The sequence below is a fragment of the Bacteroides cellulosilyticus genome, from assembly GCF_020091405.1.
Taxonomy (GTDB): Bacteria; Bacteroidota; Bacteroidia; order Bacteroidales; family Bacteroidaceae; genus Bacteroides.
On record NZ_CP081903.1, the window covers coordinates 115,343 to 173,013 of the forward strand.

The window sequence follows — 57,671 nt, forward strand, 5'->3', positions numbered from 1 at the left end:
AGTATTTCTTCCAATAAAGCATTTTTATCAGTCGTCAGATTCTTGGTAGGATTACACTCTGCCAAGCCCCCTAAACCAACACGAGCACGTACGATATCTACCTGATCAATAGCTTTCTGCAAATCCCCCTTAGCTTGCAGGATGGCTTCTGCATAAATCAAATAAACTTCAGCTAAACGTAAATAAGGCCACTGAGGATAAGTTCCACTTAAGTTACCTGTTTTATAGAATTTATAAAGGCTGAAACCGGTAGCTACCTTTCCTGTTTCCTTTTCCGTATCGCCAATGTTATCACGACCGCCCAGCCACAATTCAGCCGCATGGTCACCAAAGTTGGCACCATTCACCAACATCGTCTCGTACAAACGCGGGTCACGTACCGGCTTGTTATAATCATTATCTGTAAAGAATGGGAAAGCACCATCAGCCAGCAGCGTATTGGAGTCAAAAGGCGTACCGTCACTCATTGGGAACATCTGCATATATTCCAAGGTCGGAGTATAGTTGCCATAACCTACAAATTCAGTCTGAAATTTATACCACCAGTCGTTATTGAACTTACCTATTACGCGAGTAGAAATAAGTAATTCCGTATTATCCTGACGTTCAAAATAAGCTTTGAAGAAAGCGTCACGATAATTTTGTGAGCTTGTTCCATCTGCCTCCATCAATGCATAAAAGCCGTTAGCTTCTAACTGTTCAAAAAACTTATAACATGCCTGGTAACATTGTTCCCACCAGTCAGCATTATAACCTCCGTACCATACTTGCAGATTACTTACAGCATCTTGTGGAGATTCTGTAGAATAAGGTTCGCTATCATTAAACAACGGACTGGCCGCAAACAGCAGCATCTTACATTTCAATGCCATTGCTGCCGCTTTTGTAAAACGTCCTTGCCAGTTCGAATCATCTGTTCCCAAAGACCAAGGCAATTCCGGCTCATTGATAGCAGCATCCAATAAGCCCACCATAAATTCAACCGTTGCCGCAGCCGTTGCACGGGGAACTTCGTAGACAGCTTGTACATCATACGTTTTGTCTACCAGCGGCAAACCACCAAAATGACGGAACATATCGAAATAACGGGAAGCTATCAGTACTTTTGCCTCTGCAATCAGACGCGCTTTCTCGGCACTGTCCATATCCGGTACACGATCTACATTTTCAATAAACATCCACCCGGCACGAATACCACTCCAGGCTTTATCATCTATATAGTTGTAGCGGACATCGCCTCGGGAACCATCTTCATCAGCTGCCGTATATGCACCACTATAATAGAGGCGATTCACTCCATCCCAGCTATTATGACTATGCCAGCAATCAGAAAGAACTTCAAACATACCGGTGTTCATTTTCTTTTCATCATAGCCCCCCCAGTAGTAAGGTAAACCATAATAAAGTTTTGTATAAGCATTCCATAAAAATGCACGGGCATAATCAGCTTTTCCAAAAATAGAATCTTGATTCAAGTCGTTCGTCGTAGGCGGTTTTTCAAGAAAACTATCACCGAACTTTATTTGATCGACGCAAGAAGCAAAGAGTATGGTAACCCCTGCAAATGCTATTATAAACCATTTCGTTAAATGTCTCATATCTTAAGTATTTAATTCTTAAGTTTCTTATTTTCAATATCAATAAACATTAAAAGCCTAATTTCAGACCAATATTAAATACTCTGGTCAAAGGATAATTAGGACGATCGCTCTGACGAGACTCCGGATCTCCCCAATCAAAAGCAGTAAATGTCAATAAATTATAGCCATTTACATACATGCGGCAACTATTCAGTTTCATTTTTTTCATGAAGGGGAAATCAAAATTATAACCGATTTCGATGTTCTTCAAACGGAGATAGCTTGCATTTATCAAATACAAATCACTTCCTTTTTCAAAGTTATTTTTACGATTCGTTGCCGTTATGCGAGGAAATTTAGCAGTATATGTGTCTTCTGAAGACCGCCAGGTATTTTCATATTGGTACAACAACAAGCCTTTGTTTTGAGTATCACCAAGCGGCTGTCTGAATTCAGAAAGCATACGGTCTACATTCCAGGCACCCGTCCACTGCATAGAGAAATCAAAATTCTTCCAAGAAAAGCCTAAATTCAAACCTGCCGTATATTCCGGAAGATCAGTAAAACCTATATCTCGTGTCGCATCATTGCCGTCCAGCTTTCCATCCTTATTCAAGTCTACATAAACCGCATCACCGGGCTGCAACGTAATTCCATGATCACTAATGGGTATTCCAAATTCTTCCTGATAACGTATATCGGCCGTCTCATCATAGAAGCCCCAGAACTTATACATAGAACGTGCATTTATACGACGTCCAGTTTGATACATCCAAGGTTCATTTTGCTCAACTTCATTCATGAATACAATCTTGTTCCGTGCAAATGATATATTGAAATTAGCCCAATAACGAAAATCAGTTCCTATTTTATCATTCCACTTCGCCTGTACTTCAAAACCTTTATTCTCTACCTTATTCACATTAATTGCCGGAAGAGTCATACCCAAAATACCCGGCAGATAATCCGGAGTTCTAAGAATATCACGACGCTTTTCTATAAAATAATCGGCAGATATACTCAAGTGGTCATTAAGAATATTGAAGTCAATACCATAATTTTGCTTAACAGCTGTTTCCCATTTAGCATACGGATTACTCTGAGTGGCTTCCCATGCACCCGGCTTGGCATTTCCTATATTCTGTCCAAAGAAACCGCCGGGAGCGTTATGGTTATTATTTTGTCCATAACTATAAGAACCTGGCAAATAGAGGAAACGCTTACCCGCATAGTTATCATTACCTACCATACCCAAAGTTGCACGAATTTTAAAATAATTCACAACCTTCTTCACAGGAGCAAAGAAAGGTTCCTCACTAACAATCCAACCGATAGAACCGGCAGGGAAGAAGCCGTAACGATTTTCAGGATTAAAGTTCTCTGAACCGTTATAACCTACATTAAATTCGGCCAAATAGCGAGTCTTCCAGTCATACGTCACACGTCCTACCAATCCTACATAACCGGTAGGAATATAGTCGTAATCTCCTCCGGGATAATATCTTTTTGATTGATTGTAAAGAAACAATGCTGTAACATTATGATCGCCAAACTTACGATTATAGTTTAAAGCTAATTCCATATACCAGTCACGTCCCTTACCATAATCTCCTTCACGATAGCTCGTCTGGCTATCAGAACCTGATTTTTTGTAAGTAATAGCACCCTTGTCATCTACAACCGGTGTATAGGTAGCTACGGAAGAACTGGCTATTTTAGTGGTTGAGTAAGAAGAGTTATATGACCCTTTCAATTTTATAGAAAGTCCCTTTGTTATGAAATCAAGTTTCTGGTCGAGCACCAAGTCCAGATTCAGCACATTCGTTGTCTGATTACGGAAACCTTTGCCATAATAAGATTCCAAACCATCTGCTCCAGGTTTAGTAACATAATCCGCATTCGTTTTGATATATTTACCGTCTACTATACCAGCACTGGCAAAAGGTACAGCCCAATAAAGTTTACGGAACAATTGATTCTGATCTTCACCAGACTCAGGCGTACGCTTACTCTCCACGCGTCCGCCAATATTGACTGATAATAATGTTGTTTTGCTGATATCAAAATCCAGATTTGCCCGATAATTATATCGCTTATAGTCAAAGTTAAAATCATCTGTCAGATTGAATTGCTTAAACATACCATCTTGGGTGAACAAACCCGCAGACACAAAGTAACGCATATTATTTGTTCCACCGGAGATGCTAACATTGTGCTGTGACTGAAAAGCGGCTTTGTTCATACAGTAATCAATCCAGTTAATATCCGGATAAAGTAACGGGTTAGTATGATCCCGAAAAGCAGCCAACTGCTCATCCGAATAAAGAGGCTCGTTACCGTCATTAGTCCTCATCATATTAACATAAGAAGCATACTGATAAGAATTTGCAAACTCCAGTTCTTTAGTACGCACATTGACACCGGCAGAAGTGGTAAATGAAATTTTCGCTTTTCCTTCAGCACCACGTTTAGTTGTAATCAAAATAACACCATTTGCACCTCGTACACCGAATACCGCAGTTGCCGAAGCATCTTTCAAAATGGTTACACTCTCTATTTCATTTGGGTCAATCTGAGAGAAATCACGTTCTACACCATCTACTTGAATTAATGGAGTTGCATTATTAGTTGTTGCAATACCACGCACATAAATATCCGCCGCATCAGCACCCGGTTCACCGGAATATTGTACAGAAGAAATACCCGTCACCTGTCCGGAAAGAATGTTTGAAATAGAACCTGCCGGTGTTTTCAATAAGTCATCTCCTCTCATTGAGGAAATGGCACCCGTTACTGATACCTTCTTTTGTACACCGTAAGCTACAACCTCTACTTCACCCAACATCTGGGCATCTTCTTCTAATACTATATTAAGACTAATACCTTTTTTAACAGAAACTACCTGTTCCTTATAACCAATAAAACTAAACTGTAACTTACTCCCGACCGGGACATTCAGACTAAAATTACCATCAATATCAGTAATAACACCGGTAGCTGTACCTACCACCATAACGTTAGCACCAATAATCGGCTCACCATTTGCATCCTTGACTGTACCAGTTACTTTTACTGTGTTTTGCTGTACACTCTCTAAAGAGGGAACATCTTCACTATATCCCTTTAAAGGGACAGATAAAAACAAAAACAATAAAATTGCAACTGGAAATAATCGACATAATTTTTGAGCCTGTCGTTTACAGAAATTTTCTTGCTTTTCCATTAGCAATAATTTTAAGATTAAACATCTATTTAATAATATAATTCACTCTCAACGTGTTTTTTAATTTACACCAAGATTATATATCCTTAATAAAAAAGATAATAGTGTCAACAACATTACCAGTTGACTTACTTGTAAATTGAAAAAAGACAGGTACATTATAACCTGTTTTAAACTCATAAAGATCTATTCCAACTTTTTTACAATACAATGGTATAGTACCAGGTTGTACAAATTGGATATCTACATTTTCAGCAACCCCATTTCCTACAAAGAATAAGATCGGAGCTTCCGGATAAATATTTTGAGTATAATCAGTACGTTCCCACATTTCTGGAGTTGTTTTTCCATCCTCTGTTGTATTAGCATATTGACGCCACCATCCATCCCTTATGCGTTTTTTCAACTCTGCATCACTATATTCAGTTGCAGCTAATAAACTAAAGTTACTGATTGAATCTGATTCGATCAACTCATCTGTAACAGCCCTTGTGTCGGATGCCAATTCAGGCAATGCACCTTCATCCAATCCAGTAATTGTAGCATCATTACTACACCCTGTAAAAAGACTAACAGACATTGCAGCAACAAAAAGTACTGTAATCAATTTGCTTCTTTTGTTTTTCATGTTTCTCATTAATTTTAAGATTAAACATTGGTTTGTTATTTACAACAAGAACTAAAAAAATCCCTATCATTTTCATTCTTGATTGCGACACAAAAGTAGGAGGGCAAAAAGCAATATGCCTTCTACAACAGCCCAAACAGATGCTAATTTGTCTCATGACACAATTTTCTACATGAAATGAAACATTATTCTACATAAGTTTTCAAATGTGAGAGAGTTTTAAAAGAAATGTATAAAACGAATAAATGAGTAAGCAACACAATAAGACTGCAAGAACAACATTCCATTTTCCGAAAGTTGTTCTTGCAGTATAAAAGACAAGATGGTTAATAAATATATGCTCTATGTTTCCGGAACATCATCTTCCACTGTGCCATTCGAAGTAAAGCGCTCCATATATTCGGAAGGTTGCATACCAAACTCTTTCTTAAAACTATTACTGAAATAACGCGGATCATTATAACCCACAGCATACGCCAATTCTGAAATACGAATATTCTTCTTCTCTTCCATTATACGACAAGCTGCTTTCATACGAATATTCCGGATAAAGGAAACATAAGTAAGACCGGTCAATGACTTCAACTTCCTGAAGAAAGTCGATTTAGCCATATACATCTCCTCCAACAGCTTCGCCTGATCAAAATCCGGATCATCCAAATGACGATGCACACAATCAATAGCCCGTTGCAGGAAATCCTCATCAACACTGGTGTAATTCAACTCTTTGGCTTCAAATACCAACTGTTTCTTGAAATCCTTTCCCATACGTTCACGGCTTCGAAGCAAGTTGGAGATGCGTGCATGGAGAACACTCAGATTGAAAGGTTTACTGATAAAGCCATCAGCACCGGACTCATAAGCCTCAACCCGGTCTTCCTCCTTATTCTTAGCCGTCAGCAAAACTACAGGAATATGGGATGTTTCAAACTTATTTTTAATATACTGGCAGAACTCAATGCCATCCATCTCAGGCATCATTACGTCAGAAACAATCAGATCAATCTCTTCCTGCTCTACCACATCTATAGCTTCCTTACCGTTATTAGCTGTGTAAACCATATAATCCGCACCCAACAATTTCGTCATTAACTGCAATAACTCTTCATTGTCCTCAACAATCAGTAAAGAGTACGAAGACCGGATAGCAGTCGGTTCGGCTTGTTCCTCACTATCATCATCAGAGACATTTTCGCCAAACTCATCTGATAACAGTTCTTTCTTAGCTTCTTCCGCATCTGCCGGCAGACTTTCTTCTATTTCTTCTTCCGCATACGAATTACGAAGAACTGGGAAGTTTACAATAAACAATGTACCTTTCCCTTCTTCACTTTCTACCGTAATAGTGCCATGATGCAGCACTACCAAATCGCGAACCAATGACAAACCGATGCCGGTTCCAATAGTCTTGAACTTCCGGTAATCTCCTTCATAAAAGCGTTTGAAAAGGTTCTTCTGGGCTTCTGCTGATATGCCGGGGCCATTGTCTTTCACCACTAACCGTGCTGTCCGATCTTCATTTTCAGACAGTTCCACACTGACCAGACCACCGGCACGATTATATTTAGAAGCATTAGACAGTAAATTATAGAGTATCTTATCAAGTTTGTCCGGATCAAAATAAGCGTTGAAAGGATCGGGTGAACATGAAATCTGAAACTGAATATCTTTCTTCTTCATCAACGGGCGGAAGCTATCAAGACTGCGATGTACAAATTGCGTAAGGTCACCTTCGGAAACCCGCAGCTTAAGATTTCCTGTCTCCGACTTACGAAATTCAAGGATTTGTTGCAGCAAACGTATCAGTCGATTGATATTGTTATTCATCACTCTATATTGCTCCTTATACGTGGGTGCGGTCCGTCTCAGCTCATCCACCGAAGCAGAAAGAATGGTTAACGGAGTCAGTAGCTCGTGAGTAATATTAGTAAAGAATTGTAATTTAGCATGATTAACCTCTTCTGCCTTAGCTTGCTCCATCTCACGCAAATGCAGGGCATTTCGCAAACGGATTCGATTACGTATCACCCGGAAAGTATAATAGATAATAGCACAAACACATATAATATATAAGGTGTAAGCCCACCATGTTTTCCAGGGAGGCGGCAAAATAACGACTTTCATCCGAAGCATCTCATCATCCCAAATGCCATTGGCATTAGAAGCTTTCAATTGGAAAGTATAAGTTCCGGGCTTCAGGTTATTATAATAAGCAAAACGCTTGGACCCACCCGTATATTGCCAGTCAGAATCGAAACCTGCCAGCTGATAAGCATACTGGTTTCTATCCGGATTGGCATACTCCAATGCTGAAAATTCGATGCTGAAATTATTGTGCCAATAGTCCAGCTGTATCTCATCTGCAAAAGCGGGTGAAAGTTGTGAAATCTCCATTCGCTCTTTAGCTGGCAGATTTCCCCATGACTGATTGAAAATCTTAATGTCAGTCACTATCACAGAAGAAGAAAAAGGCTGTTCCTGCTGATTCTCAGGATAAAAACTATTATATCCCCGGTGTCCGCCGAAGAACATTTCACCGTCAGCTGCAACCGCCTGGGCACTACGAATAAATATATTGTCCTGCAAACCATCTACTGTGGTGTACAAACGGAATGTGGCACTTTCCAAGTTATCCGATAGGGCAAGTTTTATCAATCCGGCATTCGTACCCAACCATAAATCACCCTCTTTATCACTCCTGATACTGACAACCGCATCTCCCGGAAGATTCCATTTCGCATGTACCGGAAGAAAAGTATCGGTTGCTTCATCATACAGATTCAATCCACTGCCTCCTGTTCCTACCCAAATGCGTCCTTTGGCATCTGTGTAAAGACAATCGGCATACACACTGTTGAGCTTTCCATTCGTAGCAGAATAACATGAAACGGTATAACTCCCTTTTTCATCACAATGAAGCCGAAAAACTCCGTGTGTATTGGAAGCCACCCACATATCTCCGTCATTTCCTTCGGTCATATACATAGTCGGAACGTTTCTCATCTGGCTATTTCCTACTTGCAAAGTATCCAGCCGCACCGCTTCTCCATTCACTGTACGCATTGAAACTCCATTACGCGTAGCAAACCAAAGGTTGTGCTTTGAGTCTTCATAGATATGAAAAACACAGGAACCTGCCAACCACGGCGCATCCTGAGCATAATAGTTCCTCACCCTCTGTGCCACAGGCGCCTTCTTATCTACCTCATAAACTCCTCCGTCATAAGCCGCAATCCAAATATGTCCCGTAACGGAATGTTGCATCATAGACATTACCGTAGAAATACCACGATAACGATCGAATTCAGGCATTTGGGTATAATAAGTGAATTTCCCGGTTTGACGGTTCTTCACCCCCAATCCATAAGTTCCTATTCCCAGCCAGAGCAATCCTTCATCATCCACCAAAATACTGCGAACAGAAGTAGTCTTCAGCATTCGTTTGACTTCCAACAACTGATCCCAATAGAAATCAGCTTTCCGAGTACTCACTTTGTTTACACCTCCACCAATCATACCTACCCACATCAGCCCCTGGCGATCACGCAAAAGGGAAGCCACTTCATCACTGGCTATAGAACTATCCGATTCACTGGGATAATAATTACTGAAAGTCTCAGCACCTGTGTAATTCCCTGTCAACGGAAGTACACTGAGCCCTTTACGGGTTCCTACCCATAAAGAATGAGTATTAAGATCTTCGGATAAAGCATAGATAATATCATCTGAGATACCGGCAAGGTTCTTTTCATCATACCTATAAGTAATCCAAGTGGTCTTATCCGGCTGGTAGGCATCTTTCAACAAAACCAAACCACCACGCCAAGTACCTACCCAAATATTCTTTTGACTGTCCTGAAATACATAATGAGCAGAGTTTTGTTCATTCAACCGCGGGTATCTGAAATATTTCCCGGTTTTCTTCTCATAACGATACAACCCTGCATCCCATGTTCCAATCCAAATATCTCCCCGGTCATCTTCAAACAGAGATTTGATGGCAGCCCTGGGCATCACATTCCCTGTATTTTCGCCACCATGGCATAAGAAATCATCTTTATCTTCCTGGTACTCATACACTCCCCAATCTGTTGCAAACAGAATACGTTCATCACTGGTTATCAGTACTTGAGGGATACTATTACCATTCATCTCCGGATGATCTATTTTCCGTATCGCACCCGTTTTCTTGTCCAAAACATTCAGACCACTGTAAGTACCAATCCAAAGACGGTGTTTTGCATCCTCTGCCACACAGAAAACATTATTATTGGTCAGCAAATCAGTGCGAAAAAGATTGGATTTATAAGTAGTAAGAGAATAACCATCATATTGGAAAAGGCCATTACGGGTAGATATCCAGATATATCCGTCGCGATCCTGATAGACAGATTGCACATCTTTACTGGGCAAACTGTTCAATATGGACGAAGACTTAAACACCAAAGTAGTTGGTTTAGGTGTTGTGATAGCCTGACATATCAAAGGGAAAAATATTCCAAAGCAAAATACAAAACTCCAGATTTTTTCTTTCATAGTAAGCATTACCTTCATGGTTTACTCCGTTTTAAATATAATTAATAACGCCCGACAAATATACGTAAATATATCTAAAAGTATCTTATCCATTGGTAATATTATATTCCAATAATTCTATATCGGGACGTACCCGGGATGTACTTGCTCCGTACCAAGTCCGTAGTTTCTCCGTACAGAGGTACTTCTGACCGAAGAACGTACGGAGCAAGTACGGTCCGGATACGGCTCGGGTAAGGAGCAGATAAGCTCAAAAAGACAATATTGACCTAAATTTCACCCTTTTTGGCACTAAAGTAGCCGTTTATATTGCAAAGAATACCTTTTCTTTGCAGAGAAAAATAAATAAGAATATTCTTACCATGTAATACACACGCAATGATGAAAATTGTATTCTCAAAAATGACCGGAGGATTATTACTATTTACTTTATTAGTTTCATTAAAAGTAAATGCCTCCTTGCCACAGGCTAAAAATGATTCCGTATTTCATTTAGTACAACCGGACTACAAGTTGAGCCCTCTCACCGGTATGACTCGCCAACATTGGCTTGACGCTGCAACCTATTTACTGGACGGAGCATTCAGTTACATCCACACACCGGATGATCCGATGCACTTCCCGAAACAGCCGGGAAAGAGTTATCCAACAGATGGAAAACCTAACAAAACGGAGAATTTGGAGGGACTTTGCCGCACCATGTTCGTAGCAATCCCGCTACTAAAAGAAAATCCGGATCTGGTACTGAATGGAATCAAAGTCGGAGATTATTACCGGCAACAGTTACGCAATATGAGTGATCCGTCTAAGTCCGGATATATTCAACACCTCAAAGGTGGGGCAAGCCAGACGCTTGTAGAATTCGGAGCACTTGCCTTGTCACTTACCGTAATGCCTGAGATTATCTGGGAACCATTGACACAAAAGGAGAAAGATGATCTTGCCGCATTAATGCTTAGTTATGGTAACGGACCTACAATCGGTTCTAACTGGCGCTTCTTCAATATATTCGTCATGTCTTTCTTCAAAGATCAAGGTTATGAAGTCAAAGACGGTTATATGGATGAATTGCTGCAAAAATCACTGGCACAATATCGTGGATATGGATGGTATAATGATAGTCCGGCCTATGATTATTATAGTATGTGGGCTTTTCAGATGTATGGTATGATTTGGGCGCATTACTACGGTGAGAAGTTCAATCCGGAAGCCGGACGACAGTTTGTCAGAAACTTCCGTGACCTGGTCCCTAACTATCCCTATATGTTTGCCGAAGATGGAAAAATGAATATGTATGGACGCAGTATTACGTACCGTATAGCTGCCGCTGTACCCTTCCCTTTGATGGGGTGGCTCAATGATCCGTCTATCAACTATGGCTGGATGCGCCGCATTGCCTCTTCCACCTTGCTCCAGTTCCTTGAAAATCCTGCATTAATGGAAGACCGGGTACCAACACTGGGATTTTATGGGGCTTTTGAGCCTGCCGTACAGATTTATAGTTGTCGTGGCAGCGTTTACTGGATGGGGAAAGCGTTCCTTGGATTATTATTGCCTGCTGATAATCCGTTCTGGACAGCTATTGAGAATAACGGAGCTTGGGAAAAAGAACTTCAATCCGGCAAAGTATACAATAAGTTTATGGAAGGTTCCAACACTTTAGTGACCAACTATCCCAATAGCGGCACCTCGGAAATACGTGCATGGTGCCATGAAACGGTTGCCAAAGACTGGCAGAAATTCCGTTCTACCGAGAATTATAACAAACTGTCCTACAACACGGCATTCCCCTGGATGGCAGACAGCCCGGATGGCAAAGTATCCATGAACTATGCCGTACTGAATGACAAACAAGAATGGGAAGTGCTACGCCTCTATACATTCAAAAAGTTTGAAGACGGAATTTACTACCGGGATGCAGAACTTGAAACAAACCCGGAAATCAGATTCCGTCTGGCAGATATTCCGCTTCCTAACGGTATACTTCGTGTGGACAAGGTTTCTTTTCCACTTACAACAGAATTACGTTATGGACACTATTCTCTTCCGGAGCTAGGCAATCCCATTGTTACAAAGGAGCAAAAGGCCGGAGGATACACCGCCTACTGCATGGATAATGGTGCCTATCAAACGGCTCTTATCAATCTACAGGGTTGGTCGGAAGTGGAATTCGTACAGACTGAAGGGCTCCATCCGGTCAGTAACAAATGCTCAGTAATCAATGCTGCCGCTACTCATTCCGGTGATAAAGTCTTTATCACACTGCAATTATGGAAAAAGAGTGGCAAGTCATTTACTAAAAAGGAACTGACACCTGTAAAGTCCTTCAAACAGACCGGAGACACTATAACCATTTATTTCTCTGACGGGACGGTAAAGACGGTTTCTCTCTCCTGACATAAGTTTCGGAAGGAATAGTTATCTTTGCCGCCAAAGTAAGAGCTACGAAAGCTCTTCTACAGAAACAATATAATTATGGCAGGCATCTACATACATATCCCCTTCTGCAAGACACGTTGCATTTATTGCGATTTCTATTCCACTACACGTTCGGAATTGAAATCGCAATATATCCGTGCCCTTTGCCGGGAGTTGACGGAACGCAAGGAATATCTGAAAGGGGAAGCTGTTGAAACCATTTATTTCGGTGGAGGTACACCGTCACAGTTATCGGAGGAAGACTTTAAGGAGGTTTTCAAAACGATTGAACAGGTTTACGGAACGAGGGAAGCAACAGAAATAACTCTTGAAGCAAATCCCGATGACCTTACGGAAGAATATATCGGAATGTTGCACACTCTACCGTTCAACCGCATCAGCATGGGAATACAAACTTTTGATGATGCAACACTGCAATTATTGAACAGACGGCACAATGCCACACAAGCCATAGAAGCAGTAAAACACTGTCGACAAGCAGGTTTTCAAAATATCAGCATCGATTTAATTTATGGCTTGCCCGGAGAGACCGACCAACGCTGGACACAAGATTTACAGCAGGCTGTCAGTCTTGATGTAGAGCATATTTCAGCCTACCATCTGATTTACGAGGAAGGTACACCCCTTTACAAAATGCTGCAACAACACTCGGTATCTCAAGTGGATGAGGATAGTAGTCTGAACTTCTTCTCCACATTGATAGATACCCTTTCTGCCACCGGATACGAGCATTATGAAATTTCCAACTTTTGCAAACCGGGAATGTATTCCCGACATAATACTTCTTATTGGCAAGGTATCCCTTATCTAGGATGCGGCCCGTCCGCACATTCCTTTGATGGAGGCTCGCGCGAATGGAATGTAGCTTCACTAAATCAGTATCTTTCATCAGTAGAACAAGGACAACGCCAACACGAAACAGAACAACTGGACACACGAACCCGCTACAATGAATACATCATCACAGGTCTGCGCACAATGTGGGGAATATCAACTGAAGAGCTAAAAAAGAAGTTCGGCGACCGACTCTCGAAATATTGTTTGGAACAAGCCAGATCTTATCTGGAAAATGGGAAATTAGAGTTGCATAACGATCGGTTAAAGCTAACCAGAGAGGGTATTTTCATCTCAGATGGTATCATGAGCGATTTATTGATAATAGAATAATTGCTTAAAAGCCGCATCCATCACGGATACGGCTTCTAAGCAATTAATGTAAAAATCACAAACTAAAAATATTTAATCCGTATTTTCTGTAAAATGAGTTTGCATAACAATGTCAGTAGCAGTACCATAGCCACCCTTATATGTACTATTTGAAGGGGTTCCAGTGAATTTACCATAGTAGAATCCATCCACATGCTGTTTTGCCCATGTACCATTGTCAGCAAAAACAAAAATCATATTATAATTTTCATCCGTAGCTATAGGAGCAACATATTGTACAGTTGTTCCCCATCCAAGTGTCCCGGCATTGTCATAAGCACACAGATAAACTTTATATGGAGAAATATCTCCCAGATATTGTCCAAATGAGATAATAAAATAACCTTCATTATAAGTTGCCAGGAAAGATGCATCCACCGGCATCCCATTCGTCGTCAGTTGATATACATTAGCAATCCCTGTTGATTCAACTTTACAAAGTGCAGCATATCGCTTACCATTATTTGTATACAGCATATCATAAATACCGTTCAAATTCATTTGTGTAAATTCCGCGGTATACGCCACATTACCATCATCAATAACCACCATACTTGTCCTATATCCTCCATCTTGAATAGCGGGCGCGGTAAATATTATCTGATTTTCATCCCTCCGGTAGGTAATCCATTGGGGTACTGTCACTTTAATATCCCGTTTTGTATCCAAAGAAAAAGCTGCATCTCCTCCTGCCGGCGCAAATGTTACATCTTTCAAGGTACAGATAAAAGTATCACCTAACTGTGTAACAGGGACCTCTTTCTTTTCATTGGCAGAACGAATAGTAACCATCGTCGTACGACTTGAGATTGAATTGTTCAAATCTACCGATAAGCTAATATCCTGTCCTGATACAGATATATGACACCATGAATCAGCCGCAGTAGCCTCTACCTCCGAAGTAGCAAGTACTTTAATCAAGCCGGTGCCACCTTTATATGTAAACTGGGCTTCTGTACTTATCACAGTCAATTCGGGGCTTTTTACCGCATCATCATCGTCGCTGCACCCTACAACCATTGTGCAAAGTGCCAGAATTAATATATTCACTAACTTTCTCATACAACTTTCCATTTATTTATTTTTTAATCATGCTCAAAGGTCCGGCATATCGGGAAGTTCCCCATTGCTTAAATTCACCGACATACTCATTACCTTTCATTTCCCATACTATGAGTGAATTAACTTCATGATCAGCCCAAACGCCATAACTTTCTAAATCTATTATAATATCCTCCGTATCCACTCTTGGTTTACTTGCAACCCCGAGTGCAGTATTTTTAAACAAACTACCGGTATTGGCATCCCAAGCACATAACCATACTTCATTACTGCCGGCATTACCCACTTTCTGTGACATAATTCGAATTCCTCCGACACTCTTATCGTAATTCACCAGCAGTTTGTAATTCGGATTAAACCCGACCATCAGGAATGATGTCTGACTTTCCTCTTCAAGAATCACCGGTATTCTTCCTCCAGCATATACAAAGTCCCATGATCCCAAAAAATCCTTATACTTCATATATCCCTCCGGCAATTCATTTGCCGTGAGCTTAACATCGGTGGCTCCCTGATCAGTACAAGTAAACGTTTTAGTCGCACTATCCCACGTGAAGTTTTCCAATGTCTTCCCCATCACTTCTATCGGTTCATAGAATTTAATACCGGTAGCAGTGAAAATATATGGCCCCGATACTGACTCAGTCTTCTTACCTTCAGTCTCATAACTGAAAAGAAATACATGGTCTTCCATCGGAACGACAAACGTCTTTCCGCCAATACTGGCCGTATATGTGGTTGTAAACGTTTCTTTCGACAACTTAACCGTTTTGTCCAAAAGCGTCATCGGAGGTTCAGTCAGACGCGTCATTTTTATGACATTATTTGTCTTTTTTCCTCTAAGAATAATTTCATTATCGGTATGCGACCGAAATATAAATTCATAATCGCCCTCATACCCTTTACCTTTTCCACCTCCGTCTATGATGTCCGGATCAGAAAAATGATGGAACAATTCATTATATGTATCAAAGTTTAATGTCGGGCCTATATCTTTTTTCAAGGAATAAAGACTGGTTACTTCTTTTTCAGCCTCCTCAAATGCATCAGTAGATACTGTAACCTGATCACCATCTTTAAATTTCATAGTAAAAAGATACCCTCCATAGGCTTGGGTAGACGAAGGATAATATTCCATAGCCCACCCATATTCTGCACTTTTCAATAAAGTCTGATACTCAGCCAATGCTTTCTCTACACGCACCGATGATGGTTCATCAAATACGTCGTCCACATCCTGCACACACGAACTCAGAAGTATGGAGAAAACAAAAAATGTATATATTATTTTTTTCATATTTTAATTATTAAATATTATCCAAATCGAGTTCACTTATCTCAGCGCAACGCCTGCTAATTACACTACGCAGTTGTTCAATATCGATGCTCCAGGATTCTTTCATATACTTCCTTACGATATCCAGTTTCTGGTAAATGATGGCACTCCCTTTATCACCAGCGAGTGCTATTACCTCGTCCCATTGCTCAGCTGGATAAGTCAGGTAACAGGCTGTTACTTCAGCGATATCTTCACGAGGCTGGCTACCGGCATACGGCGTGACAAATCCCAGTGGAGCAACAGTTTCAAGACTACGGTTTTGCCATCCTGTAGGCACATAGTTTCCGGCACTGATTTTATCAAACTCTACCGTATATGCCTTCTTTTGATGCAAGATATGCGCAAACTCATGGTGCATCACCTTAAAATAATATTCATTCAGCTCGTTCACATTAGTGGGGTCAAGCCAGTTCCCCATATAAAGGGTAACTTTCAATCCGCCTTCAGCCGTTCCCAAGGTATAAGTTGTTTTGTCCCATGACGCCGAACCAATCAGATGAATCACTTTAGGGGCATTGGCACGTGTAAAGTCAATACCTCCCACTTCATCATAAACTTCCAGCCAGGCATGTTTCACTATCTTAGCCAGTTTGACACTAAGTTTAAAATCCGTAGGAACCAGATTATGCGAATAGTCAGATTCGATATGCTCCATCCTATAGATGAAATCAATATTATAGGTATCCACATAGTTTACTTTCAGCCATTTGTCAAAGGCATTACGTTCTGCCTCCGAAGTATCAAAAATACTATTATCCTTATCCGGCTCATTGTCGTCACAGGCCGAGAAACCCATTCCGAATATAAGCATCAATATATATATATACCAATTTTTCATAAATCTTCGTTTTTTAGCGGTTTAATTATCTGGGATTTCTTTCCATACCGGCTGATACAACTGCTGCCGGTATCTGTATAGCTTTTCTCAAATCGTGAGATTCCAGTACAATAGGAGATTCTCCATAAAGTTCACGCGTAATTTTAAGGCCAAAACGCTTGATATCCAGCCACCGTTCACCTTCATGAACTGTTTCTATACGGCGGGCATGTAACACGGCTTTCAACAGATTGGTCTGCAAGCCCGACTCTATATCAAATTTCGGATTCAACGGCTTTCCGTTTGTTTTTGGATCAACAGTCTTTTCATAAAATGTGTTCAGGCTTTCCATATCCGGTATTTGCGCTGCTACTTTAGCTTTACACCAATACTGCAAGTCTCTCACCCCCTTATCATATTGTTTAGCCAATATATAAGCCTCAGCGCGATTGAGAAGCGTTTTATCACTGGTAAAAGCAAATATCACTTGCCGGTAATAACCGGTGTTCAATACAGCATTGGTAGTTTCGAATATAGCATCCATTTTCGGAACAAAGATTGACTGATCTCCATATCCCAAAACTTTATCATAAGCCATAAGATGTCCCCATGCCGCAGGCGACCAGATGGTTTCCCCTTCGCACAATGTCCGGTTATGCCCATATCTCTGATTGGTATATTGAGTTCCCCACCTTGAAAGTGCCCCTATCAGCATCAGGTTGGCCGGTTCATCTTTATCAATAAAAGCTAACGTATATTCTTTAGAACTGGGGAACTGACTATATCCGTTCATATTCCGTAATAAACTACCGGGATCTTCGCCAATAGCCTCCGTAGCATATTTTATTGCCTTCTCATATTGATTGTAGAATAGATTGAACTGAGCTGCAAATGAGTATGCCGCTCTTTTGTTAAAATGATAGAGCGGAACAGTGTACGCTTCATCACTTATTAAAGGAAGAGCCTCTTCGATGTCTTTATCTATCTTCTCATAAGTCTCTTTTAAAGTTCCTCTTTCATACTTGACGCCAATAGAAGTTCCCGGAGCGGTCATATAAGGTACACCTAAATCCTTATCGGCATCATTGCCATAAGCCATACAGAAAACATTAGTTAACAAGAAATGTCCGTAAGCACGACAAATCAGCGCTTCACCCTTATATGGCAACGCTTCTTCCGGCTCACCCAATTCCCGGATGGCAACCAAAGCCTGATTAGCAGCTGCGATTATCATATAACACCCATCCCACATATAGCCAGGAGTATCCTGATCAACGTCAGTTATATCTTCCCAACGAAATGACTGTATCATTTTGTTATTCGGCAAGCTATATTTATCTCCATTATCCTGCCGGTTATCCGACATCATTTCTTCCATCAGTAATGCAGAAGATTTTGGATAAGCCGACACCAAAAGATCTTTTACCTTTTGCAAAGAATTTACTTCGGCACGCTTGTCAGGCATTGTATCCAGAAAGCCGTCACAAGAAGTGATACTTCCCAAAAGAACAGCCAGCAGAGATATAATTATTATTTTTGTTTTCATAAGTTCTGATATTTAAAATCCTAATCTTAAAGTTAATGTAAATTGCTTGGGCACAGGAGCCGACACACCACCCGAACGGAAAAATTCAGGATCCTGTCCGTTCAATTTTGAGTCTGCATAAAGCAAAAACAAGTTGGTGGCCTGTAGTTTCACTGAAGCATTGCTGATAGCTGTTCCTTTCAAAAGAGAGCGTGGGAAATCATAAGAGAGGGACACTTCCTTCAACCGGATAAAATCACCTTTGGCAATGCGAGCAGTTGAATAGTTATAGGCATTGTAACCATAATTCAGATTGCCATACTGTTTATTTTCAAATGAGCTGGCTATGACCGGAATATCGGTATACATCTCGTCGCCCGGCAGTCTCCAACGATTCTTAAAATCCTTCTGGGTTGCGTCCAAATCACTATAAGAACTCTTGAATGCGGGATCAAGCCGTACTTTATTTCCTGCGGAATAAGTGATGAATACATTCAGACGGAAGTTCTTATACGTGAAAATATTACCAAAACTACCGGTTATAGTGGGATCTGACGGACCTTCGTATTTCAGGAAATCAACATTCTCCGACTCCTGGAAATTCAAGGAACCATAATTCTTCTTGGTTATCTTTTTGTCACCAAACATAAAGGTCGGGAATCCATCTTCATCAAGTCCTTCAAATGGAATAGAGAACAATCCTCTTGAGGGATAGCCTTCGCGTGCAAAACCTACTCCGGCAATAAGAGAAAATACGGTTGAACGGGATTTAAAGTCGGTAACTTCCGTCTTGCTATACCCGAAAATAAAATCGGTAGACCACTTAAAGTCTTTTGTTTCAATGTTTCTGGTGGATAAAGACGCTTCAAAGCCATGAGATTTCATAGAAGCGACATTGGCATAACGCTGAGTCTGCCCTTCCACTCCCTGTGTAGTAGTAATGCCAATCAGATCGTAATTATCACGCTTATACCAAGCCGCTTCCACATTAATCCGGTTATCAAGAAATCCCATATCCAGACCGATATTCAGCTCATGTTTTTTCTCATAAGTCAAATCAGAATTTTCCAAATCTTCAATTTTCAGCCCCGATTCCGCTACACCTGCCGACGGACGCCAGGGGGTATAGCTCTGAATGATTACCAAAGAATTGGATACATTACTCGGACCGACATCCGCCGTTAAACTATAAGAAGCCTTCAGGGTAAAATGTGATAAAGCAGGTTCTAAATCTTTAAAGAATTCTTCCTCATGCATATTCCATGCGCCCGCAATGTTCCAAGTAGGCAACCAGCGTGCTGAACGGGACTTACCCAAGCGATTGGAACCTTCATAACGTCCTGTTCCCGTCAAAGTATAGCGTCCTTTATAAGAATAAGTTGCTGTTCCGAAGAAAGCCACATTTCTCTTTTTAGTATTGCTCAAACTATAATAATCGGAGTTACCTTCACGCATTTTCTTAAATGCAAGATAATCAAAAAACGGAATTTCCCCATTGTCATATTGCATCCCCCAACCATCAAAGTTGTTACTGGAACGGTCTTGAGCATTTGCTTCCATACCGCCGTATACATTTACGATATGGATGTCTTTGAAAACATCATTCCATGACACAGCTGCACGGAAGTCATAACTCAACATCTTATATTGAGTGGTATTATAGAAACCACCCTTAGGAAGAATAGTTACCGGCAATGCATAAGGATCATCAGGATTTTTATAAAGCCATGAATTACTATTGATAATAGTGGCATCTCCCATAGCACGGTAAGCCAAAGCTTGGTTCGAATTTTCCCGTATCTTATGTTCTTGTGAAGTTGAGGAATATTTCAACGCTCCTAAAGCACTGACTTCCAGTTTAGGTAAAATCTTCCATCTCATTTCGCCCTGAAATTTCAGGTCTACTACATCCAATGAAATGTTATTTGTATTCAATTCATTGAAGATATTAAAATCCGAATAGTTACGCATATAATAGGTATTGGCGTCCAATGTTCTGGAAGTGTTCAATGCATAACTATAAGGGTTAATATCAAATCCACGTGTAACCTCACCCCGGACAGCATCCATGCTTTGTCCCAATGTGCCGGGAGCTTCCTGCTTACGATAAGATGCATTGGCAATCACATTAAGAGAAAGATTCTTCAGTATGTTATAGCTATTATTCAGATTAGCCGTATAGCGCTGTACTTTGTTTTTAATCATCCATCCTGGATCATTCATAGCACTTACCGACACATAAGAGGTTGACTTTTCATTTCCCATTGCATAACTAACAGAATGGTTCATCATAACAGAATTACTGAAAAGCATGTCAAACCAGTCGGTATTTCTCATTTCAGCCTCACGTAAATATTCATTCTGTGCCTCAGGCGTGTGAGCAAGTCCAAACTGTCCGTTCGTTTTGTCATACCAGTTATTCAATTGAAACATTTTGCCGTACACGCCACTATTGGAAGCCCGGTATACACTTGCGAAGTTAAGCCATCCTTTATCTCTCATTTCCTGATAAATTCCCATCTGATCCTGAGAGTTCATCAAATTAAATTCACGGTAAGAAGGCTTCATTCTCATTGTAAATTCCCCCGTATAGCTTAGTTTGCTGGTTCCGACTTTACCTCTTTTAGTGGTAACAACAATCACACCAGCCATAGCACGTGCTCCGTAGATAGAAGTAGCCGAACCATCTTTTAGTATCTGGAAACTCTCTATATCATCGGCATTTAGCCCGGCTATAGCAGAACTGATCAGAGTCACGGCATCACCCGATGAAAGCTGGTCGGCACTCACCTCCACAACATCATCCATAATAACACCATCGACCACCCACAAGGGTTTTGAATTTCCATAGATTGACGTAGCACCACGCACACGGATTTTAGGCGCAGTACCGAATGTACCCGAAACATTTTGTACCGATACTCCCGCAGAGCGTCCTTCCAAGCCACGACTAATATCAGCTAAACCATCGAGTTTAACATCGGCAGCCGTTAATCTGTCGGCAGCACCTGTAAACAAGCGTTTATCAACCTTAGTCATACCTGTAATAACGACCTCATCAAGTACTTCTGCATCAGGCTTCAACAGAACCTTTATCAACCCGGATTTAATAGGAACTTCTTGTGTTTGCATACCAACAAAAGAAATCTGTAGAGTTCTCGCAGAACTTGGAACATTCTATTTATAAGGCGTACAGAAAAGCAGATAAATCTTGTTCCTACATTCTAAATGTGTTTAATTTAGCTGAATAATATTTTTATTAAAATTATATCACGAAATCTATATACCGAAATGCAAAATTATTATTTATGATCAAACATAAAATCATTTTGTAAGCTATTACCATATAACGCCAATATACAAACACAATGCCAACACAAATAAACAACATATAACGCAATTGCATTCTCATTATGAACATTCATCAACCACAACTGTATTTACAAAAAATAACAATAATTACTTTGTACTTAAAAAGATGTGTTTATCTTTGCAAATTATTAAAAATACGAATAAACACGCTATTATATACGCTATTCAAAACGCAATAAAAAAACGCGCGAGTCAATACGCAGAATAATAACGCAATCTGATAACCTTGTTTTAAACTTAAATTCTGAGAGAAGTACTTATGAAAAGAAAATTGATGTTGCTATTGATCTACCTGTTCACAGGGGTAGGTCTACTCAGTGCACAAACATTAAAAGTGACAGGAGTCGTCATTTTTGAGGAAGACAATGAACCTGTTGTAGGAGCTACCGTATTAATCAAAGGTACAAAAACAGGTATTGTAACTGATTTGGATGGTAAATTTACCATTTTAAATGTTCCAAGTTCTGCGAGAACTTATTACATGCTTCAATATATATTCTAAAAGACACCATTGCCCAAAATAGGAAATTCTAAATAAAACCACTACCTTTGCCCCATAGCTATATGAAACGGCAATATGACAGAACAGGAAGTCAGAAGGTATCTACGGAAAATGAGCGAGCAGGATTCCCAAACTGCTTTCCGGGATTTTTATGACATGACGTATGACCGTCTGTTCCGTATCGCTTATTACTACACTCACCACGAAGAATGGTCGCAAGAAATTGTGCTCGATGTTTTCATGAAACTCTGGGAACACCGTAAGCAACTATTAGAAATTACCAATATCGAAGATTACTGTTTCATACTCGTAAAGAATGCCTCTCTCAACTATATAGAAAAAGAGGAGCGCCGCCCCACCCTATCAACAGAAACCCTACAAGAACACTCCGGTCAAGCTGTATCTCCTGAAGATACTCTGATCAGCGAAGAGCTTTTTGCTCGCTATGTAAAAGCTCTCGACCGACTACCGGAACGTTGCCGTGAAGTCTTTATCCGCATCCGTGAAGAAAAACAAACCTATGCACAAGTAGCAGAAGAGTTGGGTATCAGTACAAAAACGGTGGATGCGCAATTGCAGAAAGCAACCATTCGATTGAAAGAAATACTGCTCTAATAAATAGAGCTTTGTCAAACAACATTCATCAATCCCCGGTGTTAGTAAACCATCCTCCCGGCAGGGCTACACCTTTTCCCCCGGATGGCTACACCCTTTGGAGGCGATGGCTACACCATCCGAAGAAAAGGGTGTAGCCTTGTAAAAGTAGTGCCACAGCTATCTCCTGAGCGGGTACAGACCGATTTTACCATATTCCGCCCCGACATCGTCATGTAACATTTTCACACTTCCGGAAGTGCTCATCCCCATGCCTGAAGAACTCAACCCGAAAGGGGCGATGAAGATAGGGGGAAAAAGTATATCTACTTATCAAAGGACTGGAGGAATGGTACAAAAGGGAATATGCATCCACAGTAATTATCACATGATTAATTAACACTTTTTGTTTCTATTGCCATAGGGAGTTTCTTTTCTGCTCCTGTCTTTACTCATGAACTATATTAAACTAAACTAAAATTAAAACGACATGAAAAGATTTTGCAAACAAATGGCAGGAACCGCAGGGCTTCTCTTCATCCTTGCCGCATGCAGTAACAACAGTTCCAGTTATCCCGAAGAGTATGTAGGTTTTGAGAAAGCCACCAAAAACTATTCGTTCGACAAAAACAAAGACACAGAAGAGTTCGACGTAAAGATTATTGCCGCTGAAAAGAAAAATGAGGATAGAGAAGTTCTCATTAATGGCATAAACATGCCGGGTAAAGCAGTTATTTTCAGTCTTGAAGACAAGACGGTCATTATCCCTGCCAAGAAGAAATCAGCCAATCTACGAGTGAAGATCTATCCGAAGAGAGTGACAGACAAAGCTGAATTCCGCATCGTCTGTACCCCGAAGGATAAAGAAGGCAAAAAGACACAGATCACTATCCATCTAAGTCCACAATAATCATTTGGCTCATAACGGAAAAGAAAGGAATTATTTCACCACAGAGGACGCAGAGGACGCAGAGGTTATAATTATCTCTGAACTAGAAGCCTAAAAACTCTGTGAACTCTGCGTCCTCTGTGGTGAAAAGATTCATAACCCGTCAATAATGAACATAATTTGAATTCTGATTCGCATGATTAATACATGTATAGGACTATGATGGAATGATTCTGAAGCGGCTAGCACTTCTTCTTCAAAAAAAGAAGTTTCGGCATAGGGAGTTTTTACGTTTTACCTGTCTTTATAGAAAAGAGGAATAAGAACATGGAACAAGAATTTGAAAAAATACTCGATAAACTCGCAACCTCCACCCGTTCGCCGAGAGGAAGATTCTCGAAAGCCAATAGCTGGATACTTCTTGAGAAACGGTTGCCGCATCTGCAACGCCGCATCCTTTCATTGCACACAATGGCTGGTGCAGCCGCTGTCGCCGTGCTTTGTGTACTGGGCTGGTGGGCATACTATATGTTCGCCCCAGTACCATTGCAAACCGTATCCACATTGGCAGAAACACGTACCGTAACACTGCCCGACCAAACAGAAATTGTACTGAACCGCTATTCTTCTCTGACTTATCCCGAACGCTTCAGAGGAAAAGACCGGAAAGTACAGTTACAAGGAGAAGCTTATTTCGAAGTCAGCAAGGATGCAGCACATCCTTTCAAAGTGGAAGCCGGTGCAATTATAGTGCAGGTTTTAGGTACACATTTCAATGTCGAAGCCTATCCCAAAGATACGCAAGTGAAAACAACTTTATTGGAAGGTTCCGTTTCTGTCAGCCTCATCGGTAAAACAGAAAAGAGTCTGATTCTCTCACCCAATGAAAGCGCTATATATAATAAGGATAAGAAAAGTCTGACCCTACATACCGAAAATAATGCATCCGAAGAGATTATCTGGAGAAACGGAACACTGCTTTTCAAAAGCATTCCTTTACAAGAGATTATCCGACAACTTTCTAACGCTTTCCACACAGATATTCGTATTGAAGACACCGACTTACAGAACTATCGCATGACGGCTACTTTCTCTGATGGCGAAACACTGGAAGATATTCTTTCGCTGCTTTGCCGCAATCAAAAGTTTGAATACACAAAAACTAATGACATAATAATGATCACACAAAAATTAAACTAGAATGAAATCCTCTATCTGTTCACCCCGCACCATCAGGAAATTTTTCCTGGTGGGAGCGGTTCTCCTATCAACCTGTACACTACAAAGTACAATCGTATTTGCCACCTGCGTTCTACAGAAGACAAATCCTTCACAAACGCGTTTCAGCATAAAACTACAAAACGCTACACTGGAAGAGTTCGTGAAACAAGTGGAACAAAAAACCGGGTACAGTTTCATATATGGAGAAGAAGTACGCCTGAATGGACGCATCACACTGGCCGTCCGTGACCTTACTATTAACGAAATTCTCCGGAAAGCCTTTGAAAACCAACCGATAGGTTTCGAAGTCTCCGGAAAACATATTTTGCTAAACAAGCGGCCCGTGCCGCAGAAAACCGTAAGCCGTCGGTTCACTATCAGCGGATATGTGACGGACGGGGTGTCTTCCGAGACACTGATTGGTGCCAATATCCTCGATAGTCGTCAGCGTGTAGGCACTGCCACCAATCCTTTCGGTTTCTATACTCTTACTTTGCCGGAAGGAGATGCGGATTTAAGTTTTTCGTATTTAGGGTACGAAACTTGGCACAGTTCGTTCCCGCTGAATAAAGACACCGTGCTCAACGTCCGCCTGGACAGCAATAATGAACTGGCGGAAGTGATAGTACTTTCGGATAAGAAAGAGGCCGGCATTCAGTCTACTGCTATGGGAGCACATGAAATTCCAATGGCACAGATACAACATACTCCGGCTGTGCTGGGAGAGGCTGATATATTGAAAACTATTCAGTTAATGCCAGGTGTACAAGCCGGAACGGAAGGCTTTTCCGGTTTATATGTACGTGGCGGAGGACCGGACCAGAACCTAATATTGCTGGACGGTATTCCGGTATATAACGCAGATCATCTTCTGGGGGTGTTTTCCGTATTTACTCCCGAAGCTGTAAAAAACACTACACTCTACAAGAGTTCCTTTCCCGCCCGTTACGGTGGCCGGCTTTCCTCTATTGTCGATGTACGTACCAACGACGGAGACATGCATCATTACCACGGTGCACTCAGTGTAGGTACACTTACCGACAAACTGCATTTTGAAGGACCTATCTGGAAAGGACACACCTCTTTCAGTCTTAGTGCACGTGCCACGCACACCGCCTTCTTCAAAAACCTCATAGTGGATAAAGATGATTATTACGCCGATAAATACAACTACTACTTTTACGACATCAATGCCAAAGTGAACCATAAATTCAATGACCGCAGCCGCCTCTTCATTGGTTTCTATAAAGGAAAGGACCATTACCACTTTGATACCACTGACAGCAATAACTATCAGAACAACGACGAAGCTAAAGTCTATTATAAGGATGACAGTCATCTGAACTGGGGAAACACTATCGCCTATGGCCGTTGGAATTACGTATTCAATAGTAAGTTGTTCTGTAACACCACTATTTCCTACAATAACTATCTGATGAAATTGAATCAGGATGTGGAAGATACGCGCACCTACCAGGGGCAGATATTAGATCGTTATAGCTATTTATCCCAATTCCGTTCAGGTATCAGTGACTGGAGTGCGCGCATGGACTTCGATTTTACACCCGCGCCGGAGCATCACATCAAGTTTGGAGCAGAATATATCCACCATACTTTCCGCCCGGGCATCTCCACTTCCAAGACTCAGGAAGTGGAAAACGGAGAGCAACAGGAAGAAACAATTTATGCTGCCAGCAATAATCATGTACTACGAGGACAAGAGGTATCACTCTATGCTGAAGATAATCTCAACCTGAACAGTCATCTCAGTCTAAATGCCGGTATAAGGGCATCTCTGTTCTCTACACAAGGAAAGAACTACTGTTCGATTCAACCACGCCTCTCCACACGCTACAACTTTGGACAGGGATTCTCCGCCAAGGCATCCTATACATGTATGGCACAATATGTACACTTACTTTCATCCACTCCCTTCTCTATGCCTACGGATCTTTGGGTACCAATTACCAAAAATATACGCCCCATGTATGCCAATCAATACTCTCTAGGAGGCTATTATACAGACCTACCTGGCTGGGAGTTCTCTATAGAGGGATATTATAAGCAAATGCGTCACATACTGGAATATCAGGATGGCGTTTCCTTTTTCGGCACTTCCACTAATTGGGAGGAAAAGGTAGAAATGGGTGAAGGACGTTCCTTTGGCCTGGAAATGATGGTGCAAAAAACTTTAGGAAAAACTACCGGTTGGCTGGCATATACACTGGCAAAGACCGATCACCGTTTCAAAGATGGTGCCATCAGCCAGGGTAAATGGTTTCCTTATAAATATGACCGCCGCCACAGCATCAGTCTGTGTTTGAATCATAAATTCAGCGAACGTATCGATGTCGGAGCTTCATGGATATTCAATACCGGGGGATGCATCACAGTGCCTGAACGGGAAACCATTATCATCCGTCCCGAAGGCAATATAGAATCTGCTCCTTATATTTCCCGGCGCAACAACTATCGCCTGCCAGCCAGTCATCGCCTAAACCTGGGTATCAACTTCAACAAGAAAACCAAGCATGGCATACGTACCTGGAACATCAGCCTTTATAATGCCTACAATGCTATGAACCCCAACCTGGTTTACAGCAAATGGGAACAAGGTTACAATCTGATTTACGATGACTTTTACAACAGCATATATCAGGGAAACGGTGATCAATATAACTCAGAGAAAAAGTCGAAGACTGTTATCAAGAAACTGACTATATTACCCTGCATACCCTCTGTGACTTATACCTATAAATTTTAAAAGCCATACCAGATTATGAAAACAAGAATTAAATTACACCTTATTATATATATAGCTTTCGCCGGACTCTTTATGGCTTGTGAAAATGAAATCCCATATAATCCCGGACAACAAACTCCGCAGCTTATCATGAATGCCCTGCTCAATGCCGGACAAACAGAGAATCTCGTTTATCTGCATCTTAGTGAAGGAAACAGCATCGGCCGCATCAATGAAGCAACGCTTTCCCTCTATGTAAACGATAAACAGATTGAATCCCCTCAAGCCATATCTCCCGAAGAATACTATGAAAATATGCAAAATCAGCTTGACAAGGGGCAATATGAAGCATTACTAAAAAGTATGCGCTTCAAAATATTCCGTCTCACCGCCCGCTTACAACCCGGAGATAACATTCGCCTGGAAGCCACAGCGGAAGGCGGAAAGTATCATGTCAGTTCGCAAGTAACTGTTCCCCGTCCCCTACAAAGCCTGCAAGTGGACACCTGTACCGCCCTCATCCGCCAATGGGGTAGCATGAGAGCCCATCGTCAATACCGCATCACCTTAGAGGATCTTCCCAACGAAAAGAACTATTACCGTCTGGAAATAGTGAATAACAAAGACTTCCGCTGCGTTATCTACACGCCCAACGAAGACGAGAACGGAGACTATATAAAGGATGAAAATGGAGATTACATTTACACCATAACGAAAGACACAGTTGTCAACTATAGATATACCGAACTTATCAACCGTGAAGACGTGATCCTGACCGACGGACATGTTACCAGCTCGGATGATGATGAAAATGCAATGTTTCCCACCAACATTGAAAACAAATACAGTATCTTCACAGATAATCGTTTCACCAATTCATCTGCCACGCTGAAAGTTTACACCCCACTTTACGATGACAACTATGATATTCTCCAATCACTGAATTATACCCGTTGCTACCTGAAACAAAATATCACCGTGCGCGTGCTCAGTTTGCCTGAAACATATTATCGCTACCTGAAAGCTTTAAACTGCATGGATGACGAAGATTATGACGAAGCCCTGATGGAACCTATCAGCCTGCCCAGCAATGTAGAAGGCGGATTGGGCTTTGTAGGTATTTCATCTGAAATTCAATACACCATAGATATGCCGGATAAAAAATGGGGATGGTGGTAAAATCCGTATAAATACTATCATTATGATCACCCGTGTTCGACAACCATATTACATTCATATTACAAACAAGGTCTTAAACAAGCAAAATAATACCAGATAATTGATCTATATCAAGAAATGCTCCCTTAAACAGCACTTTCCTTCTTCTTTATTTTTATGTTATAAAACATATTCCTATATTTGCATAGGTAAAAAGAAAAAGCTAAGCGCTTAGAGCTGTTTTCAATAGGTATTAGATTTTTAGAGTTAGAATTGTTTTTAGGTATAACAAATTAAAAGTAGGTATTATGAAACGTTTAGGATTAACATTAATGGCAGCAGTCTGCCTGACTGCTACGACATTTGCAGCAGGAAATCAACCTACAACTGCAAAATGGGATGGTAACATCAACGTAACCAAGTTGAGTAAATATTTAAAATTGTCGGCTGACCAGCATGAAGAAGTAGCAAACATCTGCGAATACTTCTCTACACAGATGGGACGTGCCACAACTGCAAAGAAGGACCAGGAAAAGAAACTCCACAATGCAGTGTACGGAAACTTGAAGTTGATGAAGAAAACGCTTACTGACAAGCAATACGCTGATTATGCGAAAGTACTGAATGTCACTTTGCAGAATAAAGGTATCGAAGTGAAATAATAAGAGAGGGCACTGAACATCACGTTTTGTGCCCTCTTTCCTCTATCAACACTATACGAGTGTCGACTCCCTAACCAATATATATTTCATTTACAAACAATATCTGTCTTGTAGCTCCTTTTTATATTTCTTAGAGACCAGCAACTCATCTACATTCTCAAATGGCGGATACAACACACATTTACCATCCTTGATAATCATCAGATAATCAATATTGATTATAAAAGACTGATGAATCTGCACAAAACAAGGAGCATATCTCACGATCTGATCGGCCGTGGTACTCTTCTTCAAAGGTAACGGCGTTTGTCCACTCAACACCGCCTCCCACTGTTTCCGTTCAGAGCAATACCGGAAATATCCAATTTCGGCAGGCCGTAATGCCCGCATGTCATTTGTCGGAGTAAACACCATAAATGTCTGACTAGTGTTTGCTAATGCCGCAGGAAAAAATGCAGCTTTCCGTTCTAATTCTATTCTTTCCATAAATCGGGAAATAATAAGTTCCAGATCTTTTTCCTCAAAAGGTTTCAATAAATAATCAAAAGCAGATTGACGAATGGCTGACATCATGTATTTATCGTATGCCGTATAAAAAACAACTTTCATGCCCCAAGTCAGAGATTCGCGAATACTATCCAGCAAATCCATCCCCCTCATATCAGGTAGCTCTACATCTAAAAAGAGCAAATCGGGGCGCACTTTTGCTATCAGTTTCTTCCCGGATACTCCATTGCGTGCAGTGCCTTCTAAATGGAAGTTTTCAAATTTCTGCAACCCGAATACCAGATTATCCAAGGACAACTCATCGTCATCTACTATTGCAACCTTATACCTGTCCATACCTCTCTTGTTTCTGCGAAATTAAAGAACTGAAAGCAATTTAAAAAATCAGAATATGTCATTTTCAGGATATTCGATCAAAACAACGGATATCCAATCAAAATTGAGGATTATTCGAAAATCATTAAACTGAATAATCATAATTCAACGGTAAATGGAAACTTACTTCACATCCGGTCTCGCCATCCGGCAGAGGAATATTGTGTACCGAAGTTTCAATCATTTCCTTATTCTTAGCATTCAAAATCTGAATAGTTTGCATGATTACCTTCATTCCGGTCCCTGTCCCTCTGTTAGCACTGTTCAGTTTGAATCCGCCCCCGTTATCCGTAATCCGGACACAAATATAAGTACCGGAACGATGAACATCAATCCAAAGGCGCCGTTCACCTTCTTTGCCCCGAAGAGCGTGCTTGATGGCATTCTCCACCGGTATCTGTATTAACATGGAAGGCAGAAGCAACTGATTGGTGTCCACATCTTCACCAACTTCAATAGTCACCTTAAATTCCGGTCCCAAAGAACGGCGTTGAAGATCAATGTAGGTTTGCACAAAACCTAATTCTTCTTTTAAGGTAACACACATTTGCTCAGCTAATTCCAAATTCCGACGCATTAGTTTCACCAATGAGGAGAGCTCTTTTTTATTCTCCCCTTCCCGACTGCCCATTTCCTGGTTCAGCACATTGAAAATAAAGTGCGGTGACATTCTGTTACGTATATTCTCCAAACGTAAAGAAGATATGGTACGCTGACTTTGCGCAAGCAGAAGGGCCCGTCTTTTCTTTTCATACAGATAGATGAAACAAGCAATAACCAATACCAAAACGCAAATTCCAATCCAGAAGAAACGTCCCTCGTGCAACTTTAGCATCTCTACCTTCTGCTGCTCAATCAATATGTTCTTTGCCAACAGTGTAGAGTCCTGTTGATATCTCAATGACATATCGGCTGTACGCATTCTTACATGTTCATTCCGGATGGAATCGTCCAGCCGACTGTTTTCTTTCTGATAAAAGAAAGCATTTTTATAATCTGCCGTCTTCTCGTAAAACTCCTGCAAATACTTATTACGAATATGCAGCATGTCCGGCTCTATATGATTCGGATTGGCAGCCTTACTTAGCAGATTTCTTACGGTTGCCATATCATTTCGCTCCAAAGCCAGACCGATACGCTGGGTATCAATATAATAAAGCGCTCCTGCCGCCCCTATTTTCCGAAAAAAGGGTTGGCATTCATTGATATATTTAGCCGCTGAGTCAGGTTCATTCATTTGCAGATAGACATCCCCCAGATTCACCATGCACAGGTTCTTCTCAAAGCCCATATCGGGATGAGAAACCGCCAGCGAGAAACCTTTCTTGAAATATTTTAAAGCTTCCGGATAATCCTCACGATAATAATATGAATTACCACGATTATTCAAATAGATATATTTCTCGTAAGGAAGCATTTTATCATAAAACATCCCTGCCAGATTATAGTAATAGTCGCACTGATCAAAGTCGTGTAAAGCCATATACACCTGAGCCAGCCCATAATAAACAGGATGACGACGCCCCTCCGATATTCCTAAAGAATCTCCGATTTGCAGCGCTTTACGATACCAAAATGCACTTACGTCATATTTTCCCTGCCGGCTGCATGCATCAGCCAGATTGATAAGAATATCCGGGACTGATTCTGTCTTCATTCCCTGCAAACGTTGTTTGTAAGAATCAGTAAAACAAACAATAGCCGAATCCATAGCGCCTACACGCACATAAATATTACCTTTTGTATTCAGATATTCCGAGCGTAAATCAGCAAGGTAGGGTGAAGATTGTTCACGGGCACAAAAGTCCTCTATCCGCCTTATTAAATAGCGGGCTGAATCTACATCCGAAGCGAACATATACGTTTTTAATACTATAGCAGAGTAATAATACCATTCCAGACTATCAGTTGACACCTCCATCTTTTGCTTTGCCAACGCACGTATCTGTTGTGGATGAGTGGTCAGAGAATCTGTAACCGAACGATAAAAAGAGTCGTATTCTTTTTTCCAGGAGGAATGCTGCTCAGACTGTTTACACGAAACAACTAAGAATAGTAGTAAGAGAACCGGAAGAAAAGTTCTCCACAGAATTTTGCCATCTATCGTGTTCATAGCTATTGACATTTATATAAAGAATAAATATATCCTTCACGCATTGCTACAAATATAATAGTTTTTCCCATTTAGTACAATTTTAAGGCCACTTATCCGCCAAGATATTTATTTATCCTGTTTTTACTTATTATATAATTTGGGCATCACAAATACTTATTTTAACTTTGCATAAACAAATTGAAGTAATCATTAACAGTAACCCACAAATTACGAGACACAATGAGAAAGCTTTTACTTTTGGGGATTTGTATCTCCTTTCTTCTCCCCACAGCTATGCAGGCGCAATACTTGCGTTCATCCTATTTTATGGAAGGAAGCAGTACCCGCATTCAGTTAAATCCGGCATTGCAACCCAAACGTGGCTATGTCAATTTCCCCGGTATCGGTTCCGTGAATGCCGAAGTAGCCACCAACTCACTTGGTATACAAGATGTCATCGACGTTTTCGATTCCGATGGTGAATTTTATAACAATGACAAGTTCTACAATCGCCTGAAAGGAATGAATGAAGTGAATATCAGTGCGAATACAGATGTTATATCTTTCGGATTCTATAAAGGAAAAGGTTTCTGGTCATTCAATGTAGGAGCACGGGCTGATGTGGACGCCACTATTCCTAAAGAAATGTTTCGATATCTTCGCGCAACTGATGTAGAAAATTTCAGTTGGAGCGGCGAAAGCTTTGATATCCGCAATGAGAAACTACGCTTGAACGCTTACATAGAAGTCGGAGCTGGATATTCACGTGCCATCAACGAGCGCTTAACCGTAGGTGGTAAAGCCAAATTGCTATTAGGTGCAGGAAACATAAACCTAAAAATTAATCAGATTCAGATGTCAGGAAGAGGAATCGGATATGAATCTGAATTTCAGCTAAAGTCGGATGCTTATATGGAAGCTTCTGCCAAAGGCTTGAAGCTTGAAGAAGAAGACGGTTACATCACTGATCTGGATTATAACAGCTTTGGTATCAGCGGTTATGGAGCAGGTATTGATTTAGGAGCCACCTATCAAGTAATGAAGAATCTGAATGTCTCTGCCGCCATTCTTGATTTAGGATTTATCTCCTGGGACAAATCTAACTCTCAAGTGGCTGAATCAGATAGAAATGCCACTATAAATAAGGATAATTATAGCGACGACGTACTGGACTTCAATTTATTCGGTTTGAAGAAGAAGGAAAACAAATCACGCACCACCTCCTTATCACCGACTATGGTTATCGGAGGGGAATACGGATTACTGAACAACAAACTGGGATTAGGATTATTATCAACTACCCGTTTCGGCCAGTTAAAAACGTATTCTGAATTGACATTCTCCGCCAATTACCGTCCCAATACTCTGATTAATACTACGTTGAGTTATTCCATGTTACAAGGTGGCGAGACATTCGGTATTGCTTTCAAAATAGGTCCTTTGATGCTGGGTACTGACTATATGTATTTTGGAAATAATTCCAAACATGTGAATGCCTTTATCGGACTTTCTATTCCTTTGGGAAAGAAGAGAATATAATAGTTATGAGCTACGAGCTACAAGCTACGAGTACTATGCAGAATAATAGCGCAGCAACTCGTAGCTTGTAGCTATTGTAGCTCGTAACTATTTAATCGTTATCATCGTTGCCCCGAAACCATATTCCTGGAAAGAGGCATCCTGATGCCGGAAAGTAGGATATTTACGTTTCAGTTCATCCAGTAACGCTTTACGAAGTACACCGTCACCTTTTCCGTGGATAAAGACAATACGCTGTTCACGTTTATTCTTATACTGTTCCAGCACCTCACGGAATTTATCCAGCTGATAATTCAGTATCTCACTGTTGCTCATTCCATGAGTATCATCCAGTAATTCACCAATATGAAGGTCTATCTCAATAATGCCACTTTGTCCGCCACGTTTCACAATCGGCTGAGATTTGGGTTTGTCCACCACTGTTTTCTGAAGCAAAGCTGATTGCAATTCTTCAGCAGAAACATACACTTGTTTAGTGGGAACATCATCCTTTACTATATCGTAAATCAATGCAGGCGTTTCAAAGAACTCTGACTCCTGGAATGTATGCAATTTATAGAACTTCACCGTATCAATACGGAATTCCACGCTTACTGCCGGTTTCATCGCAAACGAACGCCCTTCCTTAAAAGCAATAAATTGCACAGCTACGTGTTCACGATCATTCAATTCTGCTTTTTCAAATTCTTCCAGCAAGAATTTTGTATTCGGCTCTACTACTCCATTGGAACGGACCTCCCATGCTTTTCCTTCGGCACACAGATAGGTATAATACAAATAATAGTTACTGTCATTCACCAGATAAGCTTCAAAAGGAGTCGTGCTGACTGCTTTGATATCTTCCGGAACGAAAGCCAGAAAAACATTCAGCACATCCCCACCACGCATTTCCGGCTGACGAAAAGCAGAAACTTGAGGCTTAGACAAATGTCCCATTTCTTTTTCTTCCTGTACAGGATGGGAAATGGAAGATTGTACCGGTCTCGTCATATTATAATCATCCGTATCAATCACCACACACTCACGTATGGGCATCGGGATATCAAATCCATCGGCATCTTCTACCAACACAATATCCTTTCCCCGAAATCCCGTCACAATACCGCCCCCGATCTCATTCAGGAAGCGTACTTTATCACCTATTTTCATCTTCTTTCTATTTAAGTATTTGACGAATTAGAATTTACGATTGAAGTTCGAAAACCCAATCGCTCTACAAAGATACGGCAACTCAATAAAAAAAGATAGAAAAAAGAGAATAAATATCCGTACCTTTGCAGCCCGTAAAGAAGTTTATCATGAAAGAAGATCCAAAACATATCCGTATCAGTGAATTTAACTATCCGTTACCGGATGAACGTATCGCAAAATTCCCTCTACCAGTGCGCGATCAGTCCAAACTCCTGGTCTACCGCCATGGTGAAGTATCCGAAGACCGCTTTACTTCACTTCCATCCTATCTCCCGACGGGAAGTCTGATGATATTCAATAATACAAAAGTGATACAGGCACGCCTGCACTTCCGTAAAGAAACCGGTGCTCTCATTGAAGTCTTTTGTCTGGAACCGATTGAGCCGAACGATTATGTGCTTAATTTCCAGCAAACCAAACATGCCGCCTGGCTTTGTATGATCGGTAATCTGAAGAAGTGGAAAGAAGGTACGCTGAAACGGGAAATGACTGTAAAAGAGCAACCGATTACTTTGACTGCTACCCGTGGTGAATGCCACGGCACCAGCCATTGGGTAGATTTCCGTTGGGATAATCCGGAGATAACTTTTGCTGATATCCTCGAAGTATTCGGCGAACTTCCCATTCCGCCTTATCTGAACCGGGATACACAAGAAAGTGATAAGGAAACTTATCAGACTGTTTATTCTAAAATAAAAGGTTCAGTAGCCGCTCCGACCGCCGGGTTGCACTTTACTCCCCGTGTACTGGACGCATTAAAAGAAAAAGGAGTAGATTTGGAGGAATTGACATTGCACGTAGGCGCAGGAACTTTCAAACCTGTAAAGAGCGCAGAAATCGAAGGACATGAGATGCATACCGAATATATATCTGTTTCTCGCGGAACAATTGAAAATCTGATTGCTCACAACGGAAAAGCAATTGCCGTAGGCACTACCTCCGTACGAACACTGGAAAGTCTCTACCATATCGGTGTCACCCTTCTGAAAAATCCGAATGCAACAGAAGAAGAACTTCATGTTCATCAATGGCAGCCTTATGAAACAGCTGAAGAGACTGCAAGTATCACATCTGTAAAAGCGTTGCAGGCCATTCTCAATTACTTGAACCGCCATGATATGGAAGCGTTGCACACCAGTACGCAAATTATTATTGCACCAGGATACGACTACAAGATTGTAAACGCCATGGTCACTAATTTCCATCAACCACAAAGCACCTTACTATTACTCGTCTCCGCCTTTGTAAAAGGCAATTGGCGGAAAATATATGACTTCGCATTAGGTCATGACTTCCGTTTTCTAAGCTATGGGGATTCTTCATTAATAATACCCTAACCTGTATATACAAATTAAAATACCTAATTATGAACGACGAACTAATATTAATTGAAAATAAGATATACGAAGTGCGTGGCACAAAAGTCATGTTGGACTTTGACTTAGCAGAACTCTATGGAATAGAAACAAGAACATTAAAACAGGCAGTAAGACGGAATATTGAAAGATTTCCTGAGGATTTTATGTTTATGCTCACCAAAGAAGAAGCTAACAACTTGATACACATAGGGGTATCACAAAATGTGATATCCCCTGAATATAATGTTGGCTCTACAAACATATTTGCTTTTACAGAAAATGGTGTATCAATGCTTTCATCTGTTCTGCGTAGCCCGCTTGCCATTCAAATCAACATCAATACAATGCGAACATTTACGCGGATGCGCCAACTTGTTTTTGCATGCAAAGAAAGCAGTCTTTCCGTAAAGGATGAATTAGAACAAATAAAAGTACAACTATCCGAGATAGCCGAAGATTTGGAAAGTAACGAACAAGATCATGAAAGCCTTTTCAATGCCATTGCAGAGATATCTCTCAAACTACAACTTAACCAATCTAATCCCGGGCGTGTTACCGTGAAAGGATTCACCAAAAATGATTTATGACAATGAACAGCGATAATAACCAGGAAATGTTTCCTCTTGTCGATGAACAGGGAAATATTACAGGAGCCGCTACCCGTGGCGAATGTCACAGTGGCAGCAAACTATTACATCCGGTAATTCACCTTCATGTTTTCAATTCCAAAGGTGAACTGTATATGCAGAAACGTCCCGAATGGAAAGATATCCAACCGGGAAAGTGGGATACATCCGTAGGAGGACATGTAGATTTGGGCGAAAGTGTAGAAATGGCGTTGAAGCGCGAAGTACGGGAAGAGTTAGGCATCACCGACTTTACTCCCGAAACCATTACGAGTTACGTCTTTGAATCTGCACGCGAGAAAGAGCTTGTCTTTGTACACAAAACGGTTTACGACGGCGAGATACAACCAAGCGATGAATTGGACGGTGGTCGTTTCTGGACCATAGAGGAGATTAAAGAGAATATGGGGAAAGGTGTGTTTACACCGAACTTTGAGGGGGAGATAGAGAAAGTGATCGAACCACTTTAACCTTGATACTAACTGTAATCATGCAGAACTTTATCAAAGCATCTATTTAAAATAATCCCATTAATCTGCAACTTCTAATAAAAAAATCCCCTAAACACTTGACATCGCCTCCTTGATGTCGTATATTTGTATCGGTAAATCTATTTAAGATTCAATTTTAAATTAGCATAAACGGAGAGGCATCGCTTCTCCGTTCTTTTTTTATCTCTACTGTTCCCATTTGAAATGCCACACCTCAATAATCCGAATGCCACACCTCAACAGGTGAAATGGCTGGCATTTAGGTTGTTGAGGTGTGGCATTCGGATTATTGAGGTGTGGCATTTCGGTTATTCAGCCCTGCGGAACGGATGATGCAATTGAGGCAAACAGATGATGCGTTCGGGGTAAACGGATGATGCGTTTGAGGTAAACAGACGGTCTGTCCGAAAGCAAAAACGGGAAGTTTGAGCCTCCCGTCTGTTAATCTTATGTAAATCTGCTCTTGACAAAAAAGCAAAGTTACACCGTCATTCCTTGAACAAATCGTCCAAAAGCACCTGACTCTGAACACAACCGGAATACATATTCTCCTTTAACCCGTAAGTGGTGACAAAAGTCAGCATCAACGACTTTCGTGTATTTGTTTCTTCTCGAAAAGCGGCAATCTTGTTTCTTAACTTTTCTTCATAGCCTTTGTCTATCGCAAACACCGTAGAGTAATATTTCATCTCACAAAGATTTACAGTTTCATCCTTACGATCAATTACCAAGTCTATCTGTGCCCCTTTATCTACAGTAGAACTACTCCATGAACAAACTAACGTCTGCACACCAGCTATTCCGAGTGCCGCCTTTATCTGCCGCACATGGTCCAGACAAAGCATCTCGAAGGCATAACCGCTCCACGAGGCATGTAGTGGAGTGTTCTGCGAAGTAGTCCAGAAATGTTCATCGCGATAACGATTGGTACGTATAAAGCGAAAGTAAAATAAAGTGTAGAAGTCCACCAATTGAAACAAAGCATCCCGCTGCAACCTTCCTGTCGGGCTCATCCTCGGCTTTCCGAAAGGTTCATACCGGCGAATAAAACCACAACTCTCCAATTCTTCAAGGGCTATGCTAAAAGCTCCGTTATTGGTCAGTCCTGTGATCCTGAGCAATTCTTTACGATTCAGTCCTTTAGCCTTCGTGGCAAGTGCAGTTACTATCTGTATATGCAAACCGGCATTCTTGAACAAGGCACGATAGAGGTTTTCAAATTCATCGGACAGCTCTGCTCCACTTTCAAAAAACAACCGGTCAATATTCTGCGCCAAACTGCGGTCTTTCCGCATAAAAGAAAGATAATAAGGAATGCCGCCCATCACCATATAACACTCTGCAATGTCTCGATGGGAATAAGAGAAACCATTCGCCATGAAGTACTGCTCACATTCATTAAGCACAAAAGGTTCAATAATCATCCGGTGCGTAATGCGGTTGTGCAAACCACCGCGATTCTTTATCAACTTGTTTATCATCCATGAAGTGGCAGAACCGCAAACAATCAGCTTCACATCCGTGCGAACGGCTGCCCAGCTATTCCAGAAATTCTCGAGTGCACTGACAAACCCCGATTTAGGCGTGTCCATCCACGGCAGTTCGTCTATAAAGATCACCTTCGGCCCATCGGGTAATGTCTCCAGATAACGGGCAAGTTCATAAAAAGCCAAGATCCAGTTTTCGGGTACAGACAAGGTAGTCGATTTTTTATGCCTTTGAAGAGCAATGCTGAAGTTCGTCAACTGCTCTTTCATATTTGCATTATCCATCCCTGTTACATAAAAAGCAAAGTTGTCCGCTGTCATCTGACGGATAAGAAATGTTTTTCCTACACGACGACGACCATAGACCGCTACAAACTCCGACCTATTGGAACTGATGTATTCCCTTAAGGCTTCCAATTCCTTTTTACGTCCTATCAACTTTATGTTCATCGGTCTTTCCTCCATTTATAACTTGCGCAAACATAATAAAAAACGCCCATTTGCGCAAATTATAAACTTATAATCTGCGCAAACACCAATTTTCACCCCCGTTTGCGCAAATTATGATTCCATCGGCTACGTTAATCAAAAAAAAGTCCCGCCTTTCTCTTCCGGAAAGGCGGGACTTTTTTTTGATTAATTTAGCTTACTTCGCCAGATCTTCAATCACCTTCATTATCTTCTGGCCGATTTCTTCAGCTGCTTCCGCTGTGGAAGCTTCGCTATACACGCGAATAATCGGTTCGGTGTTGCTCTTGCGCAAGTGTACCCACTTATCAGCAAAATCTATTTTCACTCCATCGATGTCATTGATTTCTTCATCCTTATAAAGCTCTTTCACTTTAGCCAGAATAGCATCCACATCCGTTTCAGGAGTCAGGTCTACGCGGTTCTTTGCCATGAAATAAGACGGGTAAGTTGCACGCAGTTCACTTACTTTCTTACCCTCATGTGCCAGATGGCTCAGGAACAAAGCAATACCCACCAATGCATCGCGACCGTAATGACTTTCCGGATAAATAACTCCACCATTGCCTTCACCACCAATTACAGCGCCTACTTCCTTCATTTTAGTGGTTACGTTCACTTCGCCCACAGCAGAAGCAAAGTATTCCTTACCATACTTACGGGTTACATCGCGCAACGCACGTGTAGAACTCAAGTTAGAAACCGTATTGCCCGGAGTATGCTTCAACACATAGTCAGCCACACTTACCAGTGTATATTCTTCACCATACATCTTTCCATCTTCGCAAATCATTGCCAGACGGTCCACGTCAGGGTCAACAACAAAAGCCACATCCGCCTTACCACCCTTCATCAGGTTCATTATGTCACCCAGGTTCTTTTCAAGCGGTTCAGGATTGTGTTGGAAGTCACCTGTCGGCTCACAGTAGAGCTTCTCTATATGCTGCACACCCAGTTGTTTCAACAATTCCGGCAGAATGATACCACCCACAGAGTTTACACAATCAATAGCCACGCGGAAATTCGCTTTTCTGATAGCCTCTACATCTACCAGGTTGAGCGCCAACACACTATCTATATGTTTTTGATTATAAGTCAAATCCTTGCGATACGAGCCCAGATGGTCTACATCAGCAAAGTCAAATTCTTCTGCCTCAGCAATACGAAGTACTTCATTGCCTTCGGCAGCATTCAGAAATTCACCACGTTCATTCAGCAATTTCAGAGCGTTCCATTGTTTGGGGTTGTGCGATGCTGTCAGGATAATACCGCCACTGGCACCTTCCATGGTTACAGCTAATTCAGTAGTCGGAGTGGAAGCCAGATCAATGTCGATTACATCCCAGCCCATACCCATCAGAGTACCTACTACTACATTCTTCACCATTTCACCCGAAATACGGGCGTCGCGTCCTACTACAATTTTGTTGCTTTTTACCGTGCACGTTTTGCGGATAAGTGTGGCATACGCTGATGTGAATTTCACAATGTCAAGCGGATTCAAGCCCACACCCGCTCCTCCGCCAATGGTTCCGCGGATTCCAGAGATAGATTTGATTAGAGTCATTAGGTTAATGATTTAAAGATTGTTGGTTATACTATAATTATTTATAGATTTGATATTTCTGAATATAGTAATAATAAGGGTATACAGACTGCATAGCCGAGCTATGTCCCATTTTGGAAGGAACAATCAGTTTAACGCACGCACCATCACGCACATAATCCAACGGCACTAGCCAACCGGCAGGGACAGCAGGACCATAATAGCTAAGCATAAATCCCTGTGTAAACTGACCGGCAATAGAAGAGCTTGTTACTCTATAGTTAAATTCATCGACTACCTCTGCATAACCCAGATTAGATATTGTTGCCTTTTTATCCATAAGGCTATATTCTGAGAAACGAACCAATATCTGATCGTTCGGTTTTACGGTATCGGCCAAATTAGCCGAACCTTTGTTTACGATATTCATATATACACCGCTGGCGAGCTGCACATACTCATTCTCCTTTGTAGTCGAGTCATTTCTGTAAAATTCAGTCTGAGATATAACAGTGATACTACTGTCCCGTATAAATGCCTTTATAGCATCTTTTTCGTCCTCCAGCATTTCTGCATAAGTCTTGGTATTATCACAAGCCTGGAAAGCCAATCCACATGCCAGCAAGGACAAAAAGAATAATGTAAGTTTCTTCATTATCTGTTATTTAGTAATTCCGTACAAAAGTATTCGATTTCGTTGAAAGTTGAAAGCTCTACGAGGAAAGTTCGTATCTTTTAACCTTTGTGCCCCTCTTTTTTTATCCTTTCGCATTGAGTAAAGGCTTAAACTTCTCTAAAGCACGCTCCAAAACTTTCTTTGCTTCATCCATTGTACCATAGAATTCACCGCCGGAAGCATTCAAATGTCCACCTCCATTGAAGAATTCGGCAGCCAATTGATTACAGGGAAATGTGCCTACCGAACGCAACGAAACTTTAATCATTGGCTTCTCCGTATCTTCACGTAAGAAACAGGAAAACACCACATCCTTTATACTCAGAGGAATATTTACAAATCCTTCACTGTCACCCCGGATATAATCAAAGCGTCCCTGTTCGTTTCTGGTCAACGAAATCAAGGCTGCATGATAATCAGGATACACCTTCATTTGCGAAAGCACATATCCCATCAACCGCAAACGGCTCTCAGAGTAAGTATTATAGACTTTCCTGTAAATATCATCTTTATCGATGCCCTTGGAAAGCAACTCGCTGATGATAAAATAGATTTCCCGGTTATTGGAATTATAGGTAAAGCCACCCGTATCGGTCATCATACCGGTATAAATACACTCTGCTCCTGCTTTGGTAATTTCATTGAAATAACCCATACGGCATATCAGACGGAACACCAGTTCGGAAGTGGAAGATATATTCGGATGTGAAATTGTAATATCACAAAATTCTTCGGGATACAGATGATGGTCTATCAATATCTTTTTCCCTTTTGCTGCCTTTACGGCATCTGCCATTGCATCAATACGACTCAAAGCGTTGAAATCCAGACAACAGATTATTTCGGCCTCAGATATCAGCTTATCGGCAAATTCTTTGTAGTGATCGTAAAGTAACACATCTTTGCTGCCCGGCATCCATCTCAGAAAATCGGGAAAGGCATTCGGCACAATGACATTTGCCACCTTATCCTGCGAATTGAGGAAATGCCACAAACCCAATGAAGAGCCTATGGCATCGCCGTCCGGCGCTACATGGGCAACAATAACAATTCTCTCCGCATGCCCCATCCACCTGGCAAAACGGTCTATCTTAGCTTGTTCGATTACTTTAGTCAACATACGCTTAATCTATGATTTACAAACAGACGGCTGGAGTGCCCCCCATTCATCTATAACAATTTGAAGCGACAAAAGTACGAAAAAGTTCGGGAGTTGAGGGAAAGTAGTGCAGGTTTTATTTAGTCCTTGCCCACAGACTTATTTCCCGGAGTTTTTTTCATGCTCTTCGTAACCGGCAAGATTGTATAGAACAGGGGTAGTACTGTTTCCAACACGATAGATACCGAATTTAAAGTAATAACCTTCTTCATCATTGCGCCCTATTAGTATCTCTTCCTTATTTACAATATGTTTCTTAACTTCTTTTCCAGCCTGCTGACAGGACATAATCACATCCAGAAGACCGGGCTTCAGAATGGTCTCCTTCTCTTTCCCGTACAGAGTCCAGTCAATATCCACCCGGAAGGTTATCCAACAATCTTTCGGAAAGGAATCAAACGGCATTTTGTAGGCTATTGTCGAAGCTTTATAAGTGGAGGTTACGGGCTTCATAATCTCTGCCTTGTCCGGGTTTATATTACAACGGTCGGTTTTATCGGTCAGCCATTTGCGGTCTGAGTTAGCTTTAATATAGAAATAGCCTTGTGAAAAGCCAAAGGCAAGAGGTGGATAGCCACCTTGCTCAATCAGCCAGCCATTAGGTTTTCCGGCTTTATAGATTGTATCTCCTTTGGAATTGATTTTAGTTATTTTGTCATGGGCTATATTCTTCTTGAAAATCATTCTCTTTTCCAACTCAAGGAATTCTTCAACGCTAAGTCTCATCACCTTACCGTCAGGGTCGGAAACAAGTGTACGACTCGGCATACCATGCCATTGTGCAAAGATGGTAGACACTTCCTTATCCAAAGTCCGCGGAATGTAAACAGAGAATGTATAACTCATGGATGAGCCTTGCGGACAACTACCTTTACCGTAGTGGTATACAGTCTTCATTTTCTGTGCATTAAGATATTCTGTTGCCGGATAGTTACGGAAATCATTGGCAACAGCATAACAATAACACAATTCGGCACGACCTTTGGTTTCCCCCCGGGCATAGCCTTCCAAAGTATTGTCTTCCTGTTTCAGCTCGAAGCGATAAGAAGGCTTGCCTTGGAAAGGCCGGGAATAATCCAACTGAATGGTATGGGGTTTATTAGTACCGACGGCCACCCAACGCCCGTCAATAATCTGATTTGTACGGGCTGAATCAGCCTGCACATTTACGCGTTCTTTCAGGGGTGTTAAGTTATCTGACTGTGCACGGACCGGACTTGCTGTTACCAAAGACAAAAGACAAAGGGGGATTAATACAGTGGTTCTCATTCTTTATTGATATTTAATAATGTATACGAATCAGGAGTTAGATGGAGTTTACTCGAAGGAGTTAGGCAGAGGTACCATTGCCCTTCGGCCATAGTTTAATTTCAAACCTTTCTTGTAGGCTTCGGGGCCATGCAAATCTTTAATATCCATTTCACCCAAATTTACAAGGATACCGCGTGCCATAAGTCCGGCATCTTCATTTTCAAGGCGTGGTAAATTTTCAGCGGCTTCTTTCAGCTCAGACAAAAATGGACGGATATAGTCGCGCATTTCGGGGTCTAAAGATAAACATTCCAAAGAGGAGTAACCTATTTTTCTGTCCTTTTCTTGAACCGGAGTAATAAGGCGGGCAATACCTTCCTGTGCTTTACCCAGATAAACAACGGTATAGGCTGCCTCGGAAGCTATATAAGGATTCTCGTCTTGCAGGAGTGCCAATAAAGTTTGCGGACAAATATTAATTTGATTCTCTCTGGCAAGTTTTGCATATCCTACTACTCCCCAGAATCTCATCTCCGGCAGAGGGCTGGCAATAGCTTTCTCCAATATGGGGAGAGACGCTACAGTTGCTGTTCCCGCAATTTCGGCAAGCCCATAAAGTTCATCCAAGGGATATTTCTCTTTGCGTACTTTCTCATAAAGTATATGTCCGGTGCGTGAATTGGGAAGGAAAAAGCCCAAATCATTAGTAGTACGGATATGGTCGGATAACGCTTGACGCATTTTAGATAAAGTTTCCGCATACTCGGGAATAGCGGATAAGTCATGCAGTTCATCCGGATCTTTTTCAAGGTCAAACAGCATTTCTGCCGGATGGGATTCAAAAGTCTGCTTCCAGTCCGGATTGGTATTGTGACCTCCCAACACCAGTTTGTCCCAAGCTTTATTGGATGGCATTCCCCATTGATAATAATTGCGCAGAGCAAACTGGCGGTAGGGAATATAGCTACGAATATACTTGAAGCGACCATCCGTAACAGCGCGTACCGGCATGAAGTGGTGTAGCTGGTTGGCTGCCAATGCAAACTGTACTTCACGCTTTTCTTTACTGGCGAACTTGCCGTAAAGCGCCTTTCCTTGCATATGTTTGGGAGGCTTTATACCTGCCAGACTAAGTACGGTAGGCCCTAGATCGGTGAAGTTCACCAAACCATTTTCCTTACCTTCAGCTCCATTTGCCAGGTGCCGCCATTTAGGAGGAAAGTAGGCTATCATAGGCACTTTCAGTCCGCTTTCGTACAGATAACCTTTGCCACGCGCCACGCAACCGCCATGGTCACTGAAAAAGAAAATGATGGTATTGTCATCCAATCCCTTATTTTCTAAATCTTTCAGGAAGATCCCCAACCAGGTATCCACATCCTGTACCGCTTCCAGATGACCTGCATAATCCGACCGCACTTCCGGCAAATCGGGCACATAGGAAGGTAAAGTAAGTTGTTGTGGGAAAATGCCCTCTTGAGTATAATCCCTGCGTCCATCAGTGTGGAAAGTACGGATACGTCCCATGTGTGAAGTTACTGTGTTATATACAGCGAAGAAAGGCTGGTCCTTCCTACGTTTAGTACTATTATAAGAAGCTTTATTGTTACATTCATCCCAACAGCTTTTGTTATCTGTAGTGGAGTTATAATGTGTCTTGCTATTGTTTGTGCAGTAATACCCGGCTTCACGCAATCTTTGAGGAAAGAATATATCAGCCGGAGTATCATAAGGAACCGGATGTATATCCATTCCGTAGGTTGAAGAATAACATCCGGTGATAAGAGATGAACGGGCCGCCGAACTTTGTGGAGCCACAGACCATGCATTCATAAATTGTATGCTACGAGCGGCCAAGCTGTCTGCATTGGGCGTATGTACATCGCCATTGCCATAGCAACCAAATTCATAAGCGCTGGTATCTTCGAAGGTTAGCCAAAGGATATTGGGCCTTTCGTTTTTTTTGTCAGCCGCCTTGGTTTGTGAGGAATACAAACCGCAGAAAGCAGTACACATCAATAAAGGTAAGTGTCTCATAAAATAGTATGTATTAAGGATAATAATTTCTTGTGGCTAAAGTAGGGCGTTTATGAATAACAAGCGTTTTCTTATGTCGAAAAGAGTGCTAATATTGTTTCGGCAAGCTATATTTCGACAATATTAGCAGGGATTCAACAAAATTACGGTTACCCATAGACAAATGTGGATAAGATATTATATAAAAGAGGTGAAAAGACCGGAGAATAAACTTTATTTTTGAAATAATAATCTAATCAAAAAAAACATGAAAAACTTAATCTCAGTACTATTACTGTTAAACACATTATTCTTATCTGCCCAAGAGGCTAACCATAACAATCAATCATTCGATAATTCTTTACGTATTGAATCAGAAAAGTTATTAACGGAATGGATGGACACATTCCTGGCTTATCAATGCGACAATTTACATCCGTCTCTCAATGGTGGCGTCCTGTGCCCTGCCTGTGCCCGCATTCATGGGCGCATCGGAGATGCCGTACTCCCCTTAATGTATCTGGCTGATAAAACACACAAAGAGAAATACCTTCTTGCCGCCAAACGCCTGATGGCCTGGATGGAAAACGTGCATCTTCCCAATGGCTCGTGGATGAACGATGTACATGTCTCCGACTGGAACGGTACAACAGTCTTCGCTTCCATAGCTCTTTATGAAGCATTGCATTACCATGGGCATTTATTAGATGATTCTACCCGGAACCATTGGAAACAGAGGCTGGTAGAAGCAGGTGAGTTCATGCTGGCAACTCCTTTTATATACAGCCGCAAACGGGAAGGTATGCGGAATATGAACGTGAATTATTCAGCCTCAGCCACCTATGCATTGTATGCGGTTGGAGAGATGTGTAACCGACCTGATTTTCAAGAAGAAGCCCGTCAGATAGCTGCCGATCTTAAAAACTTTTTCACTGAAAACGATACTTTTCTATATGGCGAAGGACCCAATATAGGATCAAAGACAAAAAACGGCTGTCTTCCGGTAGACCTGCTTTATAATGTAGAAGAATCCTTGCCGAATATGGTATATTATGCCCTTATGGCAAAAGATACTGATTTACTGGCTCTCGTTGACCGTTCAATGGTTACTCATCTGGAGTTTATGTTGCCCGATGGTGCCTGGGACAATAGCTGGGGAACCCGTAGTTTCAAATGGACTTATTGGGGCGGACGCACCAGTGATGGTTTTATGGGAGGATATTATGCGATGGCTGCCCAACATCCGGAATATTTAGAAGCAATCCACCGTAATGTACAATTATTGAAAAAGGCCACTTCCGAAGGTCTGCTTTATGGCGGCATGCATTATCGGGTTTCCGGTATCCCTCCATGCATTCATCATACATTCGGTCACGCCAAAGCAATCACTTCTTTTTTAGAACTTCCTCCCCTGAATATTACTTCTTCCCCAAAACTCCCGCGTGATAAAACCTATGGTATAAAATATTTCAAGGATATCCACACCTGGCTTATCTCTCAAGGCCCCTGGCGTGCTACATTCACCGGATATGATGCAGAATATAAAATCAAAGGTACTCATCCGATGGGAGGTGCACTCTCTATGTTGTGGCATACACAGGCTGGACCTATTTTTGCTGCTACAATGAATCAGTACCAGTTGATTGAAGCGCCTAATATGCAGAGTAATAGCCGTCAGTATATCATGGGAGGTACACCGCGGATCGAGTTAATGCAAAATGGAACTGTATATAGCAATCTGGATGACCTGAATACAGATATCATCTGCGATACAGAAAAAGATGGTTATCGGTTTACCGTGAATACTCATTTAGTCGACATTAATCAAAAAGCGCCTTCTCAGGGGGAGATTCCAATTACAGTTGATTATACCTATACCCAACAAGGCATCGAAATAAACGTAGAAAACTGCCATGATGCTGCATATCTTATGCTACCGGTCATCTCATCACCTACAGAAGAGGTTAAAGTAACTCCCCAAGAAGCATCTATAAACAAAGGTGGAGGAACCTTATCTATCATCTGCACAGCCGGACATATAGAAGTAGCGCCAACCGATAAAGATAGACGGATATTTAATCCGGTTCCTGGTTTTTCTTTTGTACCTTTGCGAATAATTCCCAATAATCCGAAGAAGAAAATTCACTTAAAGATTCTTTTTCGTTAATATATTATTATAAGTATACCTCATAATAGGATACAACTATGAAAAAAAAACAAATTTTGTCAGTACTTTTAGGAGTGTTATTTCCATATATATTGAATGCCGGAGCAACGGAAGATATTTATTTCTCTCATATCGGCATGGAAGATGGGTTGTCACACAGCACGATATTTGCAATTAATCAGGATAAAGAAGGGAATTTATGGTTTGCCACATACGACGGCGTGAACAAATACGATGGCTACAACTTCACCGTGTATCGCCACGAATATACGAATCCCAATAGCATTGCCAGCGATATAACCCGATGCATAGCCATCGATGATTCAGATCATATATGGGTAGGAACACGTGAAGGTCTGTCTCTTTACAATCATCGCAAAAACATTTTCTCCAATTACTACTATAAAAAGAATGGCATCAATGTGCCTATAAACAACATCGCCCCCATTAAAGAAAACTGGCTGATGCTGGGCACGACGGAAGGTATTTTACTTTTTGATATAGAAAAAGAATGCTTTTTGAATGATACTCTGCCTTCACTGCATTTGCTGAAACCAACCGCTTTAAAACGTCAGGGAGAATACATTTATATAGGTGCCGAAGATGGGCTATACACTTATACACTATCAGGAGGAAAACTGGAAAGATTGATAAGTATGCCTGCAGGCGTACGAATACATGCTATTCTATGTCAGATGTTCAGCCGTATCTGGATGGCAACCGAGGGGAATGGGCTATTTATGTACGATTCCAAGACCAAGGAACTGAAGAACTATCGGTATAAAAGTGAACAGCCCGGTTTAAATTCCAATTATGTACGCTCATTGGAGCTGGATACGGAAAATCGTTTATGGGTAGGCACCTATAGCGGACTGAATATTTATAAAGAGGCAACCGATAATTTCTCTTCTATAAGAAGTTCCGAGATACAAGAAGGAAGTTTATCACAGAACTCCGTCCGAAGCATTTTCAGAGATTCTCAAGGTGGTATGTGGCTGGGAACTTATTGGGGCGGATTGAACTATTATCATCCTCTTTGTAACCGTTTTCAACGTATCAAGCATGTTCCTTTCCTGAATTCGCTTAGTAATAATGTAGTAAGCTGCATTGTAGAAGACAGTGAACATAACCTATGGATCGGAACAAGTGATGGCGGATTGAATTTCTATGATTCCACCTCAAAATTATACAAGAACTATCTGTTTAAATCAGGATCATTGGATGTGCCTTTCAAGGATATTAAAACAGTGTATGTAGACGAGGAACATGATAAAGTATATGTGGGAGCCCATGCCGGAGGCATGATGGTACTCCAACGCAAATCGGGACAGGTGGAATACTTCAATCGCCAGAACAGTAACTTACCCAGTAACAATATCTATTCCATCATCTCAGATGAGAACGGGGGACTATGGATCGCTTCTCTGGAACATCTCTTGCACTTCGATATAGACAAGCGCAATTTTACGATTATTGATAAAGATAAAAATGGACGTAAATTACAACAATATAATCGTTTGCTGTTTCGTGACTCCAAGAAACGTATATGGGTAGGAGGTGAGATGGGGGTTTCCGTTTATAATCAGACAAAAACTGATTTCCTGACCAATACAGATTTCCATATAGACCCGATACTACAGCAAGCATTTGCAAATTGCTTTTATGAATCTACATCGGGATATATTTGGATCGGAACACGTAGCGGGCTTTTTGCCATGAAAGAAGGCGGTAAGGAGCTATTGCAGTATACCACGGCAGATGGTTTGCCGAGTAATGTTATTTATGGCATCATGGAAGATGCTTACGCTCGTTTGTGGATAAGTACCAATCAAGGTTTGAGTTGCCTGAATCCGGAAAATGGAAAGTTCCGTAACTTTACTATATTGGACGGCTTGCAGGGAAATCAGTTTAATGCCGGATCTTATTGTCGTAAAGATAACGGTTACATGTTGTTCGGAGGTGTCAACGGTATTACATTATTCCGCCCGGAAACATTGATTGACAATCCTTATGCTCCTAAACCGGTAATCAACAAGCTGTTTGTTTATAATAAGGAAGTCCTTCCCAACGATGAAACGGGAATATTGAGTGAAACAATTGAATATACAGATCATATCACCCTATCCTCTTTTCAGAATTCATTCGCCATATCTTTTGTAGTGTCTAACTATATCGCCGGCAAGCACAATACTTTTGCTTATAAACTGGAAGGCTACAATGATGAGTGGTACAGACAGAATGATACCAGTCCGGTTTCATACTCTAATTTACCGGCCGGTGACTATACTTTTTATATAAAAGCAGCAAACAATGACGGTAGATGGAATGAGGAACCGACCCTACTTCATATTCGCATCTTACCAGTCTGGTACTGTACCTGGTGGGCGCTTTCATTGTTTGCCTTATCTTTCATGCTGATGGTATTCGGTATTGTCCGCTACTTCTGGCTGCGTAAAAGCATGCAGGCTGAAATCCTTATGGAGAGACTGGACAAGGAGAAACGGGAAGAAATCAATCAGATGAAAATCCGTTTTTACATTAATATATCACACGAATTGCGCACTCCGCTTACTCTCATTGTGGCACCTTTGCAAGAATTGCTAAGTCGCATATCAGGGCATTGGGAACATAAGCAACTACTGTATATACAAAGAAATACAAACCGTTTGTTGCATTTGGTCAACCAATTGATGGATTACCGGCGGGCAGAATTGGGAATCTTTGAACTAAGATTGGTGAGTGCCAATGCTTACAAGAAGGTCTTGAATAGTTTCATGAACTATGAAAGTTTGTCGAAGAAAAAAGATATAGACTATAATTTCTATACGGAATTGCAGGATAAAGAACTGCTATTCGATGAAAACTACCTGGATCTGATTGTTAATAACTTACTGTCGAATGCATTTAAATATACCGAAGAAGGAGAAAGCATTACGGTAAAACTGTATCTGGAGGAGCAGAATCTTGTACTGCAAGTGATAGATACAGGTATCGGTATTCCTAAAGAGAAACAAGAGAAGATTTTCGAACGATTCTATCAAGTGGAGAGTGGACGTGAGGGGAGTGGCATTGGGCTTTCCCTTGTACAGCGATTAGTTGAATTACATCATGGAAAGATCACATTAGAGAGTGAGCCCGGAAAAGGTTCTACTTTCTCCATTTACTTGCCACAAGATAAATCTGCATATAACCGTGAAGAACTGCTTGGAGGAGAAGAGAACGCAGACAATCAACGGGTATACTCTACGAATGCGCACGACGTATATATCGGTGATGAAGAAGAAGCCGATATAGAAAACAAAGAAGATGAGGATACAAATAAACGAGGAACACTCCTTGTGGTAGAAGATAATAAAGAATTAAGGCAATATCTGGTAAATGGATTGTCCGGCTTATTCAATATGCTGGAAGCTGAAAATGGGCAAAAGGCATTAGACATTCTGAAAGAGAATGAAGTTGACCTGATTATAACAGATGTCATGATGCCCGTAATGGATGGTACCAAATTATGTAAGTTGGTAAAACAAAACTTACGCACCTGTCATATTCCAATATATATGCTGTCTGCCAAAGCAGATATTAAATATCAATTGGAAGGTTTACAGGTAGGAGCAGATGATTACATAGCCAAACCTTTCTCTATGGCAGTATTGAAAGCAAAGATTATGAACATGCTACGTACACGCCATCGCATCTTCGAACACTATTCCAATACCACCGAAATAGAACCGGAGGAACTTACCAATAACACGATGGATGAAGAACTGCTCAGAAAAGCGATTGCAGTGATTGAAAAGAACATGGACAATGTAGAATTTTCCACAGAGCAATTTGCGCGTGAAATGAATATGAGCCGTTCTAATCTACATCTGAAACTAAAAGCAATAACAGGGAAGTCAGCTATTGACTTTATCCACAAGATACGCTTTAGCCGCGCATGTCAGCTTTTGCAGGAAGGAAAATACAATGTTTCAGAAATCAGTTTTATGGTAGGCTACAATACTCCTTCTTATTTTGCAGCACGCTTCAAGAAGTATATAGGTTGTCTGCCTACCGAATATGGAAAGAAATAAGATATGAGAAAACACAAGATATGTGCACTACTCATTGTTCTGTCCTTGTTAGCAGCATGTAAACAGCCCCAATCATTAACCCTTTCTGTCAGTGAAGTCGCACAAATTAAGGCAGATGGTACATCCATCCGGCTTTTCTGTTTGACAAACAGGAATGGAATGACAATCAAAGTCACCAACTTTGCTGCCTCGCTAACGTCCGTTTCCGTACCCGACAAAAAGGGAAACTTCGGACAAGTAGTACTGGGCTTCGATAGCTTAGAAAGTTATCTGGGAAAGCATCCTAAATTTGGTGCCACTGTAGGCAGATTTGCCAATAGAATCAAGCATGGCGAGTTTTGCCTGGATACCCAGATCTTTCAACTTGAAAAGAACAGTAAAGGAAATTCTGTTCATGGCGGAAGCCGGGGATTCAATACTCAAGTATTCGAAACAGATACCTTTTATATAGTGAAAGACACGGCAATAGTTGTCTTTTCTTATAAAAGCGCTCACCTTGAAGGAGGATTTCCTGGCAATCTGAATCTGTCAATCGCTTATAAACTGACTGATCGCAATGAAGTAATCCTGGATTATACGGCAACCACGGATCAGCCTACTGTTGTAAATTTCACCAATCACAGCTACTTCAATCTGACCGGCTGTAAAGAGCCTGTACTGAACCATCTTTATACATTGCATGCGGACTCAATTACTCCGGTAGATTCAACAGGAGTCCCTACCGGAGAGCTGAAGGCAGTTGCAGGAACGGAGTATGACTTCAGAACTCCACGAACAGCCGAAAAACAAATCCAACGGATGATGGGAAAAACTTATGATATCAATTATAAGCTAAATAAGCACCCGGATTCTTTGGAATTAGTAGCTACAGTCACAGAACCTGTATCTGGAAGAATACTGAAAGCATATACTACTGAACCCGGGATGCAATTTTATATTCCAAGTTCCAACATGAATTATCTGAATGGGCATGGCAATAGAAATTACGGTAAATACTATGGATTCTGCCTCGAAATGCAGCATTTCCCAGACTCCCCCAATAAACCCCAATTTCCTTCTACAGTATTGCGACCTGGCGAAATCTACCGGCAGACAACAATCTATAAATTTGAAAATTCACCAGCAACGAAATGCCACCTCCGTATCAAGTCCGTACCTCCTCCGTACTGAGTCCGTATCCATGAGTATGGAGATACTACGGAGAAGATACGGAGATGGTACGGAGATACTACGGAGGAGGTACGGACATGATACGGAGATACCTCAATGGTCTTTCAGCAATCAATCCTGTATATTATTTCTTTATTGAATAAAGGCACATACCCCTTCTATAGGACTCTGTGGCGCACATTTTACACAAAAACATTCTAAGGTGAACAATATTAGCATGCAAAAAGCATAAAATTGGGAGTATCAAAAACAATACTTTCCCACTTTTTTTTGCGCTTGCAGTAAGTTTGCCGTCACAAAAATGATCTCTAAAGTTAAACCTTAGATTTATTTATTATGTTCAAATTAAAAGAATCAATTTTATTGTTTTTCCTCGCTTTCGTCAGTACGATTGCATACGCGCAAAGTCTGACAGTTACTGGTAAGGTAGTCGATAGCGAAGGTTATGAAGTTATTGGAGGTAGCGTTATTATTAAGGGTGCTGCCGGTATTGGAACTGTTACTGACATAGATGGCCACTATTCGCTGAAAGTAAATGATGCATCTAAAGATGTATTAGTCTTTTCGTATGTGGGAATGACTCCCCAGGAAGTGAAAGTCAACAATCAGAGTGTTATTAATGTAACGTTGCAGGCAGATGCCGTACTGCTGGACGAAGTTGTAGCCATCGGTTATGCAACTGTAAAACGTAAAGACCTGACCGGTTCTGTTGCTTCGGTTAATAGCAAAGAGCTTTCAAAAGTTCCTACCAGTGATATTACACAAGCTCTTGCCGGCCGCATGGCAGGTGTGCAGGTTATGCAGAGTGAAGGTGCTCCCGGAGCTTCCATTTCTGTTCGGGTTCGTGGTGGTATTTCCATTACTCAAAGTAACGAACCTTTGTATATCATCGACGGTTTCCCCAGTGAAGACGGTATGTCTACCCTTGACCCAGCGGAAATTGAAACAATCGACATCCTGAAAGATGCTTCTGCTACAGCTATCTACGGTGCCCGTGGTGCTAATGGTGTAGTCGTTATTACTACCAAGAGCGGTGGTAAAGACGGAAAAGCGACTGTCACATTTGACAGTTATGTAGGTTTCAAGAAAATAGCCAAGAAGCTGGATGTACTTTCTACTTATGAATTTACGATGTTGGATTATGAACGTCGCGTTTACGACGCTACCACTCCGGACGACTGGGAGAAAGACATCAAAAAGTTCACCGAAATCTACGGCAACTACAGTGACCTTGAAAAAAACTATGGCAATCGTAAAGGGCTGGACTGGCAAGATGAAACATTGGGACGCACGGCAATTACACAAAACTATCGTGTAGGCGTTTCCGGTGGTACTGATAAATTAAATTATAACCTGGCATATTCTTATTATGACGAAGACGGTGCCATGGTATATAGCGGCAACAACAAGCACAACATTTCATTCAACATGAATCATAAAGTGAATGACCGCTTGGACATCACCGCCCGTATCAGTTACGACCAAATGAAAATTACCGGTATGGGTACTTCTGAAGGAGGCGACCGTTTCAATAAGATGCAGCACATTTTGCAGTACCGCCCCACAGTAGGTATCAACGGAACCGATGACCTGTTATTGGGAGATGAAGACCCTATCTTCTTGGATGATTCAGGTAACGTAATGCAGAACCCCTTACTTTCTGCGGCAGAAGAGACGAATGATCGTGAATATCGTACATTCCAGGCTAACGGTGGCTTCACTTTGAAACTTTTCAAAGGTCTCTCTTTCCGTAATACCACAGGTATGCGTTACCAAACACGACGCAACGATGTTTTCTACGGAGACAAGTCAATCACAGCAAAACGTTCAAGCATCAATGGTAGTATTCAAAACCTAGAGACCGGTAGCTTCCAGACTTCAAACGTATTGAACTATAACTGGTCGGGTAAAGGTCATGATGTGACTGCCATGGTAGGTCAGGAATATGTAGACCGTTGGAACCGTAATTTCAAAGCAGCAGCATCTAACTTCCCGAATGACGATATAGGTTTGGCTGACCTCTCACTGGGGCTTCCGACAGCAGTTCAGTCTGCCGAAAACTATGATGATAAATTGCTCTCTTTCTTCGCCCGTTTCAACTACGGCTTCAAAGATAAATACTTGTTTACCGCTTCGGTTCGTGCCGATGGTTCTTCCAAATTCGGTAAGAATAACAAATGGGGCTATTTTCCTGCATTCTCAGCAGCTTGGCGCCTGGGAGAAGAAGAGTTTATCAAGAACTTGAATATCTTCTCCGACTTAAAAGTTCGTTTGGGCTATGGTATGGCGGGTAACAACCGTATCGACAGTTACCTTAGTCTGGCTGTATTGGGATCTGTCACTTATCCCAATGGAGACTCCACCCAGCCCGGTTATGTTTCCAAGCAGATTCCTAACCCTGACTTGAAGTGGGAAGCTAACAAAACCTTCAACTTTGGTCTTGATTTCGGTTTCTTCAATCAACGTTTAACCATTTCTCCTGAATTTTACATAAACCGCAGTAGCAATTTGTTGCTAAACGCCAAACTGCCTACTTCATCCGGTTACAACAGCATGGTTATCAATGCCGGTGAAACAGAAAACAAAGGTATTGACTTAACCATCAACTCAACCAATATTACGAATAAGTATTTTACCTGGAACACATCCATCACTCTGTCACACAATAAGAATTCTGTAAAGAAACTGACGGGAGAAGATGTGCAGTTGTGGGAGGCTAACTTCGGTTACAGCCAGAATACGCACATTATCGGCGTGAACCAACCTTTGGGACAGATGTACGGATACGTAACAGATGGTCTGTACCAAGTATCTGACTTTGATTACGATGCAGCAACTAAAACTTACACACTGAAAGACGGTGTTCCGTATGCAGGCGAAAAAGGTAATGTAAAACCGGGTATGTGGAAGTTTAAAAATATAGATGGCAGCAAAGACAATAAAATTACAGAAGCTGACAAAACAGTCATTGGTAACGCTTATCCGAAACTTTACGGTGGTATCAATAACACTTTCACTTACAAAGATTTCGATTTGAGTATATTCCTTACCTATAGCATCGGTAACGATGTATTCAATGCAACCAAACTGACCAACACCAAAACTGCTTTGCAGAACAAAAACGTTTTGGCAGTAGCTGATTCTAAGCACCGCTGGGTATTGGTTAATAAGGCAGGTGACTTGATTACAGATCCCCAGGAGATGGCAGACATCAACAAGGGCAAGACTGTAGCCGCCATTTATGATAACGAAGCAGGTGATACTTACATTCACTCTTGGGCTGTAGAAGATGGTTCTTTCCTGAAACTGAGTAACATTACTTTAGGTTACACATTCCCGAAGAAGATGATCAGAAAAGTCGGATTGAGCAAATTACGTCTGTATGCCACAGGCTCTAACCTGCTGACCTGGACCAAATATTCCGGCTTCGATCCTGAAGTTTCTACAATGGGAAATGGTCTGACACCAGGCGTTGACTTTGGTGCTTATCCCAGAAGCCGCGCGTTTGTTTTCGGTATTAATTTAGCTTTCTAATGAACTTCAAATGGAGAATACAATGAAAAAATATAGAGTGATTGCGCTAAGCGCACTGATTGCAGCAGGATTCACCTCTTGCGACCTGACTGAAAAACCTACTTCTTACTACGAGAAGGACACTTATTTTGAAACTATGGACCAGGCAAAAATGTCAGTAGTAGGTATTTACGATTGTCTGGCTATAGACAAGCATTACGGACAATATGAAATGGCGATGCCTGCTTCGGATGATACCTATTATATTCAAGGAACAGGTACGGATAACACACGTCGTGATATTGCCCACTACATGGTGAAACCGACCAATACTTGGATTGCATCCATATGGGAATACAAATACCTGGGTATTGACCGTGCTAATTTTTCCATTGCCGGTATTGAGAAGATGACAGGTTACGAAGAAGATTCCAATTTAAAAGAGTTAGTGGCTCAGGCACGTTTCC

35 protein-coding genes and 2 pseudogenes (2 of these 37 running past the window's edge) are annotated in these 57,671 nt (G+C 41.3%); 19 read left to right on the forward strand and 18 right to left on the reverse strand.

The genetic code is table 11. The features are described 5' to 3' along the window. The 4 genes from K6V21_RS00325 to K6V21_RS00340 form a co-directional block, all read right to left on the reverse strand. Nucleotides 1-1,598, reverse strand: the 5' portion of a protein-coding gene (locus tag K6V21_RS00325; RefSeq protein WP_217712655.1) for a RagB/SusD family nutrient uptake outer membrane protein. The gene continues 328 nt to the left of window position 1, outside the view; 1,598 of the gene's 1,926 nt are visible here — the first part of the coding sequence; its start codon is at nucleotides 1,596-1,598; the stop codon falls past the left edge of the window. A gap of 49 nt (nucleotides 1,599-1,647) precedes the next feature. Continuing rightward, nucleotides 1,648-4,803: a SusC/RagA family TonB-linked outer membrane protein gene (locus K6V21_RS00330; RefSeq protein WP_217712656.1), complete on the reverse strand. Its 3,156-nt coding sequence runs from the start codon at nucleotides 4,801-4,803 to the stop codon at nucleotides 1,648-1,650. Nucleotides 4,804-4,879: 76 nt separating this feature from the next. Next, nucleotides 4,880-5,431: a hypothetical protein gene (locus K6V21_RS00335; RefSeq protein WP_224320502.1), complete on the reverse strand. Its 552-nt coding sequence runs from the start codon at nucleotides 5,429-5,431 to the stop codon at nucleotides 4,880-4,882. Between the two features lie 342 nt (nucleotides 5,432-5,773). Then, the gene (locus tag K6V21_RS00340; RefSeq protein ID WP_217712658.1) at nucleotides 5,774-9,985 is read right to left on the reverse strand and encodes a hybrid sensor histidine kinase/response regulator transcription factor; all 4,212 of its coding nucleotides are present in this window, start codon (nucleotides 9,983-9,985) and stop codon (nucleotides 5,774-5,776) included. 360 nt (nucleotides 9,986-10,345) lie between these two features. On the opposite strand from K6V21_RS00340, the gene K6V21_RS00345 reads away from it, so the two are divergent. Together K6V21_RS00345 and hemW are read left to right on the forward strand one after the other, a co-directional pair. Next, nucleotides 10,346-12,364, forward strand: coding sequence for a DUF2264 domain-containing protein (locus K6V21_RS00345; protein ID WP_224320503.1), 2,019 nt, complete (start codon nucleotides 10,346-10,348; stop codon nucleotides 12,362-12,364). Between the two features lie 78 nt (nucleotides 12,365-12,442). After that, nucleotides 12,443-13,573 (forward strand): radical SAM family heme chaperone HemW, encoded by a 1,131-nt coding sequence (gene hemW, locus K6V21_RS00350; protein WP_224320504.1) that lies wholly within the window; start codon nucleotides 12,443-12,445, stop codon nucleotides 13,571-13,573. Between the two features lie 72 nt (nucleotides 13,574-13,645). Here the strand turns inward: hemW and K6V21_RS00355 are convergent, their stop codons facing one another. The 5 genes and pseudogenes from K6V21_RS00355 to K6V21_RS00375 all read right to left on the reverse strand — a co-directional run. Beyond that, entirely contained in the window at nucleotides 13,646-14,674 is a 1,029-nt protein-coding gene (locus tag K6V21_RS00355) for a BACON domain-containing protein (protein ID WP_224320505.1), read from the reverse strand. A 16-nt stretch (nucleotides 14,675-14,690) separates the two neighbouring features. Further along, nucleotides 14,691-15,971 carry a DUF4302 domain-containing protein gene (locus tag K6V21_RS00360; RefSeq protein WP_217712662.1) on the reverse strand — a complete coding sequence of 427 codons (1,281 nt, stop codon included), beginning with the start codon at nucleotides 15,969-15,971 and terminating at the stop codon, nucleotides 14,691-14,693. A gap of 10 nt (nucleotides 15,972-15,981) precedes the next feature. Then, the gene (locus tag K6V21_RS00365) at nucleotides 15,982-16,851 is read right to left on the reverse strand and encodes a putative zinc-binding metallopeptidase (RefSeq protein ID WP_217712663.1); all 870 of its coding nucleotides are present in this window, start codon (nucleotides 16,849-16,851) and stop codon (nucleotides 15,982-15,984) included. A 25-nt stretch (nucleotides 16,852-16,876) separates the two neighbouring features. Next, complete coding sequence (locus K6V21_RS00370; RefSeq protein ID WP_224320506.1) at nucleotides 16,877-18,376, reverse strand: RagB/SusD family nutrient uptake outer membrane protein; 1,500 nt, start codon at nucleotides 18,374-18,376, stop codon at nucleotides 16,877-16,879. A 12-nt stretch (nucleotides 18,377-18,388) separates the two neighbouring features. Beyond that, nucleotides 18,389-21,532: pseudogene (locus tag K6V21_RS00375) on the reverse strand (SusC/RagA family TonB-linked outer membrane protein); the annotation flags it as partial. 454 nt (nucleotides 21,533-21,986) lie between these two features. Here K6V21_RS00375 and K6V21_RS00380 point away from each other — a divergent pair. The 8 genes and pseudogenes from K6V21_RS00380 to K6V21_RS00410 form a co-directional block, all read left to right on the forward strand. Next, nucleotides 21,987-22,202 (forward strand): annotated as a pseudogene (locus K6V21_RS00380) (carboxypeptidase-like regulatory domain-containing protein); the annotation flags it as partial. A gap of 102 nt (nucleotides 22,203-22,304) precedes the next feature. Further along, nucleotides 22,305-22,844, forward strand: coding sequence for an RNA polymerase sigma-70 factor (locus K6V21_RS00385; protein ID WP_217712667.1), 540 nt, complete (start codon nucleotides 22,305-22,307; stop codon nucleotides 22,842-22,844). A gap of 84 nt (nucleotides 22,845-22,928) precedes the next feature. Next, entirely contained in the window at nucleotides 22,929-23,063 is a 135-nt protein-coding gene (locus tag K6V21_RS26650) for a hypothetical protein (protein ID WP_258771141.1), read from the forward strand. A 250-nt stretch (nucleotides 23,064-23,313) separates the two neighbouring features. Beyond that, nucleotides 23,314-23,733 carry a hypothetical protein gene (locus K6V21_RS00390; protein ID WP_224320507.1) on the forward strand — a complete coding sequence of 140 codons (420 nt, stop codon included), beginning with the start codon at nucleotides 23,314-23,316 and terminating at the stop codon, nucleotides 23,731-23,733. 306 nt (nucleotides 23,734-24,039) lie between these two features. Then, entirely contained in the window at nucleotides 24,040-24,912 is an 873-nt protein-coding gene (locus K6V21_RS00395) for a FecR family protein (RefSeq protein ID WP_224320508.1), read from the forward strand. Nucleotide 24,913: 1 nt separating this feature from the next. Next, nucleotides 24,914-27,697 (forward strand): TonB-dependent receptor, encoded by a 2,784-nt coding sequence (locus K6V21_RS00400; protein ID WP_224320509.1) that lies wholly within the window; start codon nucleotides 24,914-24,916, stop codon nucleotides 27,695-27,697. 15 nt (nucleotides 27,698-27,712) lie between these two features. Next, nucleotides 27,713-28,855 (forward strand): DUF4249 domain-containing protein, encoded by a 1,143-nt coding sequence (locus K6V21_RS00405; protein WP_224320510.1) that lies wholly within the window; start codon nucleotides 27,713-27,715, stop codon nucleotides 28,853-28,855. Between the two features lie 287 nt (nucleotides 28,856-29,142). Next, a complete protein-coding gene (locus K6V21_RS00410; RefSeq protein ID WP_044266298.1) occupies nucleotides 29,143-29,496 on the forward strand; it encodes a hypothetical protein in 354 nt (117 codons plus the stop codon). Nucleotides 29,497-29,586: 90 nt separating this feature from the next. Here K6V21_RS00410 and K6V21_RS00415 read toward each other — a convergent pair whose 3' ends face one another. Both K6V21_RS00415 and K6V21_RS00420 read right to left on the reverse strand, forming a co-directional pair. Beyond that, nucleotides 29,587-30,339, reverse strand: coding sequence for a LytR/AlgR family response regulator transcription factor (locus K6V21_RS00415; RefSeq protein WP_217712672.1), 753 nt, complete (start codon nucleotides 30,337-30,339; stop codon nucleotides 29,587-29,589). Between the two features lie 124 nt (nucleotides 30,340-30,463). Further along, entirely contained in the window at nucleotides 30,464-32,491 is a 2,028-nt protein-coding gene (locus tag K6V21_RS00420) for a histidine kinase (protein WP_224320511.1), read from the reverse strand. Between the two features lie 222 nt (nucleotides 32,492-32,713). Between K6V21_RS00420 and K6V21_RS00425 the strand changes: the two genes are divergently transcribed. Continuing rightward, nucleotides 32,714-34,012: a DUF5723 family protein gene (locus K6V21_RS00425; protein WP_224320512.1), complete on the forward strand. Its 1,299-nt coding sequence runs from the start codon at nucleotides 32,714-32,716 to the stop codon at nucleotides 34,010-34,012. Between the two features lie 87 nt (nucleotides 34,013-34,099). Here the strand turns inward: K6V21_RS00425 and K6V21_RS00430 are convergent, their stop codons facing one another. Beyond that, nucleotides 34,100-35,161 (reverse strand): DUF2027 domain-containing protein, encoded by a 1,062-nt coding sequence (locus K6V21_RS00430; protein WP_224320513.1) that lies wholly within the window; start codon nucleotides 35,159-35,161, stop codon nucleotides 34,100-34,102. Between the two features lie 149 nt (nucleotides 35,162-35,310). Here K6V21_RS00430 and K6V21_RS00435 point away from each other — a divergent pair, with 149 nt between their 5' ends. From K6V21_RS00435 to K6V21_RS00445, 3 genes are read left to right on the forward strand one after another with little or no spacing between them, the layout of a single operon-like run. Continuing rightward, nucleotides 35,311-36,540, forward strand: a complete 1,230-nt coding sequence (locus K6V21_RS00435; protein ID WP_224320514.1) for an S-adenosylmethionine:tRNA ribosyltransferase-isomerase — start codon at nucleotides 35,311-35,313, stop codon at nucleotides 36,538-36,540. Between the two features lie 29 nt (nucleotides 36,541-36,569). Beyond that, complete coding sequence (locus K6V21_RS00440; protein ID WP_224320515.1) at nucleotides 36,570-37,148, forward strand: ORF6N domain-containing protein; 579 nt, start codon at nucleotides 36,570-36,572, stop codon at nucleotides 37,146-37,148. Nucleotides 37,149-37,150: 2 nt separating this feature from the next. Further along, nucleotides 37,151-37,657, forward strand: a complete 507-nt coding sequence (locus tag K6V21_RS00445; RefSeq protein WP_217712677.1) for an NUDIX hydrolase — start codon at nucleotides 37,151-37,153, stop codon at nucleotides 37,655-37,657. Nucleotides 37,658-38,166: 509 nt separating this feature from the next. On the opposite strand, the gene K6V21_RS00450 is transcribed toward K6V21_RS00445, so the two are convergent. The 6 genes from K6V21_RS00450 to K6V21_RS00475 form a co-directional block, all read right to left on the reverse strand. Next, nucleotides 38,167-39,615: an AAA family ATPase gene (locus tag K6V21_RS00450; protein WP_224320516.1), complete on the reverse strand. Its 1,449-nt coding sequence runs from the start codon at nucleotides 39,613-39,615 to the stop codon at nucleotides 38,167-38,169. Between the two features lie 196 nt (nucleotides 39,616-39,811). Continuing rightward, nucleotides 39,812-41,200: a phosphoglucosamine mutase gene (glmM, locus tag K6V21_RS00455; RefSeq protein WP_224320517.1), complete on the reverse strand. Its 1,389-nt coding sequence runs from the start codon at nucleotides 41,198-41,200 to the stop codon at nucleotides 39,812-39,814. A gap of 37 nt (nucleotides 41,201-41,237) precedes the next feature. Continuing rightward, nucleotides 41,238-41,834, reverse strand: coding sequence for a DUF4827 domain-containing protein (locus tag K6V21_RS00460; protein ID WP_217712680.1), 597 nt, complete (start codon nucleotides 41,832-41,834; stop codon nucleotides 41,238-41,240). Nucleotides 41,835-41,937: 103 nt separating this feature from the next. Continuing rightward, nucleotides 41,938-42,975 carry a DHH family phosphoesterase gene (locus K6V21_RS00465; RefSeq protein WP_118435907.1) on the reverse strand — a complete coding sequence of 346 codons (1,038 nt, stop codon included), beginning with the start codon at nucleotides 42,973-42,975 and terminating at the stop codon, nucleotides 41,938-41,940. Nucleotides 42,976-43,113: 138 nt separating this feature from the next. Next, nucleotides 43,114-44,283 (reverse strand): heparin lyase I family protein, encoded by a 1,170-nt coding sequence (locus tag K6V21_RS00470; protein ID WP_224320518.1) that lies wholly within the window; start codon nucleotides 44,281-44,283, stop codon nucleotides 43,114-43,116. 48 nt (nucleotides 44,284-44,331) lie between these two features. Next, nucleotides 44,332-46,302, reverse strand: a complete 1,971-nt coding sequence (locus K6V21_RS00475) for a sulfatase (protein ID WP_224320519.1) — start codon at nucleotides 46,300-46,302, stop codon at nucleotides 44,332-44,334. A 247-nt stretch (nucleotides 46,303-46,549) separates the two neighbouring features. Between K6V21_RS00475 and K6V21_RS00480 the strand changes: the two genes are divergently transcribed. The 5 genes from K6V21_RS00480 to K6V21_RS00500 form a co-directional block, all read left to right on the forward strand. Then, on the forward strand, nucleotides 46,550-48,448 hold the full coding sequence (locus K6V21_RS00480) for a hypothetical protein (protein WP_224320520.1): 1,899 nt from the start codon (nucleotides 46,550-46,552) through the stop codon (nucleotides 48,446-48,448). 38 nt (nucleotides 48,449-48,486) lie between these two features. Continuing rightward, nucleotides 48,487-52,521 carry a two-component regulator propeller domain-containing protein gene (locus tag K6V21_RS00485; protein ID WP_224320521.1) on the forward strand — a complete coding sequence of 1,345 codons (4,035 nt, stop codon included), beginning with the start codon at nucleotides 48,487-48,489 and terminating at the stop codon, nucleotides 52,519-52,521. Nucleotides 52,522-52,524: 3 nt separating this feature from the next. Beyond that, nucleotides 52,525-53,691, forward strand: coding sequence for an aldose epimerase family protein (locus K6V21_RS00490; protein WP_224320522.1), 1,167 nt, complete (start codon nucleotides 52,525-52,527; stop codon nucleotides 53,689-53,691). 336 nt (nucleotides 53,692-54,027) lie between these two features. Next, a complete protein-coding gene (locus K6V21_RS00495; RefSeq protein WP_224320523.1) occupies nucleotides 54,028-57,225 on the forward strand; it encodes a SusC/RagA family TonB-linked outer membrane protein in 3,198 nt (1,065 codons plus the stop codon). A 22-nt stretch (nucleotides 57,226-57,247) separates the two neighbouring features. Further along, a protein-coding gene (locus K6V21_RS00500) for a RagB/SusD family nutrient uptake outer membrane protein (protein WP_224320524.1) crosses the window boundary here: on the forward strand, nucleotides 57,248-57,671 show its 5' portion. The gene runs 1,247 nt beyond the window's last position; only the first 424 of its 1,671 coding nucleotides appear in the window; it begins with the start codon at nucleotides 57,248-57,250; its stop codon lies beyond the right edge, outside the window.

What these genes read in the sequence shown, in the direction of transcription:
- K6V21_RS00445 (WP_217712677.1), top strand. Translation starts at nt 37,151, where the DNA reads ATGAACAGCGATAATAACCAGGAAATGTTTCCTCTTGTCGATGAACAG.
- K6V21_RS00345 (WP_224320503.1), top strand. Translation starts at nt 10,346, where the DNA reads ATGATGAAAATTGTATTCTCAAAAATGACCGGAGGATTATTACTATTT.
- K6V21_RS26650 (WP_258771141.1), top strand. Translation starts at nt 22,929, where the DNA reads ATGGCTACACCCTTTGGAGGCGATGGCTACACCATCCGAAGAAAAGGG.
- K6V21_RS00330 (WP_217712656.1), bottom strand. Translation starts at nt 4,803, where the DNA reads ATGGAAAAGCAAGAAAATTTCTGTAAACGACAGGCTCAAAAATTATGT.
- K6V21_RS00420 (WP_224320511.1), bottom strand. Translation starts at nt 32,491, where the DNA reads ATGAACACGATAGATGGCAAAATTCTGTGGAGAACTTTTCTTCCGGTT.
- K6V21_RS00435 (WP_224320514.1), top strand. Translation starts at nt 35,311, where the DNA reads ATGAAAGAAGATCCAAAACATATCCGTATCAGTGAATTTAACTATCCG.
- K6V21_RS00390 (WP_224320507.1), top strand. Translation starts at nt 23,314, where the DNA reads ATGAAAAGATTTTGCAAACAAATGGCAGGAACCGCAGGGCTTCTCTTC.
- K6V21_RS00425 (WP_224320512.1), top strand. Translation starts at nt 32,714, where the DNA reads ATGAGAAAGCTTTTACTTTTGGGGATTTGTATCTCCTTTCTTCTCCCC.
- K6V21_RS00465 (WP_118435907.1), bottom strand. Translation starts at nt 42,975, where the DNA reads ATGTTGACTAAAGTAATCGAACAAGCTAAGATAGACCGTTTTGCCAGG.
- K6V21_RS00450 (WP_224320516.1), bottom strand. Translation starts at nt 39,615, where the DNA reads ATGAACATAAAGTTGATAGGACGTAAAAAGGAATTGGAAGCCTTAAGG.
- K6V21_RS00400 (WP_224320509.1), top strand. Translation starts at nt 24,914, where the DNA reads ATGAAATCCTCTATCTGTTCACCCCGCACCATCAGGAAATTTTTCCTG.
- K6V21_RS00335 (WP_224320502.1), bottom strand. Translation starts at nt 5,431, where the DNA reads ATGAAAAACAAAAGAAGCAAATTGATTACAGTACTTTTTGTTGCTGCA.
- K6V21_RS00495 (WP_224320523.1), top strand. Translation starts at nt 54,028, where the DNA reads ATGTTCAAATTAAAAGAATCAATTTTATTGTTTTTCCTCGCTTTCGTC.
- K6V21_RS00475 (WP_224320519.1), bottom strand. Translation starts at nt 46,302, where the DNA reads ATGAGACACTTACCTTTATTGATGTGTACTGCTTTCTGCGGTTTGTAT.
- K6V21_RS00370 (WP_224320506.1), bottom strand. Translation starts at nt 18,376, where the DNA reads ATGAAAACAAAAATAATAATTATATCTCTGCTGGCTGTTCTTTTGGGA.
- K6V21_RS00365 (WP_217712663.1), bottom strand. Translation starts at nt 16,851, where the DNA reads ATGAAAAATTGGTATATATATATATTGATGCTTATATTCGGAATGGGT.
- K6V21_RS00480 (WP_224320520.1), top strand. Translation starts at nt 46,550, where the DNA reads ATGAAAAACTTAATCTCAGTACTATTACTGTTAAACACATTATTCTTA.
- K6V21_RS00395 (WP_224320508.1), top strand. Translation starts at nt 24,040, where the DNA reads ATGGAACAAGAATTTGAAAAAATACTCGATAAACTCGCAACCTCCACC.
- K6V21_RS00405 (WP_224320510.1), top strand. Translation starts at nt 27,713, where the DNA reads ATGAAAACAAGAATTAAATTACACCTTATTATATATATAGCTTTCGCC.
- hemW (WP_224320504.1), top strand. Translation starts at nt 12,443, where the DNA reads ATGGCAGGCATCTACATACATATCCCCTTCTGCAAGACACGTTGCATT.
- K6V21_RS00410 (WP_044266298.1), top strand. Translation starts at nt 29,143, where the DNA reads ATGAAACGTTTAGGATTAACATTAATGGCAGCAGTCTGCCTGACTGCT.
- K6V21_RS00470 (WP_224320518.1), bottom strand. Translation starts at nt 44,283, where the DNA reads ATGAGAACCACTGTATTAATCCCCCTTTGTCTTTTGTCTTTGGTAACA.
- K6V21_RS00340 (WP_217712658.1), bottom strand. Translation starts at nt 9,985, where the DNA reads ATGAAGGTAATGCTTACTATGAAAGAAAAAATCTGGAGTTTTGTATTT.
- K6V21_RS00460 (WP_217712680.1), bottom strand. Translation starts at nt 41,834, where the DNA reads ATGAAGAAACTTACATTATTCTTTTTGTCCTTGCTGGCATGTGGATTG.
- K6V21_RS00360 (WP_217712662.1), bottom strand. Translation starts at nt 15,971, where the DNA reads ATGAAAAAAATAATATATACATTTTTTGTTTTCTCCATACTTCTGAGT.
- K6V21_RS00385 (WP_217712667.1), top strand. Translation starts at nt 22,305, where the DNA reads ATGACAGAACAGGAAGTCAGAAGGTATCTACGGAAAATGAGCGAGCAG.
- K6V21_RS00430 (WP_224320513.1), bottom strand. Translation starts at nt 35,161, where the DNA reads ATGAAAATAGGTGATAAAGTACGCTTCCTGAATGAGATCGGGGGCGGT.
- K6V21_RS00355 (WP_224320505.1), bottom strand. Translation starts at nt 14,674, where the DNA reads ATGAGAAAGTTAGTGAATATATTAATTCTGGCACTTTGCACAATGGTT.
- K6V21_RS00490 (WP_224320522.1), top strand. Translation starts at nt 52,525, where the DNA reads ATGAGAAAACACAAGATATGTGCACTACTCATTGTTCTGTCCTTGTTA.
- K6V21_RS00485 (WP_224320521.1), top strand. Translation starts at nt 48,487, where the DNA reads ATGAAAAAAAAACAAATTTTGTCAGTACTTTTAGGAGTGTTATTTCCA.
- glmM (WP_224320517.1), bottom strand. Translation starts at nt 41,200, where the DNA reads ATGACTCTAATCAAATCTATCTCTGGAATCCGCGGAACCATTGGCGGA.
- K6V21_RS00415 (WP_217712672.1), bottom strand. Translation starts at nt 30,339, where the DNA reads ATGGACAGGTATAAGGTTGCAATAGTAGATGACGATGAGTTGTCCTTG.
- K6V21_RS00440 (WP_224320515.1), top strand. Translation starts at nt 36,570, where the DNA reads ATGAACGACGAACTAATATTAATTGAAAATAAGATATACGAAGTGCGT.